This is a genomic window from Nocardia sp. NPDC055053 (genome assembly GCF_053608285.1).
Genome location: NZ_JBSGVD010000005.1, coordinates 1 through 57671, shown reverse-complemented (window position 1 = coordinate 57671; position 57671 = coordinate 1). Strand labels below are relative to the sequence as shown.

The window sequence follows — 57671 nt, the reverse complement described above, 5'->3', positions numbered from 1 at the left end:
GCTCTACCGCAGCCTGCTCGCCGACAAGCGCCTGCTGGTCGTACTGGACAACGCTCGCTCCGCCGACCACGCGCGACCACTGATCCCCACCGGCGCCCACGTCACCCTTGTCACCAGCAGGCACCGGCTCGGCGGGCTGATCCTGCACGAGGGCGCCCAGCGAATCACCGTCGACCTGTTGGGGACGGTCGCGGCCGAAGAGCTGCTGCGGCTGCGGATGGGCCTCGAGCCGACCGCGACCGGCCTCACCACAACCACCGACGCCCTCGTTCACCTCGCCGACCTGTGCGCGGGCCTTCCGCTGGCGCTGAGCATCGTCGCCGCGCAGACCACCTCCGCGTCCGAGATCGCCGACCGCGTCGAGGAATTGCGCGCCGAGCACACTCGGCTGGATCTGCTCGGAGTCGAGGTGGAAGATCTCGATCTGCGCGCCGTGTTCTCCTGGTCGGTCCGGGCGCTTCCCGAAGCCGCCGCCCGGCTGTTCCGGCTGCTCGCCGCCTATCCCGGCACCACCTGGGACCGGGCCGCGAGTGCCGCGCTGGCCGGATCCGACGAGGATTCCCGGCCGTTGCTCCGCTCGCTGGTCGAGGCCAATCTGCTCACCGAAGACGCGGGCCGCTACACCGCACACGACCTCTTGCGCGCCTACGCCGCGGATCTGGCCCGTAGCGCGCCGGAGGAACACCACGCCGCAACAGCACGGCTGCTCGACCACTACCTCGGCACCGCCGCGCGGGCGAACAGCCTGCTCCAGCCCTGCCGCGTCGGCGAGCTGCCCCCGGTCGAGATCTCCTCGGCGCCGCTGCCGATGTCCACCTACGCCGAGGCAATGGGCTGGTTTACCGCCGAACTGCCGGCCTTGCTCCGGGTGATCGAGGACGCCGCGGCCTCCTTTCCCGAGCGCGTCTGGCGGTTGGCGGCCATGTGCACGGTGTTCCTGCGCCGAACCGGTCGCCGGGTCGAGCGTGAGCGCGTCCACCTGCACGGCCTCGCGGCGGCGCTGCACTGTGGCGACCGGCTCGCACACGCCGACGCGCTGCGCCTGCTGGGCGACGCGCGCGCCCGGCTGGGCAACCACGACAGCGCCGTCGAACTGCTCACCGAATCCCTCAGCGAATGCGCGGAACTCGGCTCACCGGCAGGTATCCGGCACGCGCATCTGTCGCTGTGCCGGATCCACGAATCCCGTGGCAATCACGCACGCGCCCTTCAGCACGCCGAAACGGCCCTGGCGGGCGCGGACCCGAGCGAGGACAGGCTCGGCTACGCCGACTGCCTCGACGCCACCGCGCGGCTGAACCTGGCCCTCGGCGAGCACAGGACCGCGATCTCGTTGGGTGGCCGCGCGCTGACCCATTACGAGCAACTCGGCTACGAGGAGGGCGTCGCCGACATCCTCGTCACCCTGGGCCGGGCCGAAAGCTTGCTCGGACATCACGACACCGCGATCGACCTCATCTCCCGATCGCTGGCGATCGACCGCGCGCTGGGCGACCGGTTCTGGGAGGCGCACGCCATGGACCGCCTCGGCGACGTCCACCACGCCGCCGGCGACCTTGCCGCCGCGCTGGCTCACTGGCGCGGTGCGGCGGCGGTCTTCGAACTGTTGCGCCATCCCGCCCGGGCACGACTGGATGCCAAAATCGACCTCTACCGGGCAGCGCCGCCTCAGTCGTCTGGGCCGCCGTAGGCGGCGAACTGTTCCGATCCGGGCCGGCGCGAATGGGCACCGATTCGCGGATCGGTGCCCACCGTGACGACGTATGCGGAGTCAGTTCGCGTTGACGGTCACCGCATCGTCGGCGATCGAGTAGCTGATCGACCCGTTCTCGAAGTGGCTGATCTTGCCACCCTCGATGTCCTGCTCATCGGAGGTCGGGTAGCCCAGGCGGCCACCCGCGCCACCCTCGGCCTCCCAGGCCTGACGGATCGCGCCGTAGACGGTCTTGGTTCCCGTCGCGAGGTTGAAGTAGATGACACCACCAGCGAACTCCTGGTACTTGCCACCGTTCGCGGCATCCAGCTCCTCCGAGATCGGTTCGCCCAGCGGGCTCGAAGCGCCACCCGCTTCGTTGTAGTGGTCGCCGATAGTGCCCTTGACTTCGAATGCCATCCCGCAATCCCTTTCGTACAGATACCAACTGGCGAATGCCAGCGGCGACGCTATCGCATAGCCACCGACCCGTACAGAGATTCACACGGCGACAGAACAGCCGCACACACGGTGTTCTCCACCGAGAGATCGCTCTCGGTGGAGAACATTCGAGGCACTATCAGCTACCGACCAGCATCTTCACGATTCACCGGTCCCCGAGCCAGCGTTTCCCCGCCGAAATCAATACCCAGCCACCGCGACTCCACACCTCGACACGCCGCGAATCCAGCCGATGTGAAGATGTCCTCAATCCGGTCGGCGGGCCAGCGGCACCACTCCCCCCCGGGGGGTAGTGGGTGTCCGACTGCCACCGCTGTCCAGGCTTCCAAGGCTGCGATGTCGAGGAAGCGGGCACCGTCGGGCGAAGCGATAGCGCACACGTCCCAGCCGTCGGCCTGTGCGAGTTCGACCAGTTCGCCGACCGTGTCAGCTGGTAAGGGCCGGCAGCTCTGGCAGTTCGGTGCCGGTGGTCATCACGCGACCACCAGCGACACGGTCTCGACCACACATACCGGCTTGTCGCCGCCGGCGCACTCGATGACGACCTTGGCCGTGACGAGGTACCCGCCAGCACCCGGCGCGACCGACTGCAGTTCGACCCCGGCCCTGACCTCGGACCCGACCGGCACCGGCGCCGGGAAACGAAGCTTGTTGGCGCCGTAGTTGACACCCATCTTGACGCCTTCGAGCTGGTACACCTCCGCGACCAGCATCGGGACCAGCGACAGCGTCAGATAGCCGTGCGCGATCGTGGTGCCGAACGGTCCCTGGGCCGCCTTCTCGACGTCGACGTGGATCCACTGGTGGTCACCGGTCGCCTCCGCGAAGATATTCACCTGCTCCTGGGTCACCGGATGCCACGCGGAATAGCCGAGGTGCGTACCGACGGCGGCTTCGAGTTCGGCGACGCCATGGAAGGTCCTCATGCCTTCGGCCCTCCCGCCACGTAGAGCACCTGACCGGAGACGAAACCGGCGCCCTCGCTGACGAAAAACGACACGGCATGGGCGATGTCGGCGGGCACACCGGTGCGCGCGACCGGGATCTCCTTGGCCGCACCGGCTTTGAGATCCTCGAACGAGATGCCCATGCGCGCGGCGGTGGCGGCGGTCATCTCGGTCTCGATGAAGCCGGGCGCGATGGCGTTGGCGGTGACGCCGAACCGGCCGAGCTCGAAGGCCAAGGTTTTGGTGAAGCCCTGCACGCCCGCTTTGGCGGCCGCGTAGTTGGCCTGGCCCCGGTTGCCCAGTGCCGAGGTGCTCGACAGGTTGACGATCCGGCCGAAACCGGCTGCGGTCATGTGTTTCTGGGCCGCGCGCGTCATCAGGAACGAGCCGCGCAGGTGCACGTTCATCACGGTGTCCCAGTCGTCGGTCGTCATCCGGAAGATCAGGTTGTCCCGCAGGACTCCGGCGTTGTTGACCAGGACGGTGGGTGCGCCGAGCTCGGTGACGACCCGCTCGACCGCGGATTCGGCAGCGGTCTCGTCGGCGACGTCGGCGCCGATCGCGACGGCCCGGCCACCGGCGGCCTCGATCTCGGCGACGACCGGCTTACACGCGGCCTCGTCGAGATCGACGACGGCCACGGCCAGGCCGTCGGCGGCGAGTCGACGGGCTACGCCCGCGCCGATGCCTCTGGCTCCACCGGTGACGATGGCGGTTCTGGTGGTGCTCATGCGCTACTCCTGAGTTCTCTTGGTGCATCGCCGAACTGGCGATTCGATGCCACTGGCATCGACACAGATGAGGGTGCGGGGCGGTCAGCTGGCCGCGACCGGGTCTCCGAGGTGCGGAGAACGACACCGACCGCCGTCCAGCTGGACATCACACGCCGCCGGTCAGCGTCACTCCGCCGTCGACGACGAGCAGCTGCCCGGTGATCCACGCGGCGTCCGCCGACAGCAGGAACGTCACCGCTCCCGCGATGTCCTCGGGCATGCCGAGCCGCTTCAAGGGGTAAGCGGCGGCGACCTCCTGCTCGCGCCCTTCGTAGAGCGCGGTGGCGAACTTCGTCTTCACCACCGCGGGCGCGACCGCGTTCACCCGGATGTCGGGGCCGAGTTCCACGGCCAGTTCCTGGGTGATGTAGGTGAGCATCGCCTTGCTGGCACCGTAGAAACCGATTCCGGGCGCAGGCTTGATCCCGGCCACCGAGGACACGTTGACCACGGCGCCGCCGTGCTCGGACATCCACTGCTTGTGCGCCTGCTGGGCCCACGACAGCGCTCCCAGGCAGTTGACCTCGACGATCTTGCGGGCCGCGTCGAGATCCATCTCGATCATCGGACCGTAGACCGGGTTGATACCGGTGTTGTTCACCAGCAGGTCGGCGCCACCGAAGGTGGCGATCGCGCGCTCGACCGTGTCGATCTGGTGGTCGACGTCGTCGGAGCGTCCGGCGACTCCCAGGGCGTGTTCGGCGCCACCGAGCTGCTCGACCGCCGCGTCGAGGGCGTCCTTCTTGCGCGCGGTGATGACGACCTTCGCGCCGTCGGCCACCAGCCGCTGCGCGATGCCGAGCCCGATCCCGCGGCTGGCACCGGTGACGATGGCGGTCTTTCCCGCGAATCGCCCGGTCACGACAGCCGCTCCAGCACCATGGCCATACCCTGACCGCCACCGACGCACATGGTTTCCAGCCCGAACTGCTTGTCGTGGAAGCGCAACGAGTTGATCAGCGTGCTGGTGATCCGGGCACCGGTCATACCGAACGGATGACCCACCGCGATCGCGCCACCGTTGACATTCAACTTGTCCTCGGGGATCCCGAGCTCACGGGCGGAACCGATCACCTGCACAGCGAAGGCCTCGTTGATCTCCACGAGATCGATGTCATCGATGCCGAGCCCGGCGCGGCGCAGGGCCTGCTTCGACGCCTCGACCGGGCCCAGGCCCATGATCTCCGGCGACAGACCGGACACACCGGTGGAGACGATCCGCGCCAGCGGGGTCAGACCCAGCGCCTTGGCCTTGGTGTCGGACATGATCACCAGCGCGGCGGCGCCGTCGTTGAGCGCGCAGCAGTTACCCGCGGTGATGGTGCCGTCGGGGCGGAACACCGGCTTCAGCGCGGAGACCGCCTCGAGGGTGACACCGGCGCGCGGACCGTCATCGGCGCTGACCACCGAACCGTCGGGCAGCGTCACGGGGGTGATGTCGGTGGCCCAGAAGCCGTTGACGATCGCCTTCTCGGCCAGGTTCTGCGAACGGACACCGAACACGTCCTGCTCCGCGCGGGTGATCCCGGTGAACTGGGCGACGTTCTCCGCGGTCTGGCCCATGGCGATGTAGACATCGGGCAGTCCGCCGTTACGCCGCGGGTCAGCCCAGGCCGCGGCGCCACCGGCGGCGCGCTCGGCTGTACGGGCGATCGCGTCGGCGAAGATCGGGTTCTCGGTGTCGGGCAGACCATCGGCATTGCCCTTGACGAACCGGCTGACGGTCTCCACGCCCGCCGAGATGAACACATCACCCTCACCGGCCTTGATGGCGTGCAACGCCATCCGCGTGCTCTGCAAACTCGACGAACAATAGCGGTTCACGGTAGTACCGGGGACCGCGTCGAGCCCGGCCAGCACCGCGACCACCCGAGCGATATTGAAGCCCGACTCCCCCGCCGGCTGTCCACAACCGAGCACAAGATCCTCGACCTCGGCGGGATCCAGGCTCGGCACCTGAGCCAGTGCCGCACGCACCATCTGGACGGTCAGGTCGTCAGGACGCATGTCCTTGAGCGAGCCCTTGCCCGCGCGGCCGATGGGTGAACGGGCTGCGGCGACAATCACGGCTTCCGGCATCGGAACTCCTCTTCTAAGTAAGCGCTTGCTTAGGTGCTAGAGTGCAGGAGCGCACAAACGATCGTCAATAGGCCACTTCCCCCGGTTCGTGTTAGCCACACCACACCACCCGTCCCGGAGGGCGTGGCGACGTCGCGAGATAATGACCCCGCCATGACCGACTCAACCGAACCTCGCGGCGACGCCACCCGCGCACGCCTCCTGGACGCGGCCATCGCCGCGTTCGCCGACAAGGGCTTCAACGGCACGACGACCCGCGACATCGCGTCCGCCGCGGGCATGAGCCCGGCCGCGGTATACGTGCACCACAGGTCGAAAGAAGAACTCCTCTACCTGATCTCACGATCCGGGCACGAGGAGGTGCTGAACCTCGTCCGCGCGGCGGTCGGGTCGTCCGGCGAGCCTGCGGCCGCGCTCCGTGCCGTCATCCACGACTTCGCCGCCCACCACGCGCGCGGCCATACCAGCGCCCGGATCGTCAACTACGAACTGGCCGCGCTCACCCCCGAGCACCACGCCGAGATCCGCAGCATTCGCCAGCAGATCGATCAGGAGATCCGGGGCCTCGTCGAGCGCGGCGTCGCCGCGGGAGTCTTCGACGTTCCCGATCCCCGCATAACCAGCGTCGCGCTGCTGTCGCTGGGCATCGACATCGCTCGGTGGTACCGCGAACACGGCGATTGGAGCCCCGAGGACATCGGCGACGCCTACGCCGACATGGCACTACGCATAGTTGGCGCAGCAAGCCAATCTTCCGATCATCACACCGGCGAACACACCACAGTCCAGCAGACGAGCTGACCCCCTGGTACCGGCGCACGATGCCCTGGTCACTCCCGGTGTCCCGCCTGAGGTAATCCGCTACCGCGCATGCCGAGCCGGTAGACGAATAGCACAGGGCTTGGCCGAACGTCTGACCAATCGCGGCTTCGCGGTCCCAGCCTTTTCCGATCACCGCTGGCAGCAGATCGGCGAGGCCCGCCGGGCCATCGAGCCGGTCTTGCTACGGATGTCGATCGAACGGGGTGACCTCAACTGGGAGGGCGATGTCCGAGCTGCCTACCACCGGTTGGCACGCACGCCGGCATTCACTCCGGAGGACGGCGAGTACTACAGCGAGGCATAGGCCGAGGCTCATCGGGTATTTCATCGCGCACTCGTGGAAGGGTGTGAAAACCCGATGCTGCTGGCAACTTTCGACCGGATGTGGGTCGCGAGCGAGCTCGCCCGCCGCTGGTCGACACACCGCAACCCGGCGCGAGACGGCGTCGACGAGCATCGCCGATTGGAGGAGGCGACGCTCGCCCGTGACTCCGACGCCGCTGTCGACATCCTGACTCGACACCTCACCCTGACGACAGCCGCACTGGCAGAGCACGAAAGCTGACCCCAGCGCCCGATCTCCACCAATTCGCTTTCCGGAATTAACTATTCAGAGTAGATATCTAATCGCGAATAATGATAATTCCGACATGTTCGTATTCACGATTTCGGCCACAGAAAGAGCAGGGCGGGTTATATTTTTTGAACACCCATTTGCGGCTCGACATCCCGTCACACCGCTGCTCGATATTTTCTGGAGATCGCCATGAGATCGACCTCTTCCCTCTTTCGCGCCGGATTTCTCGCTCCGGTGGCCGTCGCAACCGTATTCTGCTTGGCCGCACCGGTAAATGCCGCCCCCGTCAGCGTGAATTGGAGCTGCCGGGGCACCATCTTCGGTATCGGCCAAACCTCGAGCATGAACACATCGGTCACCGGCACCGCGCCGAGCTCGGCGGCGTCGGGTTCCGCGGTGGCCATCACGATCACGCCGGGCGCCTCGTCGGTTCCCAGTTCGGCGTCCGGATTCACCGTGAACAACATCAGCAACCTGAAGATGACCATTCCGACCCCCGCGAATTCGACCTTGGTCTCGGCGACCGCCTCCGGGGGTACCGTGGCCGGCTCGGTAGCGACGTCGGGTGGGAATGTCGTCCTGACCGTGCCGGGTCCGATCGCGGGCGGCACCAGCTTCACTCCCCCCGCGGTGACCATCAACGTCACCGCCGGTGTCGCCGGAACGCCGATCACCAGTAAGTACGCGGGGACCAGCTACGCCAGTCCCGGCATGACGATGACGACCAACGTCTCTTTCGTCGGCAATGTCGCGACCTCGTGTTACCCGAACCCGTCCCCGACCCTCACCACCACCAATGTGACCTGAGCCCGCGCACGAGCGCCGGCGCGCACACGTCCAGCCTGCGGCGAACACCTCCGGACCGGGTTGCCCGAGCAACCCGGTCCGACCTCACCCGACCCGCACCTGGCGACTATCGTTTCCCGATAGTGCTTGCCCCACTTGATGTTTGGTGCACAGCGGCCACTTCGACCGAATATTTCGATGCGCGGTGTCGCATCCCTGGCCATGTCGTACAGTGCATGTCCGACACCGCCACGAACGCTCCGACGGCCGGAATCGGACGCCCGGCGATCGAGCACGCCCTGATCGGTGAGTTCTGGTGAGCGGTTGTATGTCTCGAGTGATCGATGGGAAAGCCTGTGTGCCCGACAACAAGCGAACCCGCCAGGATCCCGGTCGAGCTGAAAAGGGCGCTGGATTTCTACCACGGATCCGTCGAGGATCTGATCCGCGAGGTGATCAGAGTGCTCGGCGTGAACGAGACCGATCGACGCGCACTGGAGATCGTCCTGCTGGAAGACGAGAAGTCCACGACGCCCGGAATGCTTGCCGAACGGCTCGGACTCACCTCCGCCGGTGTCACGATCATGCTCAACCGGCTGGAGAAGCAAGGCTACATCGCCCGCTCGCTGCACCCGACCGATCGTCGTCGCGTGATCGTGATGGCCACCGAACTCGCGGCCCATCGCGTGCAGGAACTCGTCGTACCGATGATCGTCGAGAGCTACAAGATGTTGCTGAGCTATTACGACACCGCCGAACTCGAAACAATCGCCGACTTTCTCACCCGCGCCGGCGAATTACAGCGAATACACCGGCAACGGCTGCGTGAGGTCGATCCCTACTCGAATCCCTGACACATACCCACGCCGACCGCGATATGTGCCGTAATCGATAATCACGGTCGGCGCAGTTCCAGAAGGTCAGGCTCGGTGTAGGGCGAGGACGGGGATGGTGCGGATCCCGGCGGTCTTCTCCGCGTAGCCGGCAAATCCTGGATAGCGACGGGCTTGTTCCGCGTAGATACGGTCACGGCCGGCGCCGGTGATCTCGGCGACAGTGACCGGGTAGGTGTCGGTGCCGATCTCGATGTCGGCGGCGCCCGCCGTGGTGAGGTTGTAATACCAGGCGGGGTTGGTGGGCGCGCCGGCTTTGCTGGCGAAGACATAGATGGTGTCGGGGTCGTGTTCGTCCGGCAGATACATCGTCGGGGTGATGAGTTCGCGGCCGGTTTTGCGGCCGCGGTGGTGGAGCAGCACCATCGGGGCACCTTCGAAGTTGCCGCCGACGCGGCCCTGGTTGGCACGGAACTCGGCAATGATCTTGGTGTTCCAGTCCTCGGGTGTGCTCATGGCTCGGATTCTCCCGCCGGGTACCTCGATGATCTTGGAACCACTGCGGCGCGTCGACGAACGTGCTGGGCAGCCGGGGATCACACGGCGGCGTGGCTGTGCAGCGGGAGGGTCGACGCCCATTGCCTGGCCATGTCCTTGGGCTTGATCTCGGTCGAGGCATCGTGACGGGCGTGTTCGCCGACCTGCACGGCGCCGCACTCGGTCAGCTTTTCCGCGGCGATCTCCCCACCCCGGTTGAAGGTGTCACCGTAAACACTGTCACCGAGGCCGAAGACCGCGAAGCGCAGACCGGTCAGATCGGGGCGGGTGGCGTCGAGAGTGTCGAAGAACGGTTCGGCGCCTGTGGGCAGATCGCCGTCGCCATAGGTCGAGCAGACGACGATGTGGAAGTCCGCCGCGTCCAGATCGCCGGGGTCGAAATCGACCATGTCGTAGACCGAGACCTCGTGGCTCGACAGCTCGCCGGCCAGGCAGTCCGCCACCGATTCGGACGTGCCCAGCTCCGATCCGAAGAGGATGACCACGCGCACCAAGAGACCTCACTCTCCAATCAGGTTACCTATGCCTAACCTAACATCCCTTCTGGTCGATGGCTATCGCCGACATCCGGAACACCGCTGTCGCACAGCCCGCCGACAGGATCCGGCCACCGCAGCGCGTTTCGGCGGACCCGGCATTCGATGCGCGATGGGGTACCCGCGAGAGCCAGGATCGTATGCGGGACTCGCGGTCACCGAATCGCTGGCGTTATGGCTACCCGACAACAAGGGTGCCGGAGTGACCGTCGGCCTGATCGACGGCGTTTGCGGTTCGCAGTGGCCAACCTCGACGACGCCGGCGGTATTCCGGCGGTCGGGGTTCGGGGTGAGGCGATTCGCCGGGGCTCGGGATCGACGGTGAGCGCAATGATGTGCAGTCTCGCGCCGCGGCCATCCCTTGCATCGTGGACTGACATCGTTGCGGCCACTGCCAGCTAGGCTGCGGTTCTTCGTCTCGAGAGCGGGTGAGATCGGTGCAGTCTCGCCGATGGCCATCCGGTGGCGATGTCGTCGAGGCTGAGGCGATACCAGTCGGTGTCGGTGATGAGGTGCAGGTCGGGACCTCGACCGATGAGACGTGTATGGGCGGCCAACGGCTGCCCGGTCGGTAGCGTCAGCCGGTATTCGCCGGTGACGTGCATCCGCCCGCCGCTGAGGATGCCTACCACCAGCCGCCCATCGACGGGACCCCATCCGTCATATAGGGCGATGCGGTCACCGTCGACGGCGAGGGCTTTGGCCCCGAAGACGTCGTTGCGCCAACGGGTGAGTATTCCGTTCTCGATGCGGATGATGGAAAAATCGTCGTAGTAGCACGTCCAGGTGGTGTTGCCGTCGATGTTCAGCGCGTAGCAGTCGTAGATCCGCGGCGCGTTCGTCGAGAGCGACGTTGTGTCCCCGAATCGCCAGTCGAGCTGTAGGTCTGGAGTGAACCGAGCCAGTCCGCCTGCACCAGGGTTGGGTGAACCATCGGGGAGACAGTCGAAGAAGATTCCTCCGTCGCTGTAACCCACCCAGGTATGGCCCTCAGTACTCGTGTAGATATGCGCGATGTTGCAGCCGAGCACTCCTTCGGCCACCACCGATCCAGCGTTGTCGTAGACAGCGGCGGCGGTGAGGGGAAAGTAGTCCTCCTGTGAAAACGAGGCCAATTCGGTACCAACCACGAGAGTCCTGCCCTGGGGCAGCCTCTGCACGTCGTGGGGAGCCAGATGCATACCCGCGATACGAGTGACGGTCGGTTGCGGCGTATACACGGCGACTCGGACGGTGAGCGGCCGAGTCGCCCTGTATGCGAGTCGGGCAGTTGGCTTCCGACACTCCATCGGCGTCGGAATGAGCGCACGCCACTCCGCAGCCGAACACCACAACGCGATGACCTCACCCGCAGGTCCGACCGAGACGGCCGTTCGCACATCGCCGGGTGCGGCGGGAGCGATCACCGCGTGATGGCGGAACTCCAGCGTAGGCAATGCCATCACCGCCGCGCGTCGTTCCTCGTCACTCAGCCACCATTGATCTTCCCATTCGGTCAACATTGATCGGCCTCCGGAAGTTGCATTCGAGTGGATGTGTAGGTGCGTCGGCGCCTCTGCCCTTGGTCGGCAACGTTCGTGGGCGACCGGTTTTGATTCCGCGGCGTGTGGTCGGCGCCATAGCGGAAACATGACGGCGCCGACTCACGGCGGGTCAGGCTGCCTTGATGACGGTCTGGTACCGGCCACGATCTCCAGTAAATTGCAGAATGTCGAGGGGCGGCAGCTGATCTCTGGCGTAACGTCATCAGATAGTTGTCGTCCGATCCGATCTCGTCGCTGTCGAATAGGCACCGCATTTCATCGAAAATCACATTTGCCATGATCGTCTCTTCGTTCGATCCGATTGCTCGGACTGACACCAATAATTAGGCCGTTGCCCTTACGGTCGACTGACTAAATCCTTGCAATCCAGAAGAATCGATGCGCAAATCAAAAGTTGATGTAGCGTAGGTTTGCCACCAATGGACCCCGGAAGATGCGCCGCATGTGATCCCCGGAGGGTGCGCGAGTGGTGACGTGCGGGAATTGACTGTGGTGGACCGCAGGTCTTTGTACGCGAAGCGCGCGGCTCGTCAAGCGTGGCGGCCATGGATCCTGTTGCTCACACCTATTGGGAATCAATGCATTTCAGCATTGACAAGGCGACGATCGAGTCCGTTGATATGAGTTGCCAGAATTTTGCCAGCCGATTATCAGTGATCGAGTGTCTTATTGGTTCCAGAAAGTTCAAGCCGGTGGAACGGACCCCCGATTTCACCAAATCCAAAGGAGAAGTCATGGCGAACGTAATTGTCGACACCATGAAGTGCGTGGACGAGACTGGGAACGGTGCCGATGAATGGACATCAGACGATGTCTATCTGCTGCTGTTCCGGGGCAGCGTTCCGACCGGTGTCAACCTGGCGTCGCGGACGGAGTTCACGGTGACCGGGCCTGGTGGTTTCTGGGACGTGATGGACGACGGAGACCGTCGTAGCCGCGACGTCACGGTCGCCGCTTATGACCCCACCTCGGTGTATGTCGTTCAGTTGATCGAGAAAGACAATGGCCGCGATGTCGACGGCAATGTGATCGACGCTTATCGGAGCACCCTGAATCTGGCATGGACCGCGGCGCTGGCGCGCACGGTCGGCCAGTTGGCTGCCCCTCGGGCCAGGACGCTCGCCACAACTATCACGGAGGGACTCCGGGGCCTGAACTCCATCTATATGGAGTTCGGGAAGGGCAACGACGACGAGATCGGAGCGCCACAGCGCTTGTCCCTGCCCACCCGACAGTCGACCGCGGTCCTCGAATTCCGAGGCCAGAGCGGTCGTTACAGGGCCACATTCAAGGTGACCTGATCTGAATGGCGACGGTGTCCCTGCCGCCCGGCGGTCCGGGCGGCAGGGGTACCAACGCACTCCTGGGCTCAGCCCGTCGCACCCGCGGTGACCATCACTCGCAGGGTGCGGCGGGTCCCGATCCCGATAGAACCTACTTTTGAGGAGCACAACCATGTTGTCGCAGTCCCATCCAGCTTCGCCACAGTACCCGCCGCGCCGCAGGTACCCGTATGCATCGTGGTGGTCCCGGGTCGGCGCTTATCTGATCGACTATTTGTTGGCGGTGGTGCCCACGGTGATCGCCGTCTGTGTCGGGCTCGTCATTGCCACCGAGCCGACGAGGTCCGCACGGCAACAGTTCGGTTCGTCCGCGGAGGCCGCACCCAATGTGCTGGGGCTGGTGATCGCGGTGTTCGGGTTCTTCGTCTACCTGGCCGTCGCCGTATCGAACCAGGTGGTTCTGCAGGGCAGGACCGGTCAGTCCCTCGGGAAGAAGTGCGTCGGCATCGCGGTGCTCGCGGAAGCGACCGGATGGCCCTTGGGGGTATCTTCGGCGCTGGTCCGCTGGGGTACACAGCTGACGATCCACGTTGTCGGAAATCACCTTCTGTTAGGCATCCCAGGTCTGCTGAACAGCCTGTGGCCTCTCTGGGACTCCAATAATCAAACCTGGCACGACAAGGCCGTTCAATCAGTCGTGGTCAGAATCCACCCTTGAGCAGATGTGACCTGCTCGTTTCGGTCACAACAATGGCTGACCTGGCAGTACCTGGATACATTCAGTTGACGCTGCCTGCAGCATCAACCACCGGCCCCGGCCACCAGTGTGGTGCCCGGGGCACCGACAACGGTTGGAGGTGAAGGTGACCATGCCGGAGATAGACGTCCGTGTCCTCGGGCCCGTGCGCTTGCTCGTCGATGCACAAGAGTTGCCGGTCGGCGGTCCCAGACCGCGGACCATGCTCGCGATGCTGGCCATCAATCGTGGGAAGGCCGTGTCGACAGAGGCCCTGGCGGAAGCAGTGTGGGACGGAAACCCGCCCAATGCCTACACCAATAGTTTGCAAGTGCTCGTTCACAGAGTGCGCGAAAGCTTGAAGTCGGTGGGGGTCGCCCCCACAACCCTGTGCACCATCGCCCCCGGCTACCGCCTCGACATCACCGATGCCGAATGCGACGTCGGACGATACGCATCGGCCCGTCAGGCCGGCCAAACGGCCAACAAATCAGGCGATCCCGCCGCCGCGGCCGCGCACTTCCGGCGCGCGCTCGACCAGTGGAGCGGCACCCCGTTGGCCGATCTACGCAGCATCCGATACGCCGACGACTTCTCGACCGCGATGAAGGAGGAACACCTCACCACGACGTCGGAACGGATCAGTGCGGATCTGCATTGCGGCAAGGCCTCCGACGTCGTCGGCGAACTGCAGACGTTAACCGGCGAACACCCATTTCGGGAACCGCTGTGGGGACAGTTGATCACCGCGCTATCTCTATCGGGCCGACAGGGCGATGCGTTGGAGGCGTGTCGCAAAGTCAAGGCGATCCTGGCCGACGAATTGGGAATCGACCCGTGCGCGCAACTCGTCCAGCTGGAGCAGCAGCTGCTACGGCGGGAACCGATACTCGGATCGGGCCCAGCCGACACGATGCAGGCCAAGACGATGCTCACCACCGTGGCCGAGATCCCGAGGACCCACCGCAGTGGGCGGCTGATATTCGACGACGGCCGTATCGTCGCGGTCCCCCCGAAAGGATTGAGCATCGGGCGCGATCCCGGCAACGATCTGGAGTTGGACGACCCGAAGGTCAGCCGCCTCCACGCGCAGATCGTCCCCAAACGGGAAGGCCTGGCGATCGAGGACGTGAACTCGTGCAACGGTGTCTATGTCGAGGGCGCACACATCGAGCTCACCACCTTGCTGTCGACCGGAACCGTGATCCGGATCGGTTCGACAACAATGACTTTCGAAGAAACATGACCTGCCGTGCAGTGCAGTGCAGTGCACACACCATAGAACGATGACGGCGACGGCCATGCCAAACTCCGTGCGGCAGCAACAGCGACTCGACAACGCCACCGATCATCGGTCCGAACCAGCGAGTTCGGTGAAACGAGACCGCTGAACCCGATCTGACACAGGTACTGCCGTGTCTGCACTGGGTCTGGATTTCGTGCCCGAGCACTGGGCCCCATATAGGCATCCCTTGCGCAACGGTTCGACAGCCCCGACAGGAACCGGAAACGCGAGGATTCTACCGGGAATAGAGCCGCACCTGCGACTCTCCGGTCCCGTTCCTGATCGGGTCGGTGTACTCCGGAGCGACCACGAGGGTGTACTCGCCGTCGACCGGCAGGTCTGTGGTGTCGATGGAGCCGCTGCCGTCAGTGCTGATGCATCCTGTAGCGATCTCCTTGCCGCCCGGGTCGCGCAGCGACAAGAAGCAGCCGGACGGCATGAGGGTCGACAAGGCCACCTCGACGGACACCTTCTGTCCCTTGGTGCCTGCGAACCGGAACCGGCTCGCAGCACCGGGGGTGTCGATCCTGCTGGTGACCGGCGTCCCGTCCGGAGAGATCGTCGCATCCTGGTCGACGACGGTGAACGGCCGCACCTGCGACTCGCCGGTCCCGTTGGTTGTCCGGTCGGTGTACTCCGGGTCGAGGACGAGGGTGTACTCACCGTCGACCGGCAGAACCGTGGTGTCGATGAAACCGCCGCCATCGCGGATGCATCCATCCGCGATCTCCTTGCCGACCGGGTCGGTCAACGACAACGGGAAGCATTGGTCGGGCAGGTCCGTCGAGTCCACCTCGACGAACACCTTCTGTCCCTTGGTGCCTGCGAACCGGAACCGGCTCGCAGCACCGGGGGTGTCGATCCTGCTGGTGACCGGCGTCCCGTCCGGAGAGATCGCCGCGTCCTGGTCGACGACATCAATCACGCGTACGGTTGCTTCGCCGGTGGCGTCGTTCGACGGGTTCAGCATCACGGCATACTCGCCGCTGGCCGGCAGGGTCGTGGTGTTGATGACCCCGCCGCCATTGCGGATGCATCCGTCCGCGATCTCCTTGTCGACCGGGTCGGTCAACGACAAGGGGAAGCATTGGTCGGGCAGGGTCGACGAGGCCACCTCGACGAACACCTTCTGGCCCTTGGTACCGGCGAATGCCAACTCGTCTGTGTCACCAGGTTTGGCAATCTTGAGCGTTTTCTCGACAGCCCCGCTGTCGGGCTGCGGCCAAATCGTGAATTTCACCGTGACGCCCGCCCCGAGGACCAGCAGAACGACTGCGATCGCTGCGGCGGTCGACCGCCTCCGCCACCAGGGCGTCGCCGGTCTCGAGCGCAGTGCCTGTCGCACGGCTGCAACGACATGTCGGCAACGTGTCGAGAAGCCATCGGCGCGATTGGTGGATGCGAAAGTATGGTCCACGGGTTGATTGACCACTGTGTCGGACAGTGGTGCAGCCGATTGTGAAGACGGTGCAAAGGTCTCCCTGTGAGCGTGCCGGTTGCGTGTAGGGCGTGTGGCAGGTGGCCCCGAGCCTGGCCTGGTGCTATCGGAGAGTTCGGTGGGTCGGGCAGGATCGGCCGAGTACAGGGCTTGTCGGGCGGCCTCGGCGAGGGCGCGACAACTGGGTGGGCGATTGTCGGGGTCCTTCGCCAGCGCCCTTTCGATGACGCTGTCCAAGTCGCTGGGCAGCCCGGTGACGCGGGCCGAGGGTACCCGGCTGGGCAGTGGGATCGGCGCCTCACAGTGCGCCCACATCAGTTGCGTCTCTGTGCCCGAATAGGGCGGGGATCCGGTGATCAGGTGATACAACGTGCAGCCGAGGGAGTACACGTCCGCGCGAGCATCGACTGCGGTGGATGATCTGAACCGTTCCGGTGCGGTGTAGCCGAGCGTGGCCCGTATCCCTGTACCGGTCAGCCCCTGGGTGACCTCGAGTGCCTTCGCGATGCCGAAATCGGCGAGGACCACCCGTTCGTCCTGGCCACCAGTCGGCCGACCGAGCAGGATGTTGGCAGGTTTGACGTCACGGTGCAGCACACCGTGCGCGTGTGCGAAATCGAGCCCCTTGGCGGCCTCGGAGATGATCCACACCGCCCGACCGGCCGACAGTGCGCCGCATGTCCGCACTGCTGTGGCTGCGTCGCCGCCGTCGATGTATTGCATCGAGATCCATAGCTGGTCATCTTCGCTGCCACGGCCGTAGACGGCGATGATGTTGGGGTGTTCGAGCTGGGCGATGTGCTCGGCCTCGCTCAGGAACCGGTTACGCGATTCATCGTCGGCACTGTCCAGCAGCTTGAGCGCGACGAATCTTGGCAAGCTTAAGTCGCGCGCCAAATACACCGCGCCCATGCCGCCGGCGCCAAGTCGGCGTTGGATCACGTAACCCGCGAACACCTGGCCCGGGGTCAATTCCCGCATACACCCATTCTCGCCCTCGATCTCCCCGACGTCGCCCAAGGCTCCCGGTGCGGCGTGGCGAAACCCCACCCCAGTACGCGTCCTCCGATGTGCTGGGCGTGGAGCAGGTTCTGCGCGTGACGCCGACCGACGGACGTGAGCATGTTTGATCCAATCGAGGTGTTGTGGTCACCAACCTGCCTTGCTGACGACGAGATCGGATCTCAACCTGGCCGAGGCACGTGCTGACGGGACCGGGGTTGACGCCGATTCCTCGACCGACCACACCAGCGGCTCATCGAGGCTGCCGCAGATGACCCGCTCTACGCGCGGATCCAGCGACTCGATCTGCCGGTGCCGGCAACCCATGGACGCTCCAGCCCGCGCACCTGACGGCCACCCGGCCTGGCGCCGGACGGGTCGCACGCGCGATTCCCTCGATCGACAGTCGCGCTGCAGCCGCGAGACCCCGGGAAGCTCGCCATCCGATGGCTGAAATGCAATACTGGAAGAGATACAGTATGGCCGACTGCGATGGTCTGCCGCGAGGCCTCGATGGCGTATCTGCAACGAAGGGACAGGGAATGACAACGCTGGACTATCTGGCCATTGACGTCGACAACCACTACTACGAAGCATTGGATGCGTTCACCCGCCACTTGCCCAAGGAATTCAGGCAGCGCGGTGTGCAGATGGTCCAGGACGGCAGGCGCACCCTCGCGATCATGGGCGGGAAGGTCAATCACTTCGTCCCCAACCCGACGTTCGACCCCATCATCGAACCCGGCTGCCTCGATCTGCTGTTCCGCGGTGAGATCCCGGACGGCGTGGATCCCGCCTCGTTGATGAAAGTCGACCGCCTGGCGGACCACCCGGAGTACCAGCAGCGCGACGCCCGCGTACCTGTCCTGGACAGGCAGAAGCTCGAAACCGTCTTCATGCTGCCCACTTTCGCCTGCGGGGTCGAGGAAGCTCTCAAGCACGACATCCCCGCGACGATGGCCTCGCTGCATGCCTTCAACCTGTGGCTCGACGAGGACTGGGGATTCGACCGGCCCGACCATCGGATCATCGCGGCGCCGATCATTTCGCTGGCCGATCCCGTTGCCGCGGTCGAAGAAGTCGAGTTCGTGCTGAACCGGGGCGCCAAGATGATCCTGGTCCGCCCGGCGCCGGTGCCCGGCGTCACCCACCCACGATCGCTGGGCGACCCGTTGCACGATGCGGTGTGGGCCCGCTTGGCCGAGGCGGGAGTGCCGGTCGGCTTCCACCTGTCCGACAGCGGATACCTCGCGATCAACGCATTGTGGGGAGGCAAGGCCCAATTCGAGGGATTCGGCAAGAAGGATCCGCTGGATCAGATCCTCCTGGACGACCGCGCGATCCACGACACCATCGCCTCGATGATCGTCCATCAGGTCTTCACCCGGCACCCGAAGCTCAAGGTCGCGAGCATCGAGAACGGCTCGTACTTCGTCTACCGCCTGATCAAGCGCTTGAAGAAGGCGGCGAATACCGCGCCGTACCATTTCACGGAGGATCCGGTCGAGCAGCTGAAGAACAATGTCTGGATCGCGCCCTACTACGAAGACGACGTCAAGCTGCTGGCCGAGACGATCGGCGTCGACAAGATCCTGTTCGGCTCCGACTGGCCGCACGGTGAGGGCCTTGCCGATCCGACCACGTTCACTGCGGATATCCCGCAGTTCCCGGAATTCTCCTACGAGGACACCCGAAAGGTGATGCGCGACAACGCACTCGACCTGATCGGCGCGAAGGTCACGCTGGACTGACTCGGCGGACCCACCCCATCAGGCCGTCTGCCCCAGCACCGCATCAGACATCGACGGTGCCGGGGCAGGCGGCTGTTCTCATTTGACCGTGAACCTGGTGACGTCGAGAATCAAGACGACACGGTCGTACACATCGGCGGGCAGTCCGCCGTGGGCGTCACCGTAGAGTTCGTTCAGCTCCTGATAGAACTCACCCTTCTCATCCCCCAGCACGGTGACCAACCACCCCCGGGTCTCCAGGCACCGCGACGGAGCCTCCGGATCCGTGATCAGGAACGAGTAGTTCGGATTTGCCTGCAGGCTGGTGAACTTGCGGCGCGGAATCGTATGACTCATCCGCAGATGTGCGCCGTCCCAGGTGAAGCGCATCGGCGTCAGATCCGGAGCACCGTGCGGAGCGACTGTGCCGAGAATTCCGACAATCGGCCGCCGGAGAAGGTCCTCGAGCTCGGCGGGCACCTGTGCGGTCATGACACACTCCATCTTCGGTTCGCTGTGACTATTTCCATGTCGCGCCTACCTCGCGATCACCGAGTCCGCGAACGCCCGGATCGACCGGACAGCGGCGTCGGGACTCGTGCTGTCGGCATGTACGACGGCCCAGGTGGCGCCTCGCTTCCCGAGGTCCTCCAGTACGTCGATCGCGGCACGCACCGAGGAGCGGTCGGTGAAATCGACCACCGGGCAGACGATCTGGATGTCGACGGAATCCGGATCGCGTCCGGCGGCGGCCAGTTCGCGACGCAGGCCGTCGACGCCGCCGGTGAAGTCCTCGGCATTCTCGATCGCTGTCGTGCGCATCGCCGCGGCCATACCTCGATCGGCGATGATGGGCATCCATCCGGCACCGTGACGCACGACCCTGCGCCGGGCGGCGGCCCCGTTTCCCCCGATCCACAGCGGTGGATGGGGCCGCTGCACGGGACTCTGCGTCCACACCGGTCCGGGCGCGCCGAAACCTTCTCCCGTGACCGGAGATTCGGGCTCGGACCAGATCCGGCACACCGCATCGAGCGACTGATCGAGCAGCAGGCCCCGCCGCGTGTGATCGATGCCGAGCGCGGCGAACTCTGCGCGCAGGTATCCGGCTCCGACACCGGCGATCAGCCGGCCCCCGGAGACGATGTCCAGACTTCCCAGCGCCTTCGCCGACAGATACGGGTTCCGGAACGGCAGCACGTACAGATTGGTGAGTAACCGAATCCGTGAGGTCACGCCGGCGATGTAGCTCAGCGCCGCGATCGGGTCCAGCGTGTTGTGCCCACCGTTGCGCCGCCACTTCAGCGACGGCGCGGGGTGCTCGCTCAGCGCCACCGCGGCGAATCCGCACTCCTCGGCCGCGACCGTGAGTTCGCGGATCACCTCGGGATGCAGAAACGCCTCCGACGCGCCGGGACGCTCACTGGGGTATTCCAGAACGTACTTCATCGCTGACAACCTCTGTCTCACCGATCCTCGCGCAGTCGTGACCCAGCTCGGTCACCCAGTCGGCAGTAGCCCTTGCAGTTCTAGCTACTGTATATATTACAGTACATACTTTCGCGGTCGCTTTCACCGGCCCGACGACGCAAACGAGGTCAGCTGTGCAGATTTCCGCCGAGGCAGAACCGGGAGGGCCGCTGTCCGGGCTCACCGTTGTCGCGCTGGAGCAAGCGGTGTCGGCACCGATGTGTACGCGCGTCCTCGCCGACTTCGGCGCCCACGTGATCAAGATCGAGAATCCGCGGGGCGGCGACTTCGCCCGGCACTACGACGATGTCGTCCACGGCCTCGCCGCGCACTTCGTCTGGGCGAATCGTGGCAAGGAGTCCGTCGCGCTGGATCTCAAGGATCCCGGCGGCCGGGCGATCCTGCGACGGATCCTCGGGACCGCCGATGTCTTCGTGTCCAACCTCGCACCGGGAGCGACCGCCGCACTCGGGTTGTCGGCCGAGCAGCTGGCGGCGGAATTCCCGGAGCTGGTGGTGATGGAGATCGATGGCTACGGCGCGGGCGGGCCGCTGTCACACAAGCGGGCGTACGACCTGCTCATCCAGGCCGAGTCGGGCACCTGTGCGGTCACCGGTACCCCGAACGCGCCGGCGAAGCCAGGACCACCCATCGCCGATGTGAGCTCCGGCCTGTATGCCGCACTGACGATCCTGGCGCTGATCTGCGCCAAGCGCGCCCCGGACAGGCGATCCGCCGTGCCATCCAGCGCGTCGGTGAGCCTGTTCGACACCGCGACCGAGCTGATGGGCTACCACCTCACCTACACCCGCCACACCGGGGTCGACCAGCAGCCACTTGGCATGAGTTCTCCCGCGGTCGCCCCCTACGGCGCGTACCGCACCGCCGACGGTGAGACGGTCGTACTCGGCACCACCAACGACCGGGAATGGCAACGCCTGGCCCGCGACCTGATCAACCGGCCGGACCTGGCGGCCGACCCCCGGTACGCCACCAATGCCGACCGGGTGCGGCTGCGCGACGAGCTCGACCGAGAGATCGCCCGCTGGTGCGCCGGCCACGATGCCGACGCCGTCCAGGAGCAGGCGGATGCGGCCGGCATCGGCAATTCCCGGTTCCGAACGCCCGGAGAGGTCATCACGCATCCGCACCTGGCGGCCCGGCGGCGCTGGCGCGACATCCCGACCCCGGCGGGTCCGGTCACCGCGCTGCTGCCACCGCCGGTCATCGCCGGCTTCGAGCCGCCGATGGGCGCGGTACCGGCACTGGGTGAGCACACCGAAACCGTATTGACGAGAGCGGGTTTCACGCCGGAGGAGATCGAGGAGTTCCGCAGCCGGGGCGCGCTCGGGCCCGCCAGGAACAACGACGAAAGGACGATCCAGTGACCGCAGAACCCACCTTGCTCATCGAACAGACCGACGGGGTGCGCACCCTGACGCTGAACCGCCCGCACCGCAAGAACGCGATCAGCTTCCCGCTGTGGCACGCGCTGCGGGCAGCGCTGAGCGACATCGCCGGAGACGAGATGGTCCGTGCGGTGATCCTCACCGGTGCGGGCGAATCGTTCTGTGCCGGTGCCGATATCGCCGATGCGGAGGGTATGGACGAATTCCCTGATCCCCGCGCGGAACTCGCGACCATCAACGACACCGTGCGCTTGCTGCACGAACTGCCCGTGCCGACGCTGGCCAAGGTTCGCGGTGTCGCCGTCGGTGCGGGGTGGAACCTCGCGCTGGCGTGCGATCTCGTGATCGCGACACCGGAGACTAGGTTCTGCCAGATCTTCGCCCGCCGGGCGCTGTCGCTGGACTGTGGTGGTTCCTGGCTGCTGCCGCGTCTTGTCGGCCTCCAGCAGGCCAAACGCCTCGCCTTGCTGGCAGAGATGATCGACGGAACGCAAGCCCTCGAGCTGGGTTTGGTCACCTGGCTGCACACCGCCGACACGATCGACGGTGTCGTGACCGACCTGGCCCAGCGCCTTGCCGCCGGTCCGCCCTTGGCACTCCGGCAGACCAAGGACCTGCTCAACACGGGTACCGGTCGCACCCTCCCGCAGGCCCTCGATGCCGAAGCGGCAGCGGCCGGTGCCAATATCGCGGGGCCGGACGTGCTCGAGGCATTCGCCGCCTACGCGGAAAAGCGCGAGCCGCGCTACACCCGCACCACGGAAGTCACCGCGTGAGCGGCCGTCAGGGCAGCGCGCCGCGCCGCAGGCGCGAACGTGGCTCGCTCAATCCGGAGGACATCATCGACGGCGCGTTCGAACTCGCCGAGCAGGTCACCGTCGACGGCCTCAGCATGCCGTTGCTGGGCAAACACCTCGACGTCGGGGTGACCAGCATCTACTGGTACTTCCGCAAGAAGGACGATCTGCTCAACGCCATGACCGACCGCGCGCTGCGGCAATACCTGTACGCGGTGCCTTTTCCCTCGGTCGAGCCGCACAATTGGCGGGATTCGCTGGCCCGGCACGCACGGATCATGCGCCGCACCTTTCTCGACAACCCGATCCTGTGCGACCTGGTCCTGATCCGCTCGGCGCTGAGCCAGCACGCGGCGCGACTGGGCGCCGAACAGGTGGAGCGGACCGTGGCGAACCTGGTCAGCGCCGGGTTGTCGCTCGACGACGCCTTCACCGTCTATTCGGCGGTCAACCTGCACGTCCAGGGATCGGTGGTGCTCCAGCGACTCCATGACAAGAACCAGGAGCTGGGCAGCGAGGCAGCCGCCTACTACGACGTGATCCGTATCGAACCCGAGACGACACCGTTGCTCGCCGCGGCGATGGCCGAAGGTCGCCGCTCCGGCGCCCCCGACGACCACAACTTCGAGTGGGGTCTTGCCTCGGTGCTCGACCGTGCCCAGCAGGCCATCGCGATGCGAAGCAGCCCATAACGGCGGATGGCCATGTGTGACAGGAGAACCTGGATGGAAGACGGTACCGAGGTGGAGCCGACACGGCAGGCACCCGGCGCAGAACCCACGACCCTGGGCGGAGTGCTGCGCGCGCACGCACGAGCGTTCCCGGACAAGCCGCTGCTGGATCGAGAGGGCGAGCGGTTGACCTTCGGTGTCGCCGAACGCCGTTCGGCGCTCCTCGCCCGCGGTCTCGCCGGACTCGGTGCGGGCAAGGGCGTGCACATCGGGCTGCTGTACCCCGATGGGGCTGAATTCGTTGTCGCGCTGCTCGCCGTCGCGCGTATCGGGGCTGTCGCCGTCCCGCTGCCCGCATCCGCCGGTTCCGTCGAAATCCGGGATCTACTGGCCCACAGCGATGTTCGGATTCTCCTGCGCGCACAGGAAAACGATGTACCCAGCGCGGCCCGGGTGGTGTCGGAGGCATTGCGCGGCGCGGAATTCGATGCCGAGGGGAGGTGGTATTGCACGGCGGCACCACAGCTGCGCCACGTGGTCACCGACAGCATGACACCGGCACGGTATGTCCCGGAGGTCGATCGATGGGCCGACGCCGTCGACGACGCGCAGCTCACCGCCCTCGAAGACGATGTCCATGCCGCGGATCCGCTGTGCCTGCTCTACCTCCCCTCGACGGGAGGCTCGCTCACCGGTGCCGTACATACCCACGGCACGCTGCTCGGTGGTCATCGTGTCCGCAACCGGACACGTGCGCTGACCGAGGAGTCCGTGCTGCGTGCCGATCACCCGCTCCCCTCCCCCGCCGGGATCCTGTCCGGGTTGCTTCCCGCGGTGCTCGCCGGGGCGACGCTGCGGAGCCCCGGCCCCGCCGACCTCCTGGAGGTCACCGCCGGTTGGGATGATCAACCGGGTTCGGTGGAAGCGGGCGGTTCGGTCCTGTTCTACGGGGACGCGGGCCGGATCGGTGGAATTCCGGTGCCCGGCTTCGATATCGCGGTGCTCGACCCCGACACCGGTGCCGCGGTCGATCCGGGAGTGGTCGGCGAGTTCTGTTTCCGTGGACCGTTCGTCATGCCGGGCTACCACCGGCGAAGCCGTGAAGAGTGCTTCGATCCCGACCAATGGTTCCATACGGGCGAGCTCGTCTATCGCGACGAGGACGGCGCCGTTCATCCGGTCGGTCGCGGCATCGAGCCACCGACACCGGCGAACCCGGCCGACCACGCAGCCACGACCATGGACCAGCTCATCCGCGATCGGGCGGAGCGGTCCGGCGATGTCGCGGCGCTGATCGAGCCCGGTGGCCGGCTCACCTACCGCGAGCTCGACTCGGTCACCCGGGAGCTGGCCGCCGTGCTCGTCGATTCCGGTGTCGGCAAGGGAACCCGGGTGGGTCTGCTGCTGCCGAACGGCATCGACTGGGTGCGGATCGCGGTGGCGCTCACCAGGATCGGTGCAACGCTGGTGCCGTTGAGCACACTGTTGCGTCCTCCGGAGTTGCGGGCACAACTGCGGGTGGCCGCGGTCGGGATCGTGGTGACCGTGCCGGAATTCCGCGGCCGGAACTATCTCGAGGATCTCCCGCCGGCGCACACGGACGGAACGGTCGAGCCCGATCCGTCACTCCCGGCGCTCCGCCAGATCTGGACCGCTGACCGCCTCCTGGCCGCGAAGCCGACCGGCCGAGCGGTTCGGATCGCGACGGCGCTGGCCGAATCCGTCTCGGCTGCCGATACCTTCGCCATTCTGTTCACCTCGGGAAGTCGTGGCATGCCCAAGGGAGTCCTGCACTCCCACGGCAGTGCTTTCGGCGCTGTCCGGGCCGGACTACCTGCCCGCGCCATCGACGAGAGCACCCGCCTGTACTTGCCGATGCCGTTCTTCTGGGTCGGCGGCCTCGGCGGCGGAGTGCTGTCGACACTGCTCGCCGGTGCAACGCTCGTCACCGAGGCTGTCCCCCACCCTCACTCCACCCTCGAGCTGTTGCGCAGGGAAGGGGTGACGCTGTTCCGCGGCTGGCCCGAGCAGGCCGAAGCGCTCGCCCGGGCGTCCGCGGCGGGCGATATCGCCGTCACGACGCTGCGGCCCGGCAGCCTGGATGCGTTGCTGCCCGCCGATCTACGACCCAGACCCGGTGCTCGCGCCAACCTGTTCGGGATGACCGAATCATTCGGCCCGTACAGCGGGTATCCCGCCGGCACCGACATGCCCGCGTCGGCCTGGGGCAGCTGCGGGCAGCCGTTTACCGGGATGCAGGTCCGGATCACCGGCCAGGACAACGGTTCTCCGCTGCCCGCCGGTGACGTGGGTGTCATCGAGCTCCGCGGTCCGCACCTGCTGCGCGGTCTGTGCCTGCGCGAGCGCGCCGAATTCATGACACCGGACGGCTTCTACCGCACAGGTGACCTCGGCCACCTCGACGACCAGGGCTTCCTCTTCTATCACGGACGTGCCGACGACATGTTCAAAGTCAGTGGCGCGACGGTGTATCCCAGCGAGGTCGAGCGGGCACTGCGCGGTGTCGACGGCGTCATCGACGCCTGCGTGACCGATGTCGCGGGCGAGCACGGCGCGCGGGTGGGCGCGCTCGTGGTCTGCGACGGCGCGACCACGCCCGATACACTGCGCAAACAGGTCCGGGAGTCGTTGAGCGCCTTCAAGATACCCACTGTGTGGGTGCTGGCGGATTCGCCCGAACGGATACCGCGCGGTGCGACCGGCAAAGTCGACATCCGCGGTCTGCGCACCCTGCTGCAGTCTGCCCAGCCGGAAGGAGCCGGTCGGTGACCGAGCATCAGCAGTCCGCGACACAGCCGCTGGCCGGGGTCAGGGTGGTCGAGATCTCCAGCTTCGTGGCCGCACCGCTGGCCGGGATGACCCTGAGCCAGCTCGGCGCCGAGGTCATCCGGGTCGACCCGCTCGGTGGCGCGGCCGATGTCCACCGCTGGCCGTTGACCGACGACGGCGCCAGCATCTACTGGACCGGCCTGAACAAGGGCAAACGCTCGGTCGCGGCCGATCTCCGCTCGCCGGTGGGACAGCAACTGATCAGCCGGCTGATCACGGCGGGTGGCCCCGCGGGCGGAATCCTGCTGACCAATGTGTCCGGTCGCGACTGGCACAGCCATGCCGCCCTGGTCGCCCAGCGGCCCGATCTGATCCATCTCGAAATCCTCGGGCGTGCGGACGGGTCGACCGCCGTCGACTACACCGTGAACGCGGCCACCGGCTTCCCGCTCGCCACCGGACCGGTCGACCACGCCGAACCGGTCAATCATGTCGTGCCCGTGTGGGACCTGCTGTGCGGCCTGTACGCGGCGCTCGCGATCGCCGCCGCGGTCCGGCACCGCGACGCCACCGGGGAGGGCAGCCGGATCTCGCTGCCGCTGGAAGACGTCGCCCTGGCCACGGCGGGCAACCTCGGGTTCCTCACCGAGGCGATGGTGTGCGAGCGCACCCGTCCCCGGCTCGGCAACGCCATCTACGGCCAGTTCGGTGGGCATTTCACCGGAACCGACGGCGCGACCTTCATGGTGGTGGCACTGACCGCGCGGCACTTCCGGGATCTCACCGGGCTCACCGGGACCGGCCACGTCGTCGACGCGCTCGCCGCCGCGCTGGCGGCGAACTTCGCCGACGAAGGGGATCGCTATCGCCATCGCGAGGTACTCACCGGTCTCTTCACGCCGTGGTTCCGGGCCCGCACAGGCGCGCAGATCGCGGCGGGGCTGGCGGGCACATCCCTGCTGTGGGAGCGTTACCGGACCTTCGGCGAAGTCGCCGCCGACCCGAAAGTCACCGCGAATCCACTGTTCTCGCACCTGGATCAGCCGGGCATCGGCACCTATCTCGCGCCCGGCGCTCCGGCCTCGATCAACGGCACCCACACGCCCGCGCAGACCGCGCCGGCACTCGGCCAGCACACCACCGCCGTCCTGCGCGACCTGATCGGACTCTCGACCCCGGCCATCACGGACTTGCAAAAGGCAGCGGTCCTGGCGGCCGACACCTGATCCGCCTGCGTCGCCGGGTGACCGGTCGGCCCGGTCAGCTCCGGCGCTGCCTCGAGAGCAGCGCCTTGGCCCGGGTGAGGTGCGGCCGGTCGAGCAGGGCACCGCGGTGCCCGATCGCGCCTGCCGCGGGGTCGGCGGCGAACAGATCCACGATCTCCTGCGCGGCGGCCAGTTCGGCCTCGGTCGGCGAGAACACGTCGTTGATGATCCCGACCTGGTCCGGATGGATCGCCAGCATGCCACCGAAACCGTCCTGCCTGGCACGGATACAGCGCGCCCGCAGCCCTGCGGAGTCGCGATAGTCGGTGTGAATGGTGTCGACGGCGACCGCGCCGGCGGCAGCGGCGCCGAACAGGCACAGGCTGCGCGCCGTTTCGAGGACCGGGCCGAACCGTCCGTCGGCGCCGCTCACCGCCTCGGCGCCGATCTCGGCCGCGAGGTCGGCGACGCCCCAGGTCACAGCGGCCAGCCGGGGCACACCCCGATAGGTCCCCATGGTGTGGACCGATTCGGCGGTCTCCGGAGCCAGCGCGATGACCGCGGTCTGCCCGGGCGGTATTCCGCCGGCGACTTCCAGTGCGGACAGATAGTTGTCCAGCGTCCGGAGATCCTGGCCGCCCCGGGCTTTGGGCAGCATGATGCCGCCGGGCCGGGCGGGCATCACCGCCGCCAGGTCCGCCAGTGTGTGCGGGCCGTCGAACGGGTTCACCCGGACCCACAGCCGCCGCTGGTCCGCGGCGGGGCAGCCTGCCAGGAATTCCGCGCACAGGGCACGAGCGTGGGCTTTGCGATCCTGCGCTACCGCGTCCTCGAGATCGATGATCACGATATCGGCCGAGCTCCCCGCGGCTTTCGTCATCTTCCGCTCACTGTCGGCAGGAGCGAACAACCACGATCTCCAACCGAGGTCGGCACCTGCGCCCGGCTCATCACTGAATATCATCCCGTTAATGTTACTGTATTCAATTCGGTCGATCACCGCCACGCCTGCTCGCCCGCGCGCCGAGCAGCGGAAATCCCATCGGTAATGGTTACTGTGGTAAATAACAAAAGCCGCGCACCGACATAGAAACCGCACCAAAGACTGCACGAAGGTGGCCACAGATGACGAAACGAGCAACCACGGACAAGCGCCCACGGCGTGAGCGGGGTTCGCTGAACCCCGACGACATTCTCGACCGCGCCTTCGAGCTCGCCGAGGAGGTCTCCCTGGACAACCTGAGCATGCCACTGCTCGGCAAGCACCTCGGTGTCGGCGTCACCAGCATCTACTGGTACTTCCGCAAGAAGGACGAACTGCTCAACGCCATGACCGACCGGGCGTTGCAGCAATACGAGAATGCCGCTCCGTTCATCGAAACCGATGACTGGCAGGACACCCTGCGCAATCACGCGCGCACCATGCGCAAGACATTCCTGGGCAACCCGATCCTGTGCGATCTGATCCTCATCCGCGGAGCGCTGAGTCAGCGCGCGGCACAGGTCGGAGCCGTGATGACCGAGAAAGTCGTCGCCAGCCTCGTCGACGCGGGGATGTCGATCGATGACGCCGTCGACACCTATTCCGCGGTGCAGCTGCACACGCGAGGCTCGGTGGTCCTGCAGCGGCTGTACGACAAGAACAAGGAATCCGGCGACGAGCCGGGTGCGTACTACGAACACCTGCAGATCTCACCGGAAAACACGCCGCTGCTGGCCGAAGCCGGTGCCAGGGGCCACCACAGCGGCGCGCCGGACGAGCACAATTTCGAATACGGGCTCGACTGCATTCTCGAGCGAGCCGTTCGCCTGATCGGCACACCGGCCAAGAAGACCCCGGCGAAGAAGACATCCGCGAAACCCGCCAAGAAGGCCACCGCGGCGAAGAAGACCGCGACGGCCCGGAAGGCTGCCGCCCCGCGCCGCACCCGTGCGGCGGCGGGCACCGAGTAGCCGACGCAGGCCGCTACGGCAGGTCATCGGGCCGACGGACATTCCATCGGCCGGTGAACGCGGTCTCTCGCTTCTGCGCGAACGCCGCATAGGCCTCCGGCAGATCCGCGACGGCGAAATTGACTGCCTGCGCACGCGACTCGCCGGCCAGGGCCTCACGCAGGGAGCGGTCCACTCCCTCGTTGAGCAGGGCCTTGGTCTGCGAGATCGCGATCGGCGGGCCCGCGGCGAGTCGCCGCGCGATCCCGTCGACGAACTCGTCGATCTCCGCCTCGGGCCTGATCCAGGTGAGCAGGCCGAGTTCGCGCGCTTCGGCCGCGTCGATCGTTTCCGCGAGCAGCGCGAGCCGCTTGGCCTGCTGGACGCCGACGAGCTTGGGCAGCAGCCACGACCCCCCGCAGTCGATCGAGAGCCCACGCCGGGTGAACACCTGGGAGAACGTCGCGTCCGGTGTCGCGACGACCAGGTCGCAGCCCAGCGCCAGGTTCCATCCGGCGCCGACCGCGACACCGCGCACCTTCGCGACGGTGGGGACGGGCAGGTCGTGCAGGTACTGGGCGACATCGGTGATAGCCCGCAACTTCCGGAACGGTGCGGCGTAGGGGTCGCTGTCGACGACGTCGGCGCCCGAGCAGAAGGCTCCGCCCGCCCCCGTGAGGACGACGGCCCCCACGCCGGGTTCGTGGGCGATCGTGTCCAGCGCACCGCGCAGCGCGTCCCAGTTCGAGGGTGATCGCGTTCTTGCGGCGGGGCCGATTGAGCGTGAGCGTCACGACGCGGCCGTTGCGCTCACGGCGCAGGATGTCGGTCATCGGGATCGGATCCTTCCGCCCTGCCGGTGTCACCCGGTGCAAGCTCACAGGAAGAGGTCGGTATTGAGCGGAGCCAGGCCCGGCACCGCCCGGTATCGGCCGAAGTCGGTGACGCCGTGCTCGGCCAGCACGTCGTCGTCGATGAGAAACCTGCCCGTGTACTTTCCGGGTGGCGCGGTGAACACCAGATAGGCGGCGTCGGCGCAGATCCGCGGCTTCCGCGAGGTGGCCACGCGCTGTTCGCCACCGGGCCGGTTGCGGATCGCCGCGGTCGCGATCGTCGTGCGCGGCCACAGGGAGTTGACCCAGATGCCGCTGCCACGCAACTCCTCGGCGAGCCCCAGCGTGACCAGCGACATGCCGTACTTGGCGATGGTGTAGCCGAGATGGGCGCCGGCCCAGCGCGGCTCGAGGTTCAGCGGCGGCGACATGGTCAGGATGTGCGGATTGCGCCCCGCCCCAGCCGATTTCCGCAGATGCGGCAGCGCCGTCTTGGCGAGCAGGAAACTGCCACGGCAGTTGATGTCCTGCATCAGGTCATAGGCCTTCATCGGCAGGTCCTCGGTGCGCGACAGGTCGATCGCGGACGCGTTGTTGACCACGATGTCGATCCCGCCGAACCGCTCGACGGTCTGCTCGACCGCCGTCGCGACGACCTCGTCCCTGCGGACATCGCCGATCACCTTCAGCACGGTGCCGCCCGCCGCCTCGAGCTCCTCGGCGGCGGTGTGGATGGTGCCGGGCAAACTCGCGTGCGGCTGGTCGGTCTTGGCGATCAGGGTGATGCAGGCCCCGTCCGCGGCCGCCCGCCTGGCGATCTCGAGTCCGATGCCGCGGCTGCCGCCGGACATGATCATCGTTCGCTGCGCGAGGGCTCTGTCACCGTCGGGCATCGGCCGGCCTCCGATCTGCTCGACCCGCCGGCCAGGCCGGCGGGTGATCGTACTGTTGCCATTACAGTACATACCCCTGGAGGCTGCGTCCAATCACGCTTACTGTAATACTGACAGTATATCTTTTCCCGGCCGAATCCGGCCTGCGCTCTTGCCCGTCGACGACGGCTCACCCCCACCCTGCCCCCCGAGGAGCGGAACACCATGGCCTACGTCATCACCCAGCGCTGCTGCAACGATGCCAGTTGCGTCTCCGACTGCCCGGTCGACTGCATCCGGCCACGTCCGAACGAACCGGAATTCGCGACCGCCGAGATGCTCTACATCGATCCCGACACCTGCATCGACTGCGGCGCCTGCGCCGACGCGTGCCCGGTGGACGCCGTCTTCGCCGAGGACGAACTGCCCGACGTACTGCGCAGATTCGCCGACATCAACGCCGCGTACTTCCGGCAGTATCCGCTGATGCCCGCGTCCGATCCCGCCGTCGCGCCCCTGCGGGTACCGAAAGACCTCGGCCCACTGCGGGTGGCCATCGTCGGCGCGGGTCCCGCGGCCTGCTACGCCGCCGAGGAACTGCTCCGGCGATGCACGGCCGAGATCGAGATCTTCGACCGGCTACCCACCCCGTGGGGCCTGCTCCGTTCCGGGGTGGCTCCGGATCATCAGAGCACCAAGGCGGTGACGACCAGGTTCGAGTCGGTCCTGAAACGCGATGCCGTCGGGCTCCATCTGAATGTCGAAGTGGGCGTGCATGTCTCGCATGCGGAGCTGCTGGCCGACCACCACGCGGTGCTGTACGCGGTCGGCGCCTCCGGTGACCGCGGGCTCGGCATCCCGGGCGAGGATCTGCCCGGATCACATTCCGCCACGGAGTTCGTCGCCTGGTACAACGGCCACCCCGACTACGCCGACCGGGTATTCGACCTGTCGGGTCCGCGCGCGGTGATCATCGGCAACGGCAATGTCGCCCTGGATGTGGCCCGGATCCTGACGATGCCGCCGGATCTGCTCGAGCGCCGGACCGATATCGCCGAGCACGCGCTCGCGGCCCTGCGGGCGAGCGGCATCACCGAGGTCGTCCTGATCGGGCGGCGCGGTCCGCTGCAGGCGGCCTGCACCGGTCCGGAGTTCCTCGCGCTGGGCCACCTCGAGGGTGTCGACATCGTCGTCGAGGAGGCCGACCTCGATCTGGATCCCGGAAGCCGCGCCGTGCTCGACGATTCCGCGGCGGAGCCGTCGCTGCGGCTGAAATATTCCGTGGCACAGCAATACTCGAAGTCGGCCTGCACACCTGGACACCGCCGCATCGTCTTCCGCTATCTCGCCTCCCCGACCGGACTGACCGGCGACGGCAAGGTCGAGGCCGTCCAGCTGGTCCACAACGAGCTCACCGAGCAGGACGGGCACCTGCATGCCCACCCCACCGACCGCACCGAAACCCTCACGGCCGCACTCGTACTCCGCTCGGTCGGCTACCGGGGCACGCCGCAACCCGGCCTGCCCTTCGATCCATCGCGTGGCGTGATCCCCAACGAGCACGGCCGGGTCGTCGGATCGGACGGCGCACCGGTGGACCGGGTCTACGTGACCGGCTGGATCAAGCGCGGTCCGCAGGGCGTCATCGGGACCAACCGTCTCGACGCGCAGGAGACGGTCGAGGCCATCCTGGCCGACTTCGCCGCGGGGCGCCTGGCATCTCCCAGCGGCGACCGGGACGCACTCACCGAGCTGCTCGACCGCAGGCAGCCCGACCGCATCGACCGGGACGGCTGGGCGGCCATCGACCGCGCCGAACTGGCCGCGGGTGCCGCCACCGGCAGACCGCGCGTCAAACTGACCACCCGCGCCGCACTGCTCGCCGCGGCCGCCGCACCCCAGCAGTCCTGACAGCACTACCGCCGCTCCGGGTCACGGAGCGGCGGTAGTGGTTTCGGGCGGCCGTGGTGACGGCACAGCTCACTTCGGCTGGAAGCGCTGACCGCCGTCGATACGCACCACTTCCCCGTTGATGTAGGGGTTCTCGAGCAGGTGCTGGGCCAGCAACGCGTATTCCACGGGTGCGCCGAGCCGCTTCGGGAACGGCACGGACGCGGCGAACTGCGCGAGCTTCTCCTCGCCGAGGAAATCCATGATCGGGGTGTGCATGGTGCCCGGCGCGATGCTGTTGACCCGGATGCCCACCGCGCTCAGATCGCGGGCGGCGACCAGCGTCAGACCGATCACGCCACCCTTGGCCGCCGCGTAGGCGGACTGGCCGATCTGACCCTCGTAGCCCGCGATCGAGCTGGTCATCACCACGGAACCGCGTTCACCGTCGGCCTTGGGCTCGAGCTTGGCCATCGCGGCCGCCGCGAGCCGCAGCACGTTGTAGGTGCCCGTGAGGTAGAGCGCGATGGTGTCGGTGAAACCCTTCAGCGTGTGCGGGGATCCGTCCCGGTTGACCACCTTCTCCAGCACACCGAAGCCACCGTGGGCGATCACCGCGTAGCGCAGTGTGCCCAGGTCGGCGGCCGCGGCGATCGCGTTCTCCACCGAGGCCTCGTCGAGCACGTCGGTCCGCACGTAGACGGCCTTGTTGCCCAGCTCGGTCGCCAGGGCGTTGCCCTTCTCGTCATTGAGGTCGGCGATCACCACGGCCGCGCCCTCGGCGTGCACCTTGCGCACCGTCGCGGCACCGAGGCCACCGGCACCGCCGGTCACCAACACCACTTCACCTTCGAACGACACTGTTTCTCCTCACTTCTCGGTTCGACGGCGGACAAGGCGGCCGTACGGCCTCACTTGCCCGTCCACTGGGGGGTTCGCTTCTCGGCGAAGGCTTTCGCGCCTTCCTTGGCGTCCTCGGTGGCGAAGACCGGGCCGATGAGAGCCATCTGCTTCTGCCACATCTCGTCGGGGTGCCACGCGGCCGCCTCGACGATCACCTGCTTGGTCACCGCGACGGCGACCGGCCCGTTGGCGGTGATCCGCTCGGCCAGAGCCAGTGCCCGGTCCAGGGCTTCGCCCGGTTCGGCCAGCTCGTTCACCAGACCCCACGACGCGGCGTCCGCGGCGGTGAAGGTGTCGCCGGTCAGGGACAGCTCCAGGGCCTTCTGGTAGGGGATCCGCCGCGGCAGCCGCAGCAGGGCGCCGCCACCGGCGACCAAGCCGCGCTTGACCTCGGGGACACCGAACTGCGCGGTGCGCGAGGCCACGACCAGATCGGTCGCCAGCACCAGTTCGGTGCCGCCGGCCAGGGCGTACCCCTCGACCGCGGCGATGATCGGCTTGAGCGGCGGCTTCTCGGTGAAGCCGAGACCCCGACCGGCCACGTACGGGTACTCCCCCGCCGCGAAGGCCTTCAGATCCATTCCGGCGCTGAAGTTTCCGCCACTGCCGGTCAGCACCGCGACCGACAGTTCGGGGTCGCCGTCGAGTTCGTCCATGGCGTCGGCCAGCCCCTGGCTGACCGCGAGATTCACCGCATTGCGCGCCTGCGGCCGGTTGATCGTGACGACCAGTGTCCGGCCGCGTCGTTCGACCTGTACTTCGTCCGACACAGGTACCTCCTTGTTCTGTTCGGGGATTGCCGGGTGCTCAGACTTCGATGACCAGGGCGCCGCCCATACCGCCACCGGCGCACATGGCGCTGACACCGATCCCTCCGCCGCGGCGGCGCAGCTCGTAGATCAGCGTCGCCACCTGGCGAGCACCGGAGGCCGAGATCGGGTGGCCGAGGCTGCACCCGCTGCCGGAGAAGTTCACCTTCGACTCGTCGATGCCGTGCTTGCGGCAGGCGGCGATCGGGACCGAGGCGAAGGCTTCGTTGATCTCCCACAGCGCCACATCGGAGACCTTCAGCCCCGCGCGATCGAGAACCTTGCCGACCACCTCGACCGCGGCGATCCCGTTGTCGGCCGGAGTCACAGCGACATTGGCCCAGGTGCGGACCGTGGCCAGCACCTCGAGACCGGCACCTGCGGCGTAGTCGTCGGCGGTGACGGTGACCGCGGCAGCCGCGTCGTTGATGCCACTGCTGTTACCCGCGGTGATGGAGAAGCCCTCGATCCCGGGGTGCAGCACCGGCAGCGAGGCCAGCCGCTCGAGGGTGGTGTCGCGGCGGGGATGCTCGTCGACCGCGAAATCGAGGACCGAGCCGTCGGCCTGGGCCACCTTCAACGGCAGGATCTCCTCGGCGAAGCGGCCCTCATCGATGGCGGCGATCGCCCGCTGGTGGGAGCGCAGCGCCCATTCGTCCATCTCCTGGCGGCTGATGCCGACCTTCTTGGCGGTGTTCCAGCCGACCGTGATCGACATGTCGGTCGCCGGGGCGTCGGGGGTCTCCGGATGCGACGGCGGGATCCAGGGCTCGCGGAACTCAAGATCGGGGCCGACGCCGGGCACCCGCCACTTCATCAGCGGGGCCGTCGACAGCGACTGCACACCACCGGCGACGATGACCCGTTCCACGCCTGCGCTGATGTGGGCCGCGGCGTTGGCGATCGAGGTCAGGCTGCCCGCGCAGTGCCTGTTCACGGCCTGGCCTGGCACGCCGGTCATCCCGGCGGCCACCGCGGCGTGCCGGGCGAGATCGCCACCGCCGTAGTTCAATTCGGCGAGGATGACATCGTCCACCTCGGCCGGGTCGATACCGGAGCGGCGGACCGCCTCGGTCAGGATCTCGGTGGCGAGGGTCTCCGATGCCACATTGACGAGCGCGCCTTTGAAGGACCGCCCGATCGCGGTCCGTACCGCGCTGACGATGACCGGTTTGGCCATATCTCTCAACCTTCGTCTCTCTGGGCCGCACCGGGCGGTGCGGCGTTGGTCTGTTGGGTGACAGCAGTGGGGTTGCGGGGCGTCACGGCGCCGCCGGTGCGCCGGTGGAACGGAGCGTCGCGGCGGCCGCCACCAGGTCGAGGTCGCCGGCGCCGAGCAGGTCGCGAGGGAGCTGGGCACCGCCCCCGATCAGATCCTGTGCGGCGCGGACATCCTTGGGCCTACCGACTCCGAGAACACCGACCAGCCGGTCCTTCTCCAGGGACAGCGCGAGGAAGGAGCCGCCGTCGATGTCACCGTGAACGACGAGTTCGTCACCGCGAGTGGGCCATCCGGTGATCTGCAGGGTGCGGCCGAACTGGCTGGTCCAGCACCACGGGACGTCGCGGTAGGGCGATCCGTGACCGAGCGCGCTCCGCGCCGCGGCACTGCCGTGCGCCTGGGCATGGTTCCAGTGCTCGACCCGTTCGGTCCCGCCCAGGATCGAGTTGGGGAACCGGGCGACATCTCCGGCGGCGAACACCGCGGGTGCCGAGGCCGCACAGTACTCGTCTACGACGACGCCGTCGGCGACGGTGAGCCCGGCTGCCTCGGCCAGGCCGGTCTCCGGCGCCATCCCCACGGCGACGATCACGACATCGCCACGCCAGGACCGGCCGTCCTCGGCGGACACCGTGGTCGCTCCGTCCTGGATATACGCCGAGACGAGCCGCACTCCGGTGTACACCCCGACACCGCGATCACGGTGCAGGCGTTCGTAACTCGCCGAGATCGCCGGTGGCAGTACGCGCTCGAGCACCCGATCGGCAGCTTCCAGCACGGTGACCTCGGCCCCGGTACCGCGTACGGCCGCGGCCACCTCCATACCGATCAAACCGCCGCCGATGACCAGCACCGACAGGGTCTCGCCGACCGGTGCGGCCGTGCCGAGCACCGGCCGCAGCGCATCGACATCAGCCAGCTGCCGCACCGTGTACGCACCGGGAACGAGGTGGTCCAGCCGTTTCGCGCGGCCACCGGTCGCCAGCACCACAGCGTCGTATGCCACCGCGGACCCGTCCTCGAACTCGACACGGGCAGCATCGGCATCGACGCGGGTGGCGATCGCGGCAGTCCGTAGCTCGATGCTCATGTCCGCCCAGAAGGCCGGCTGTTCGAGCCGGGCCCGTTCCGCGCCGACCGCGCCGGACAACAGTTCCTTGGACACCATCGGGCGCCGGTACGGTTCCGCCCGTTCGGCACCGGCCAGCACGATCGACCCCGCAAACCCTTCCGTACGCAGAGTTCTGGCGGCGCTGACGCCGGCGATGCCGGAACCGACGATCACGACCTGCCCGCGGCGTGGAACCGTCACCGCGCGACCTCGATCATCTCGAAGTCGGATTTCTCCGCACCGCAGTCCGGGCAGGTCCAGTCGTCAGGGATGTCAGCCCAGCGAGTGCCGGGCGCGATGCCGTCGTCGGGCCAGCCCAGTTCCTCGTCGTACTCCCAGCCGCAGATGACGCAGCGGAAGAGCTTGTGAGCCGTGGTGGTGTCGGTCATTGTCACTTCCCCCAGGGCACGGCCTTGACGAATCCGCCTGCGTCCACGCGGATCTGGCTGCCCGTCACGAACCGGGCGGCGTCCGAGGCCAGGAACACGACCATGTTCGAGACGTCCTGCGGCTGGATGTAGGGCACGGGCATGGCCTGCATGGCCGGGAACGCCTGCTCCGCGTCGGCGCGGGTCGGGGCGTCCTTGTCGGGGCGGAAGATCTTGTACATGCCGTCGTTGTGCAGCATGTCGGTGTCCACGTTGGTCGGGTGGACCGCGTTGACCCGGATCGATTGCTTGGCCAGCTGGATCGACAGATCGTTGACGTAGTGCGCGACGACCTGCTTGGCGAAGCTGTAGGCCGAGCCGCCGGGCCCCTGCTTGGTGGAGCTGCCCAACTGCGCGGCCAGCGAACCGGTCGCGATGATCGAGGCGCCCGCGCCCAGGTGCGGCAGACTGGCCTGCACCACGTTGAACACCCCGACCAGATCGGTGTCGATGGTGTCCGACCACGATTGCATGCTCTGCCCGCTGCCCAGCGGTGCGATGCCCGCGTTGGCGACCACGATGTCGAGGCGGCCCAGCGCTTCCGCGCCGGCGGCGACCGCGGCCCAGACCGCGGTGCGGTCGCGCACGTCGACGATCGCCGGGTGACAGCGCCTGCCTTCCTTCTCGACCAGCCGGGCGGTCTCCTCGAGATCCTCGGGACGGGCCAGAGGGTAGGTATTTCCCTCGAGATCCGCGCAGATGTCGAGGGCGATGATGTCGGCGCCCGCGGCGGCCAGGTTGACCGCGTGCGAGCGTCCCTGTCCCCGGGCCGCGCCCGAGATGACGGCGACCTTGTCGTCCAAACTTCCCACTGATGGCAACCTTTCAGTACTTCTACGGTGGTCGGATGTGCTCGCGGGCTCAGTGCTGCCGCGGGAGCCGGGAGCCGATGGTCTTGGTCTCGAGGTACTGCTGGAACCCCTCGATGCCGCACTGGCGGCCGACTCCGCTGTTCTTGTAGCCGCCGAACGGCGCGTCCGCGCCGTAGAACATGCCGCCGTTGACGCCGACCACGCCGGTGCGCAGCCGACGCGCGATCGCCATCCCGCGTTCGTCGCTGCGCGAGAGCACGGCACCGGCCAGACCGAATGCGGTGCTGTCGGCGATGCGGACGGCCTCGTCGTCGTCGGCGAACGGGATGACGACGAGCACCGGCCCGAACACCTCCTCCTGCGCGATCGCCAGACCGGGATCCTCGGTCGCGAAGACCGTCGGGGAGAAGAAGTGCCCGTCGGCCAGGTGTGCGGGCAGATCGGTGGGTACCTCACCGCCGGTGACCAGGCGCGCACCGTCGCGCACCGCCCGCGTGCACGCGTCGCGGACCCGATCCTGCTGTGCGGCACTGATCAACGGGCCGACGAGGGTTTCCGGCAGCGCCGGATCGCCGACCGGGACCGCGGCGAAGGCCGCCGCCACTGCCTCGACCATGTCGTCGTACATCGAGCGGTGCACCAGCATCCGGCTCGTCGCCGCGCAGGCCTGACCCGCGTGCACGCAGACCCCGATGGCGCTGCGCAGAGCCAGCTCCGGTTTCGCGTCGTCGAGCACGATCAGCGCCGACTTCCCGCCGAGCTCGAGGAACGTCCGCTTCATCGACGCCGCGCCCTGGCGCATGAGCAGGCGCCCCACCTCGGTCGACCCGGTGAACGAGACCAGATCGACGCGCGGATCGGTGGACAGCAGTCCGGCCACCTCGTTCGACGGCGTGGTCACGATGTTCACCACACCCGGCGGGAAGTCGGTGTGCTCGGCGATCAGCCTGCCGAGCCTGGTGGCGTTCCACGGTGTGTGCGGATCCGGTTTCAGGACAACGGTATTACCCGCCGCCAGGGCGGGGCCGAGCTTGTTGAGCACGACTTCGACGGGGAAGTTCGACGGGCAGATCGCCGCGACGACACCGACCGGTTCCTGCACCACGGTGCGCTTGTTCCGATCACCGAAGAGACCGCCACCCGCCAGAACCCGCTCCCAGGCGAATTCGTCGATGAGCCCGGCCGGATACCGCAGCGCCTCGGCCAGTGGCCAGTCCAGTTGCGCGTTGTGGGTCGTCATGACCGGACAGCCGACCTCGGCGACCAGCTCGGTGCGCAGCGCCTCCTTCTCCGCTTCCAGCGCGCTCTGCAGCTGTTCGAGACAGCGGCGGCGCAGCGCCCGGTCGACCGGCCAGGAACTGTGATCGAACGCCCGCCGCGCGGCGGCGATCGCCCGCGTCATGTCCGCCTCCGCCGCGGCGGCGGTGACGCCGAGCAGCGACCCGGTGGCCGGGCTGTGGTTGCCGAACGTCGCGCCTGAACGCGCGCCGGTCAGCTCACCGTCGATGAGCATGCGTGACTCGGCCTGCGCGGCGGCCACCAGCCCCAGCTCCGGACTCAGTGCGGCCCGCTCGCCGACGACCTCGCTCACATTGCCTCCCGATGACCATCCTGGATGATTAACTGTAATGATTACCGTATAGTACTTCGGGACACGTATCAATCGCGGGAAAGGAGCACCGATGTCCGGATTGCTCAGTGGCGTCACGGTTGTCGAGCTGGCGTCGTGGACCTATGTGCCGAGCGCGGGCGCCGCACTGGCCGACTGGGGCGCGAACGTCATCAAGGTCGAGGACACCCGGGGCGGCGACCCTTGCCGCAACCTGACCATCGGCGGCCTCGACGGCACCGGCACCTCAGTCCAGGCCAATTTCATGATGGAACTCGGCAATCACGGCAAGCGCAGCATCGGCGTCGACATCAAATCCGAACAGGGCAGGCAGATCCTGGGCCGGCTGATCGCCGAGGCCGACGTCTTCTTGACCAACTGGCTGCCCGCCCCGCTGCACCGCGCGGGCTTGACGGTGCCGCAGATCCGGGAGTTCAACCCGTCGGTGATCATCGCCCGCGGTAGCGGCCACGGCAGCCGCGGCCCGGAGAAGGACCGCGGCGGTTTCGACGCGGCCAGCTACCTGGCCCGCGCGGGCGTGGCCTACGCCCTGTCCCCGATCGACGCCGAGTTCCCGATGGCGCAGGGCCCGGCCTTCGGCGATCTCCAGGGCGGCATCACCCTGGCGGGTGGCGTCACCGCCGCGTTGTTCCACCGCGAGCGCACCGGCCACGCGCCGATCGTCGACAGTTCGCTACTCGCCCAGGGCATGTGGTCGGTCGCGCCCGACATCGCCGCCGCCGACTACTACGGCATCGACCGGATTCCGGCCGGCGAAGCGGGCACCGCCCTGAACCCCGCCGTCAACCGCTACCGCACCCGCGACAACCGCTGGGTCCAGCTGGTCCTACTGCAGGCCGACCGGTTCTGGGCCGGGTTCTGTGAGCGCATCGGCCGCCCCGACCTCGGCACCGACCCGCGCTTCACCCCGCTGGCCAACCTCGTCGTCAACCAGGAGGCAGCGACCACCGAACTGCGCAAGACCTTCGCCGAGCGCGACCTCGCCGACTGGCAGAAGGCCCTGGCCGACGAGCCGGGCGTGTGGGCCACCATCGCCAGCCCCCAGGAAGTGCTCACCGACCCGCAGGTCGCCGCCAACGGCTACCTCATGACGATGACCGACAGCGGGGGCACCGAGTACCGGACCGTCGCCGCCCCGGTCCAGTTCGACGAGACACCCGCTCCGGCCAGCCGCGCACCCGAGTACGGCGAGCACACCGAGACGATCCTGCTCGAACTCGGCCTGAGCTGGGACGACATCGTCGCCGCCAAGGACAGCGGGGCGGTCCTGTGACCGAGACCCAGAAGCGCTATCTGAGCTGCCCGTGCGGCGAGTGGCTGACCGGCACCGACGAGAACGACCTCGTCGAGCGGGCCCAGCAGCATCTGACCGAGCGCCATCCCGGCCACAGCTACACCAGGGAACAAATCCTCTTCCTCGCCCACTAGGCAGGCGGAAATCTCTATAGTAATACTTACAGTAACTCAGATAGGAGAGTGCTCGTGGACAAGAACGATATGGTCCTGATCAGCGTCGATGACCACATCATCGAACCGCCGGACATGTTCGCCCGACACCTGCCCAAGAAGTACGCCGCCGAAGCACCGCGCCTGATCCACACCCCGGACGGCGCCGATGTCTGGAAGTTCCGCGACACCGTCATCCCCAATGTCGCCCTCAACGCCGTGGCGGGGCGGCCGAAAGAGGAATACGGACTCGAGCCCGACGGCCTCGACGAGATCCGGCCGGGCTGTTTCGATGTCCACGAGCGCATCAAGGACATGAACGCGGGCGGCATCCTGGCCTCGATGAACTTCCCCTCGTTCCCCGGCTTCGCGGGCCGGCTGTTCGCGACCGAGGATTCGGACTTCTCCCTCGCCCTGGTCCAGGCCTACAACGACTGGCATATCGACGAGTGGTGCGGCGCCTACCCCGGCCGCTTCATCCCGATGGCCCTGCCGGTGATCTGGGATGCCGAACTGTGTGCCGCCGAGGTACGCCGGGTCGCGGCCAAGGGCGTGCATTCGCTGACCTTCAGCGAGAATCCGGCGGCGCTGGGCTACCCCAGTTTCCATGACCCGTACTGGAATCCGCTGTGGAAGGCCCTCGTCGACACCGACACCGTGCTGAGTGTGCACATCGGGTCCTCGGGCCGGCTGTCCATTCCCGCGGTCGACTCCCCGCCGGATGTGATGATCACGCTGCAGCCGCTCAACATCGTGCAGGCGGCGGCCGATCTGCTCTGGTCCCGGCCGGTCAAGGAATACCCGGACCTGAAAATCGCGCTGTCCGAGGGCGGCACGGGCTGGATCCCGTATTTCCTGGAGCGGGTGGACCGCACCTTCGAGATGCACTCGACCTGGACGATGCAGGACTTCGGCGGCAAGAAGCCGTCGGAGGTGTTCCGCGACCACTTCCTCACCTGCTTCATCAGCGATCCGGTCGGTGTTCGCCTTCGGCACGAGATCGGCGTCGACAACATCTCCTGGGAGATGGACTACCCGCACAGCGACTCCATGTGGCCCGACGCTCCCGAGGTTCTCGCCGGCCTGCTCGAACAGGAACAGGTGCCCGACGACGAGATCGACAAGATCACGCATCTGAACGCGATGCGCTGGTACTCCTTCGACCCGTTCCAGCACATCCCCCGGGAACAGGCGACCGTCGGTGCCTTGCGGGCCGTCGCGGCAGGCCACGACGTCAGCATCAGGTCCCGCAGCCAGCGATCGACCTCGGCCGAGGACAAACTGGCCTCCTTCCAGGCGCAGATCAAGGCAGCCACCGCGCACACCGCGAGCTGACCGGCACGACCGCGCGCCACCCCGGACCCGGATCCGGGGTGGCCGCCTCCGCTGTGAACCGATGAGGTGAGATTTTGAGCATTTCCGTGCTACTCGAGATGGCCGCAGCCACCCGGCCCGACCACAACGCCGTCGTCGCCGACGACACCAGGATCACCGTGGCCGAGCTGAGCGAGCTGGCCGACCGCGCGGCGGGACTGATCAGCTCGGCCGGTGTGGGCCATGTCGCCTACGTCGGCACCGGCGGAATCATGCTGCCGTTGCTGCTGTTCGGGTCCGCGCGGGCTGGCCGCGCGTTCACTCCGCTGAACTACCGGCTCGGCGCGGCCGCATTGCGGGAACTCATCGAGCGGCTCCCCACCCCGCTGGTCGTCGCCGACGACGACTACGCCGACATCGTCGCGGGAACCGGCAAGCAGGTCATCGGCTCCGCGCTGTTCTGCGCTGCGGTCCGCACCGCGTCCGGCGACTCCACGATCACCGAGCCCGCGCCCGAGGAGACGGCGGTCCTGCTGTTCACCTCGGGCACGACCGCCCAGCCCAAGGCAGTGGAACTCACCCACGCCAACCTGACGAGCTATGTCATGGGCACCGTCGAATTCGATTCTGCCGCACCGACGGACGCTGCCCTGGTCTGCGTCCCGCCGTACCACATCGCCGGTGTCGGTGCCGCACTGTCGAATCTCTATGCCGGCCGAACCACGGTGTACCTGCGGCAGTTCGACGCGCAGCGCTGGATCACGCTGGTCCGCGAGGAAGCCGTCACCAACGCGACGGTGGTGCCGACGATGCTCGACCGGATCGTCACCGCCCTGCGCGCGGCGCCTGGGACCGGGCTGCCGAGTTTGCGCACGCTCGCCTACGGCGGTTCCCGGGCGCCGCTCCCGCTGGTACGCGCGACCCTCGAACTGCTGCCTGAGGTCGGTCTCGTCAATGCCTACGGGCTCACCGAGACCAGTTCGACCATCGCGGTGTCGACACCGGAGGATCACCGGATCGCCTTCGCGGCAACCGATCCCGCGATCGCCCGCAGGCTCGGTTCGGTGGGTCGGGCGGTGCCCGGCATCGAACTGGCGATCCGGGCCGAGGACGGAACCGTCCTGCCGCCCGGCGAGATCGGCGAGCTCTTCGTCCGTGGCCCCCAGGTATCCGGGGTCTATCGTGGCCTCGGCTCGGTGCTCGACGCCGACGGGTGGTTCCCGACAAAGGATCTGGCCGCGCTCGACGCCGAGGGCTATCTGTTCATCGGTGGGCGCTCCGACGACACCATCATCCGCGGCGGGGAGAACATCGCCCCGGCCGAGCTCGAGGATGTGCTGGTCGAGCATCCCGAGGTGGCACAGGTGGCCGTCGTCGGCCTACCGGACCAGCAGTGGGGCCAGATCCTGGTCGCCGTCGTCGTGCCCGTCCCCGGTGCGGATCCGGACCCGGAGCAGCTGCGCGACCATGTCCGCGCGAACCTGCGTGGCTCCCGCACCCCGGACCGGGTCGTCTTCCGTACCGACCTCCCGACCAACCCCACAGGCAAGATCCTGCGGCGCGATCTCGTCGACGAGCTCTCCGCCGTGTCCACCACACGAGGAGCATTGTGATCACCAGCGGAACCCGCCTCGAAAGCCAGGTCTGCGACACCCAGGTCATCGTCATCAAAGCCACCGACGCCATCGCGGGCTTGCGATGTGGTGGCACACCCATGGTGACCCTGGGGACAGCCAAGGACACACAGGCAGTCATCGACCCGGATTTCGCCGGCGGGACCGCCGTGGGCAAGCGGTACGTCCACGCCACCGGCGCCGAGATCCTGGTCACCCGGGCGGGTGTGGGCACCCTCGACGTGGACACGGTGCCCCTGGACCTCAAGGAAGCCAAGCAACTTCCGTCCAGCGACTGAGCGCGACGCGCGAAACGTCGACGGCGCTCCTGCACGAGAGGCAGGAGCGCCGTTGATGTTTCGTGGGCCGACCGCGTCAGCGCCAGGCTGCCATCAGTTCTTCGGTCGTGGTGATCGTGGCGATCATCGACAGTGTGTTGTCGATCATCGCCGCACCGTATTCCCGGGGGATGCCGGCCACCGCGTCACGGGGCACCACCACGTCGTAGGCGGCGTTGACCGCGTCCATCACCAGATTCGGGATGGCCACGTTCAGCGAGACACCCACCGCCACCACGGTTGTCACCCCGAGGTTCCGCAGTACCGCGTCGAGATCGGTGCCGCCCATGGGACCGAGCCCGTGCCTGCGCCGCAGCACCAGATCACGTGGCTCGGGCCCGAATTCGGGCAGCAGCGCGGTGGCCTCGGTGTCCGGATCCAGGGTCACTCCGCGCGTGCCGAGGGCGAACAGCTTCGCGTTGTGGTTGGAGCCGAGCCCGTCGGGTCGACGCCAGACCAGGCAGTGCACCACCTGCACCCCGGCTGCCCTGGCCGCCGGGAGCAGTGCGCCGATGGCGGGCAACGCGGTGTCGCGGGCCTCCTCGGCCAGCGCGCGCAGCCCGGCCGCTTCGCCGACCACCGCACCCTGGAGTTCCTGGGTGACGATGGCGGTGCGGCCGGGCGCCACGAGCTCGGCCAGGGACCTGCGCGTCATGCCCCGGCCTGCCCGCACAGCGCCGTCATGTCCGCACCGGCGCGTCCGCGGGCGGCACGTCGTAGAACTGTGTCGCCCACTTACGCAGGGAGAGATACGGTTTGGCGTCCTTGGGCGAAAGCGGCGGGTGCTCCACATACTTCTGGTACCGCCAGATGCTCAGATCCTCCCAGACCGTGACCAGGAACTGCTTCTCCACCCGCGCCCGGACTTCCGGTGGCGGAACATCGGATTCGTCACCCGGGTCGCGCGGCCACCAGATCGAATAGAACAGGTCCGAGGATTCGTCGTCGACCGGCGTGGTGGCGAAGATCAGCCGATGCCGGGACGAGCCCTCGAACGCGCTGATCGAACCACCGAGACCGAACATCTGCGCGTGGATCTTCAGCGCCATCTTGTCCGGATCGTCGCTGCGCGCGTCGGGCCAGCCGGTCAAGAACGACCAGGTGTGATCGACGGCGCTGTAGTCGAGCATCTGCGGGGTGACGGTCGCACCGTGGACATACTCGAAATGCAGGCTGTCCGGCCCGTTTTCGAGCACAACCTGCGGATGCACCGGCTCGCGTTCGGTCTTGCTGGAGAACTCCGGATAGGGCCGGTAGTAGTCGGCGGGATCGGATCCCAGTTCCGGGAACATGCGCAGGATGTCGGGCATCTCCCACGACGGAGGGTTGCCTTCGGGGTGATGCCACAGGAAGACACACCCGTTCTGTTCGTTCACCGGATATACCTGCAGCCGCAGGCCGCGGTTGACCCGGTCTTCTCCGGGGATGTGCCGGTTCCTGCCGTCGGGGCCCCACCGCCAGCCGTGGAACGGGCACTCGACACAGTCTCCGACCACTTTGCCGCCGTGGCCGAGGTGCGCGCCCAGATGCTTGCAGTGCCCGGTGAGGATGTGCAGTTCCCCGGCCTCGTCCCGGTAGGCGACGAGATCCTCACCGAAGTAGTGCAGTGGCTTGGTCTCCCCCTGCGGGAATTCTGCCGACCAACCGACCATGAACCAGCCGGTGACTTTCCAGGTGAACGGGACTTTCACAGGGCACCTCCTGTGCCGGATGTTGTACTCGGACATTCACGGGATCGCATAGCCTGTCCCGCTCAGGTCGTCACGATGGTCGCGCCCGCGGTGCCGGGCGCACCGTAGAGCAGGGCGAATCCGGCCTTCGGGCCACCGGCGACCTGACGCTCTCCGGCAGTGCCGCGCAATTGCAGCACCAGCTCGTGCAGCTGGCGCATACCCGAAGCGCCGATCGGTTCCCCGTTCGCGATGAGCCCGCCGTCGGTGTTCACCGGCAGTGTTCCGGAGATCTCGGTCGCGCCCTCGGCGATCAGGCGTTCCTGCTCACCGTCGGCGCAGAAACCCGCCTCGGCCATGTGGATGACCTCCGCGCCCGCGTCGGTGTCCTGCAACTGGACCACGTCGATATCGGCCGGGGCGATCCCCGCGCTCTCGAATGCCGCGTTGGCGGCGAACACCGACGGGGATGCGACCTCCTCCACGGGCGCGTAGGTGGTATTCACCTCATAGGCACCGTAAGTCCGGGTGCGCACCTCCACCGCCCGGACGTAGATCGGTGTACTGGTGAACCGGTGCGCGATATCGGCGCGGCACATGATCACCGCGGCGGCGCCCTCGTCCGGCGCGCAGAACATGTAGTGGGTCAGGGGATAGTTCAGCATGGGCGCGGCGAGGATGTCGGCCTCGGCGACCGGCTTGCGGCGGAAGGCATTCGGGTTGAGCACGCCGTTGCGGTAGTTCTTGGCGGCCACCTTCGCGAGGGTGTCCACCGAGATGCCGTGGTCGTGGAGGTAGCGGTTGGCTTTCATCCCGAAGAACTGGGTGGTCAGGTACTGACCGTTCTCGCCATACCATTTCGGCATCCCGACCAGGGTGGGGTCGACGGTGAACGCACCGCGCGGATGCTTGTCCATGCCGATCGCGATGCCTATGTCGTATTTGCCGAGCCGGATGGCGTCCGCACAGGCCTCGGTGGCCGACGCCGAGGTGGCACACGCGTTGAACACGTTGGTGAACGGGATACCGGTCAGGCCCATCAGCGACACGATCGCGTCGGGGTTGGCGACCTCCCAGCTGCCACCCACCGCGAATTGCATGTCCCGCCACTCGAGGCCGGCATCGGCCAGGGCCGCGCGGATCGCGTCGGTCCCCATCTGCATGGCGGTCTTACCGGGAAAGCGACCGAACGGGTGCATACCCACACCGATGATCGCGACATCGTTGGTCATCTCAGATGTTCCTGTCCGTCAGGCGGGCTGGAAGGCGAAGGTGAGTACCTCGTTGCCTTCGGAGTCGGTACCGAGGGGGATGCTGGTCAGCACGACACTCATCCCGAATGTCACAGTCGCCGGATCGTTCTCGGTGAGCCGCCCTTCGATCCGGATGATGTCGCCGAGCTGGACCAGCCCGACCCCGAACGGCACGAATGTCTCCGCGGTCTCGTCGCCGAGATACGGTGCGCCGGGCAGGAATCCCTGCGTGGTCCAGGCGATGAGGGTGCCCGTGCGTGGCAACGTGATCGGCTCGATCGCGGGCTTGCTGCAGCGCGGGCACAGGTCCTGGACCGGGAACACCGAGGCGCCACAGTCGCCGCACGATCCGGCGATCAGCTGGAAGTCCGGCTCCGGCCAGGTGGAGATCTCGGGGGCGATCATTCTCTGCATCAGTCATTCCTCTTCGTCGAATTCGTCACCAGGTCTCCGGCTCGCACCGCGCATTCCTCGACGAAGGCCAGCAGGCCGAGGTGATAGCCCGCGGCGCCGAAGCCGACGCTCATGTTGTGGCCACAGCCGGCCTGTTCGTGGTTCACGACCCGGGGCGCCTCGGTGAACAGGGCGGCCAGCCCGCCCACCGCGACCGGATCGGTCCGCCACACCCGTTCGTGCTCGGCGTGGGTCAGCCGCACCGGGACCCGCACCTGTTCGGCCAGCACCGGGAGGTCGGTCGGCCACTGCCGCACGACCACGGTTTCGTACATCGGTGTGGCCGAGGACAGGGACCGGCCGCCGAACACTTCGGGTGGGTAGCCGTCCGGCGGGCTCCACAGCAGGTCCCGGATGCCGCCGGGGCGCCCGGTGCGGTGGATTTCCTCGATGACCCGGATGGCCTCGGGCTGCTTGTCCACGCCGGTGCCTGCCAGCTCGAGGCCGAGCAGGTCGTTGCCACGGGGGTCGGCGGCCATCCGTGCCGCCAGATCGCAGCCGGCCGAGTGGCCCATCACGAAGGCACCCGCGCCGCGCGGACCTGTGCCGAGCAGTGCGTCGATCGCGGCGAAGGTCGCGTCGACCCGCTGCTGGGGCGGGTCGAAGGTTCGATCCCATGGCGCCGATGCGCCGTAGCCGGGGCGGTCGAGCGCGATCATGGTGAATCCCAGCCGCGCACCGAGCTGGAGCAGCGACAACCACGGCCGGTCCGGCAGGTCGAAGTACTGGGCGGTGGTGGCACCACCGTGCAGGGCGACCACCACAGCACGTGGCTCGGCGACCTCGGCGCACAGGGCCGAGAACCGCATGCCACCCACGTCGACCGTGCGTGCGGTCACCGGACCGGTGGTGGCCGGACCGTTCTCGATACTCATGTGTCCCTCCGCAACAACATCACTCCGCTGGGGGTCAGTCCCCCGCTGCTGACGACCGCTACGCGGGCGCCCGGTATCTGTCTCCGGCCCGCCTGGCCGCGCAATTGAGTCACCGCCTCATGGATCAGGCCCATGCCGTGGGTGCGCCCGTGCGAGAGCTGACCACCATGGGTGTTCAGCGGCAGGATGCCGTCACGGGCGATGTTCGTGCCGCCGTTCAGGAAGTCCTTCGCCTCGCCGATGCCGCAGAAACCGAGGGCTTCGATCCAGGACAGGCAGTTGAAGGTGAAGCCGTCGTAGAGTTCGGCGACGTCCACATCGTCGGGCCGCAGGTCGGTGCGTGACCACAGGTGCGCGGCTTGGCCGAGAACCTGTGGTTCGTGGGTGAGGGTGCTCTGATCCCATTCCAGGCGTTCGGCGATCTGCGTACCGACCGCTTCGACCAGGACGGGCGGCTGTGCCAGATCGGCCGCGGTGTCGCGCGCGGAGACGACAACGGCCACGGCGCCGTCGCAGGGTACGTCGCAGTCGTAGAGGCCGAACGGGGTGGTGACCAGGCGCGCGGACAGGTAGTCGTCCATGGTCAGCGGATCCCGGTAGATCGCGCTCGGGTCCAGCGCCGCGTTGGCACGCTGGTTGAGCGCGATCCAGCCCAGGGTCTCGCGGTCGGTGCCGTAGCGGTGGAAGTGCCGTTGCGCGGTCTGCGCCAGCAGGTGCGCGGCCGACACGGCGCCGAAGGGCACCAGCCAGGGATCGGTGATGCCACCCGACGGGGTGATCCGCCCGGTGCGCACGAGTTCGCCGTAGCTCGACTCCCAGACCGTGCGGAAGCACAGGACGTGGCGGGCCAGGCCACCGGCGACGGCGAGCATGGCCGCGATCACCGATCCGCCGGGGCCGAAGGTTTCCGCGCCACCGTTGTGCCAGGTCGGATACAGGCCGAGCGCCGATTCCAGCGCGGTGACACCACCCTCGCCGAACGGCCCGAAGTCGCCGGAGCCGGGGTAGGTCGACAATCCATCGATATCGTCGAAGGACAATCCCGCGTCCTGCACCGCAGCCCGGCATGCCTGCACTGTCAACGACATCGGGTCGGCCAGGAGCCTACGGCCGATCCTGGACCGGCCGACGCCGGTGATGGCGACCCGGTCCTCGAACTTGGCCCCGGTCACCGGCCCGCGGATCCGCTCGCGCAGCCGTGCCGGTTCCACCGGATCAGTTGGCAACGCCGAAAGCGGTTCCGCCGCCTCTGGATCCGCCGGGCGGAACAGTGGCAACCAGCTCCCGCCCGCCTGGTGGAACTCCACGATCATCCGCTGTCCCAGCACCAGATCGGCCGGGTCTGCGCCGATCACGTTGGTGGTCAGCCGAACCCGGTCGTCCTCGGCGATCGCGACCTGGGCGACCACGTACGGCGCGGGCAGACCGGGCACCGAGAACCGGTGGTTGACGGTGAATCCGATCAGCGTGGCGTAGCCGGAGACCGCGTGGATGTCGAAGTCCTCACCCCGGCAGTACCGGCACACCGGCCGCGGTGGGTGAACGAGTGCGGCGCACGACCGGCACTGCCGGAAGCGCAGCAGGCCGTCGGCGCCGGAGGCCCAATAGAATTCGGTCTCCGGCGTCGTCGGCGGTGGCAGCCGCTGGGTGTCCTCGGCCACGGGTGCTCCCTCCGAGCCGGTCAGCTCGCCGTGGCTTTCGGCGTGGCGAGCGGTGCGTAGGTCGGCCTGCCGAGTCCGAGGATGTGCTGGGCGATCATGTTGCGGAACACCTCGAGTGTGCCGCCGTAGATGCCGCACAGCGGCGCCCACCGGAAGATGTATTCCATGCCGCCGTCGTCGGCCGCGCCCTCGGTGCCGATCGGCAGCGCGGCGGCGGGCCCGAGAATGTCCATCAGGTCCGGGGAGATGTCGCGCATGGTCTGGGCGATGGCCACCCGGCCGAACATGTGCGGCGCGGACAGGGCCGCTTCCATCCGGGCGATGCTGCGGCCCAGCCGCAAGGCCACCGACCGGTCGTCGAGCAGCCGCTGCCCGCCTGGCCCTGGCTGCGCCGCGATGGCGGTGACCCGGTCGACCGAGGTCGCCATCATGGTGCCCTGGTGGACGAGGATCGACACATCCTGCAGTCCGTCGGCATCGGCGTCGACCACGCCGTGCTCGGTGCTGAGCGGGCCCATCAGCACCGACCAGCCCTCGTTGACCGCGCCGAGGCGGTACTTGTCGTCGACCCGGACATCGCTGTAATACACGATGTTCGTGCGGTCACCGTCGACCGTCTTGATGCCCTGGATCTCGATGCCCGGAGTGTCCAGCGGCACCAGGAACATGGTGAGGCTCTTGTGTTTGCGCGCCTCGGGGTCGGTGTTGGTGATGAGGAAGACGTACTGGCAGTTGTGCGCGCCGGTGGTGAACATCTTCGAGCCGTTGATCACCCACTGGTCGCCGTCGCGCACCGCCCGGGTCTTGCACATGGCGACATCGGATCCGCCCTCGGGCTCGGTATAGCCCAGGCACAGCCGGATTTCGCCGCGCTCCAGACCCGGTAGCACTTCGGCCTGCAGTTCCGCGGAACCGTGCGAGCGCACCGAGGTCGCCACGATGGCGGTGGTGCCCCAGGTGACCCAGGGGATGTGCACCCGCCGCTTCTCCAGGTCCCACAGGCGCCCGCGCAGCCTGCCGAGTCCACCGTCGCTCTCGCCGGCGAGTTCGGCGGCCAGCCAGCCGGCCGCGCCGAGGGCCAGGTGCACGCCCTCGTCGAAGTTGTCGCCGGTCTCGCGGTCCCGGCGCCGCACCTCGTCGGTGACGTGGGTGGCGAGGAATTCCCTTGCCCCGTCGAGGAATTCCTGATCCTCGCTGGACAGTTCCACGCGTGAGAAATCCATGTTCGTACTCCGTTTCTAGGAGGTCGCCGCGGCGAAGAGTTCGGCGACCTGCACCGCGCTGGCTCCGAGGTCACCGGCGGCCAGCGGCCAGCCCCTGGCCCGGAGGAGGTAGGACGAGGCCGCCGATTCCTCCGACACCCCGAGACCGCCCTGGACGTGTGTCGCCGTGGTGGCCGCCTTGGGCGCCGCTTCGGCGATGTAGACGAAGGCCGCGGCGGGCAGACCGGGCTGCACCGTGGGTTCGTGTTCGAGGAACCAGGCCGCGCGCCGGGTCAGGTTGCGGGCGGCGTGGACGGTGATCGCGATATCGGCCAGCGGGTGTGAGATGCCCTGCAGGGTCGAGATCGGCACGCCCATCGTGTAACGGGTGGTGGCGAACTCCGCGGCGATGCGCAGGGTCTCCTCGACGAGCCCGACCAGGGCGGCCGCGGTGAGTACCCGCCATTCGTCCAGGGCGCGATCGTATTCGGCCAGGGCCGCGGTCCCCTCGGCCAGCACCGTCCGATGGTCGGCCGCGGCGGGATCGACCCACGCCATCGGCAGTCTGCCGATGTTGGCGACCGGCGCGGGCCGGGTGTCGAAGCCCAGCTCCACGATCTGCGCGCCGTCGCGCACGATGATCCGGTCGGCCACGGCGGCGGCGCCGACGAGTCGCCGTCCGCTCGCGGAATCGACGCGGGTGTCGAGCGCGACCAGGCGTTTGCCCTCGACGACGGCGCTGCCCGCCGCACCGGTCAGCGCGCCGAGGCGGGCGAGCAGCCGGGCGGCGCAGACGTGGTCGATCCAGGGCACCGGGGCGAGTGCACGGCCGAGTTCCTCGGCGACCAGCGACAGGTCGACCAGGGTCGCGCCGTCACCACCGGCGGATTCGGACAGTGCCATCGTGGTGGCGCCGGTGGCGCACAACTGTTCCCACAGATCCTTGTCGAAGCCGGATTCCTCGGCGGCCCGGACGGTGTCGAGCGGGCTCCGCGAGCGGAAGAACTTCGCGTAGACGGCCTGGAGTTCGGTCTGGTCGGCGGACAGCGAGTAGTCCTGCCTGCGCAATTCGTAACGGTCCATTGTGGTTTGCTCCTGATTTCGCCTGCGTCAGCTGCTGACGGGCCGGTCGCCGAAGAAGAATTCCTGGGCGTTGTTGTAGAGGTAGTTGTCGACCACGTCCGCGGGCAGATCCAGCGCCAGCGCCTCGGGCACCACCCGGCGCATGGCCAGGACCGGCCAGTCCGATCCGAAGATCACCTTGTTCTTGCCCCGGGTCCGCATGAAGTGGATGAGGCTGTCCGGCAAGCGTTTCGGTGACCAGGCCGAGGTCATCAAGCGCAAGTTCTCGTATTTGATGAGTAGCCGGATGGCGGTGTCCCACCAGGGGTCGGCGCCGTGGATCATGCACAGCCGCAACTCCGGAAACTGGTAGCACACGCGATCGAGGTAGATCGGGTTCTGCACTTCACCGGGAATCGGCGGACCGGGAAGGCCGGTGTTCATGCACAGCGGCAGACCCATTTCCGCGCATTTATAGTAGAGCGGGTAGTACACCGCGTCGGTGGGGGGATACCTGCCGTCGCCCCAGAAACTGGCACCGATGGTCGTGTAGCTGACGGGCAGATCGCGCACGAGTGCGGACAGTTCCCGCAGGGCAGGGACCGGGTGCAGCAGGTCGACGCCGTTGACCGCCAGGGAGAACCGGTCCGGTCGCTGCTCGGCGAATTTCAGCGCGGTCGTCGACGGCTTGACCATCGAATACATCAGCACTGCCTTCTCGACGCCTTGTTCGTCCATCTCGCCGAGCAGTGCGTCGAGGTCGACCGGGGCGTACATCGCGCTGCCACCCTTGAAGTAGTCGTCGCGGACCTTGAGCATCCAGGGAGGTTGCTCCCGTTCGCCGAAGTGCACATTGACCAGGCAGTCGTTGACCTTGCGTTCGCTCATGCTCCGATTCCTTCCGCGGCCGCGTCGGCCGCCCGCTGCATGGCCCACCGGTAATCCGGTTTTCCGTTGCCGAGCCGCCGGATCTCCTCGACGAAGATCACCGCCTTGGGCACCTTGAATCCGGCCAGGCGCGACCGGCACAGGTCGCGCAACGCCGCTGCGATGTCGTCACCCGGGGTCTCCGTGCACGCCAGTGCGACCACTTCGTTTCCCCAGGTGGCACTGGGTCTTCCGACGACCAGCGCGTCATGGACGTCGGGGTGGGCGCGCAGGACTTCCTCGACTTCCTCGACGAACACCTTTTCGCCACCGGTGTTCACGACCAGGGCATCGCGCCCGAGCAGCCGCAGGGTTCCGTCGGCGTCGACCGTGGCCCGGTCGCCGGGCACCGCGGTGCGGACGCCGTCGATCTCGGGGAAGGTGCGTAAGGTGGCCTCGCGGTCCTGGAAGTAGCCCAGTGGCACCCGGCCGGTCCGGGCAGCCCAGCCGACCTCGGTCTCGCCCGGCGTCAGGAAACGGGTGCGGTCGTGGGACACCGCGGTGCCGCCGGGCATGGGGGCGAAGGTGTCGACCTCGTTGCCGCGGGTGCTGCGGCCGAAGCCCATTCCCCCGGTTTCGGAGGACCCGTAGCCCTCGACGATGTAGGCGTGGGGCAGCAACTCGAGCAGGTCGTGCCGATGCACCGGGTTCGTCGCCGCGCCGCCCGTGCCGATCGCCAGCAGTGCCGACAGGTCGTAGTCGCCTGCGCGCAACGCGCGGACCAGCGGCCCGGCGTAGGCGTCACCGACGATGGTCATGAGCGCGGCCCGCTCCGCCTCGGCGATCCGCAGGGCACGGGCGGCGTCGAAGCGCTCGCGGTCGTCGTAGAGCACCACGGTCTGCCCGGCCAGCAGGCCCGCGAACGAGGTCCAGATCCCGGCCGCGTGCGACAGCGGTGATACCGCGAACCACACGTGCCCGGTCATCCGCGCCAGCTGGTGCAGCCCGTCCGGCACTTCGTGATCGGCGCCGTTCATGGACGAGACGTACATGTCGCCCTGCCGCCAGAGCACACCCTTCGGCCTGCCGGTGGTCCCGCCGGTGCACAGCATGACCAGGTCGTCGGGCGAGGTCTCGATCACCGGTTCGGGACGGCCGACGGTCACCGCGTTCTCGTACCCGGTCGCGCCGGCGATCTCGGGGATCCGGCTGCCGTCCTCGACCGAGAGCAGCAGGTCGACCCCCTCGGGCATCGCCTCGGCGACAACGGGTCCGAACGAGCGGTGGTAGACGATGCCGCGGGGCCGCAGGTAGGCCAGCAGGTCGCGGATCTCGTGGACGGTGTAGTGGTGGTTGATATTGACCGGTACCACACGGGCTTTCAGGCAGCCCAGCATCACGTCGAGGTACTGGTCGTTGCGCATGATCAGCGCGATGCGGTCCTGACCGCAATCCCACCGGTCGAGCTCGGCCCGTTCGGTGTGCAGGCCGAATCCCCGGCCGGCCAGGAAGTTCGCGAACCGGCGGGTGCGCAGCGCCGTGTCACCGAAGCTACGGCGCCGTTCGCCACAGACCGTGGCCGTGCGGTCGGGTACCGCCGCGGCGATCTCGTCGAAGACCGCGCTGATCGCCCACTCGCTCACCGCAGCGCTCCGCTGCCGGGACAGCAGAATGCGGCGATGCCGGTGTCGTCCGGGACGACCCGGGGAGAACGCCCGTCGGAGGTGCAGGCGCCGAGCGGCTCGCAGTACTGGTTGCCGACATCGATCGCCGGACAGCTGAGCGCGGTCATCAACATCCTCTCGTGTCACTGGGGTCGCTTCGACATGCGGCCACCGGTGCCGATCCACCGCGGCCCGGTGGCCATACGGCGCACCGTAGCTCGAATAGATATGACTACTGTATACGTAACAGTAGGGCTGAAAGCAAGGAATTCGCCCGCAAAGGCGAACATCCTCCAGATGGAACGGTATCGTTTACAGTATCTACGACGGTAGCTTCATCGTCGATGATCGGAAGGTGGCACGCAGTGGTGAGCGAAGACGAGGACACCGCGGGCAGGGTCGACGTCACCCGCGACGGGCCGATACTGCGCCTGACCCTGCATCGGCACACCCGGCGTAATGCTCTGTCTCCCGGCATGATCGATACCCTGACCGCGGCGCTGACCGATGCAGCCACCGACGAGGAGCTGCGGGTCATCCACCTCAGCGGCGCGGGTGAGCACTTCTGCGCCGGTGTCGACTGGGTCTCGACCAACGACTCCGGACGCAGGCCGCCCGCCGGCGATCTGGTCCGCCGGATCCCCCACACCGCCCACCGCGTGGTCGAACTCCTGCACGCCGGCCACCTGCCCGTGGTATGCACCGTGCGGGGATGGGCGGCCGGGCTCGGGTGCAATCTGGCCCTCGCCGCCGACTTCACCCTCGCCGACACCGACGCGGTGTTCTGGGAACCCTTCCTGCCACGCGGGTTCAGCCCGGATTCCGGTGCCACCTGGTTGCTGCCCCGGCTCGTCGGGCTCGCCAGGGCGAAGCGCATGCTCCTGCTCGGGGAGAAGGTCACCGCCACCGACGCCGCGGACTGGGGCCTGATCCACGCCACCACCGCACCCGCCGACCTCGACCGCGCCACCGCCGAGCTGCTCGACCGGCTGGCGAAAGCACCGACGATCGCACTGGGCCTGGCCAAGCAGGCCGTCCACCGCAATCTCGGCACCGGACTCCCCGAGGCCATGGACAACGAGCTCTACGCACTCGAACTCGCTTGCCGTACCGCAGATTTCAAGGAAGGCCTGGCCGCGTTCCGGCAGCGTCGCGCCCCGGACTTCCACGGCCGTTGACCCGGCCGCCCGCACGTCCCAGCTCGAGACAACGAAGAAGGTCCGATGAAAACCACAGGCGCACTGATCCGGGACCGGCACCAGGCGTGGTCGATCGAGGATATCGAGATCGGCGACCCCCGGGCCGGTGAGGTCAAGATCAGGATGGAGACGGCCGGATTGTGCGATGCCGACCATCATCTGGCGACCGGGGACCTGAGCCTGGCCGGGTTCCCCGTCCTCGGCGGCCACGAAGGCGCGGGCGTCGTCGTCGAGGTCGGCGACGGCGTCGACGATCTGCGGGTCGGCGATCACGTGGCGATGTCGTTCGTGCCCTCCTGCGGCACCTGTCCGCCCTGCCGGGCCGGGCTGTGCAATCTGTGCGACCTCGGCGCAGGCCTGCTCGGTGGTGTCGCGGTCGCCGACGGCAGTTTCCGGGTCACCGCCGGTGGCCGCGATGTCTATCCGATGGCGCTGGTCGGCGCGTTCGCACCCTATGCCGTGGTGCACCGCGCCTCGGTGGTCAAGATCGACCCCTCCATCCCGTTCGAGATCGCCTGTCTCGTCGGCTGCGGCATCACCACCGGCTACGGATCGGCGGTGCACACCGCGCGGATCCAGCCGGGTGACGATGTCGCCATCGTCGGCTTGGCCGGGGCGGGTGCGTCCACGCTGCAAGGCGCCGTGCTGTCGGGCGCGGGCCGGGTGTTCGTCATCGATCCGGTCGCCTGGAAACGCGCGCAGGCCGAGAAGCTCGGCGCCACCGGCGTTTTCCCCGATATCGCCACCGCGACCGCGGCCATCACGGACGCGACCGCGGGACGCATGTGTCACAAGGTGATCGCGTCGATGAGCCGCCGCGACGGCAACGATCTGGAGGCGTGGCTGAACCTGACCGCGCGAACGGGCACCTGTGTACTCACCGCCATGGGCCCAACCATGGCCGGCGAGGCTCCCCTCACGTTGTCGATGCGCGCCTTGCTGCAGAAGAACATCCAGGCCACCCTGTTCGGCGGTGGCAACCCCCATGAGGACATCCTCGAGGTGCTCGCGCTACACAAACTCGGAGACCTGGACCTCGGCGCGGCGGGCACCAAGGAATACCGGCTCGATCAGATCAACGAGGCGTACGAGGAGATCCACCGTACCCCCGGACTGCGCGGCATCATCCGGTTCACCGACTCCGATCACTGAACCACCGACGCGGGGCCGGGCAGCTGCCCGGCCC

Annotated in this window: 55 protein-coding genes and 3 pseudogenes (1 of these 58 running past the window's edge); 25 read left to right on the top strand and 33 right to left on the bottom strand. The window is 67.5% G+C overall.

Translation table 11 applies throughout. From position 1 onward, the window contains the following. Nucleotides 1-1690, top strand: the 3' portion of a protein-coding gene (locus tag ACWF82_RS06860) for an ATP-binding protein (RefSeq protein WP_452498739.1). It extends 677 nt beyond the left edge of the window; only the last 1690 of its 2367 coding nucleotides appear in the window; its start codon lies off the left edge, out of view; its stop codon occupies nt 1688-1690. 81 nt (nt 1691-1771) lie between these two features. Here the strand turns inward: ACWF82_RS06860 and ACWF82_RS06855 are convergent, their stop codons facing one another. The 5 genes from ACWF82_RS06855 to ACWF82_RS06835 form a co-directional block, all read right to left on the bottom strand. Then, a complete protein-coding gene (locus tag ACWF82_RS06855) occupies nt 1772-2113 on the bottom strand; it encodes an LGFP repeat-containing protein (protein WP_452498737.1) in 342 nt (113 codons plus the stop codon). Nucleotides 2114-2628: 515 nt separating this feature from the next. Then, nucleotides 2629-3081, bottom strand: coding sequence for a MaoC family dehydratase (locus tag ACWF82_RS06850; protein ID WP_452498735.1), 453 nt, complete (start codon nt 3079-3081; stop codon nt 2629-2631). Beyond that, the gene (locus tag ACWF82_RS06845; RefSeq protein WP_452498733.1) at nt 3078-3833 is read right to left on the bottom strand and encodes an SDR family oxidoreductase; all 756 of its coding nucleotides are present in this window, start codon (nt 3831-3833) and stop codon (nt 3078-3080) included. Before ACWF82_RS06845 ends, ACWF82_RS06850 begins: the two co-directional genes overlap by 4 nt. 148 nt (nt 3834-3981) lie before the next feature. After that, entirely contained in the window at nt 3982-4737 is a 756-nt protein-coding gene (locus ACWF82_RS06840) for an SDR family oxidoreductase (protein ID WP_452498731.1), read from the bottom strand. Beyond that, nucleotides 4734-5954: an acetyl-CoA C-acetyltransferase gene (locus ACWF82_RS06835; protein ID WP_452498730.1), complete on the bottom strand. Its 1221-nt coding sequence runs from the start codon at nt 5952-5954 to the stop codon at nt 4734-4736. Before ACWF82_RS06835 ends, ACWF82_RS06840 begins: the two co-directional genes overlap by 4 nt. Nucleotides 5955-6107: 153 nt before the next feature. Here ACWF82_RS06835 and ACWF82_RS06830 point away from each other — a divergent pair, with 153 nt between their 5' ends. The 3 genes and pseudogenes from ACWF82_RS06830 to ACWF82_RS06820 all read left to right on the top strand — a co-directional run. Continuing rightward, complete coding sequence (locus tag ACWF82_RS06830) at nt 6108-6755, top strand: TetR/AcrR family transcriptional regulator (protein WP_452498728.1); 648 nt, start codon at nt 6108-6110, stop codon at nt 6753-6755. A 100-nt stretch (nt 6756-6855) separates the two neighbouring features. Then, entirely contained in the window at nt 6856-7080 is a 225-nt protein-coding gene (locus tag ACWF82_RS06825; RefSeq protein WP_452498726.1) for a hypothetical protein, read from the top strand. A 12-nt stretch (nt 7081-7092) separates the two neighbouring features. Beyond that, nucleotides 7093-7341, top strand: a pseudogene (locus ACWF82_RS06820) (FCD domain-containing protein); the annotation flags it as partial. A gap of 167 nt (nt 7342-7508) precedes the next feature. Here the strand turns inward: ACWF82_RS06820 and ACWF82_RS06815 are convergent. Then, on the bottom strand, nt 7509-7820 hold the full coding sequence (locus tag ACWF82_RS06815) for a hypothetical protein (protein ID WP_452498725.1): 312 nt from the start codon (nt 7818-7820) through the stop codon (nt 7509-7511). A gap of 13 nt (nt 7821-7833) precedes the next feature. Between ACWF82_RS06815 and ACWF82_RS06810 the strand changes: the two genes are divergently transcribed. Beyond that, nucleotides 7834-8160 carry a hypothetical protein gene (locus tag ACWF82_RS06810; protein ID WP_379036053.1) on the top strand — a complete coding sequence of 109 codons (327 nt, stop codon included), beginning with the start codon at nt 7834-7836 and terminating at the stop codon, nt 8158-8160. A 335-nt stretch (nt 8161-8495) separates the two neighbouring features. Then, nucleotides 8496-8993, top strand: coding sequence for a MarR family winged helix-turn-helix transcriptional regulator (locus ACWF82_RS06805; protein WP_452498723.1), 498 nt, complete (start codon nt 8496-8498; stop codon nt 8991-8993). Between the two features lie 66 nt (nt 8994-9059). Here the strand turns inward: ACWF82_RS06805 and ACWF82_RS06800 are convergent, their stop codons facing one another. The 3 genes from ACWF82_RS06800 to ACWF82_RS06790 form a co-directional block, all read right to left on the bottom strand. After that, entirely contained in the window at nt 9060-9488 is a 429-nt protein-coding gene (locus ACWF82_RS06800; protein ID WP_452498721.1) for a nitroreductase/quinone reductase family protein, read from the bottom strand. Between the two features lie 80 nt (nt 9489-9568). Next, the gene (locus ACWF82_RS06795; RefSeq protein ID WP_452498719.1) at nt 9569-10021 is read right to left on the bottom strand and encodes a flavodoxin domain-containing protein; all 453 of its coding nucleotides are present in this window, start codon (nt 10019-10021) and stop codon (nt 9569-9571) included. 443 nt (nt 10022-10464) lie between these two features. Further along, entirely contained in the window at nt 10465-11247 is a 783-nt protein-coding gene (locus ACWF82_RS06790; protein WP_452498717.1) for a hypothetical protein, read from the bottom strand. Between the two features lie 908 nt (nt 11248-12155). On the opposite strand from ACWF82_RS06790, the gene ACWF82_RS06785 reads away from it, so the two are divergent. The 3 genes from ACWF82_RS06785 to ACWF82_RS06775 all read left to right on the top strand — a co-directional run bounded on the left by ACWF82_RS06785 (nt 12156) and on the right by ACWF82_RS06775 (nt 14875). After that, nucleotides 12156-12911 carry a hypothetical protein gene (locus ACWF82_RS06785; RefSeq protein ID WP_452498716.1) on the top strand — a complete coding sequence of 252 codons (756 nt, stop codon included), beginning with the start codon at nt 12156-12158 and terminating at the stop codon, nt 12909-12911. Between the two features lie 154 nt (nt 12912-13065). Continuing rightward, nucleotides 13066-13611 (top strand): RDD family protein, encoded by a 546-nt coding sequence (locus ACWF82_RS06780; protein WP_452498714.1) that lies wholly within the window; start codon nt 13066-13068, stop codon nt 13609-13611. 151 nt (nt 13612-13762) lie between these two features. Then, a complete protein-coding gene (locus ACWF82_RS06775) occupies nt 13763-14875 on the top strand; it encodes a BTAD domain-containing putative transcriptional regulator (RefSeq protein WP_452499157.1) in 1113 nt (370 codons plus the stop codon). 274 nt (nt 14876-15149) lie between these two features. On the opposite strand, the gene ACWF82_RS06770 is transcribed toward ACWF82_RS06775, so the two are convergent. Next, on the bottom strand, nt 15150-17333 hold the full coding sequence (locus tag ACWF82_RS06770) for a serine/threonine-protein kinase (protein WP_452498712.1): 2184 nt from the start codon (nt 17331-17333) through the stop codon (nt 15150-15152). Nucleotides 17334-17896: 563 nt separating this feature from the next. Between ACWF82_RS06770 and ACWF82_RS06765 the strand changes: the two genes are divergently transcribed. Beyond that, complete coding sequence (locus tag ACWF82_RS06765; protein ID WP_452498710.1) at nt 17897-19105, top strand: amidohydrolase family protein; 1209 nt, start codon at nt 17897-17899, stop codon at nt 19103-19105. A 78-nt stretch (nt 19106-19183) separates the two neighbouring features. Here ACWF82_RS06765 and ACWF82_RS06760 read toward each other — a convergent pair whose 3' ends face one another. Continuing rightward, a complete protein-coding gene (locus ACWF82_RS06760) occupies nt 19184-19576 on the bottom strand; it encodes a pyridoxamine 5'-phosphate oxidase family protein (protein WP_452498709.1) in 393 nt (130 codons plus the stop codon). Nucleotides 19577-19621: 45 nt separating this feature from the next. Then, nucleotides 19622-20533: a TIGR03619 family F420-dependent LLM class oxidoreductase gene (locus ACWF82_RS06755; RefSeq protein WP_452498708.1), complete on the bottom strand. Its 912-nt coding sequence runs from the start codon at nt 20531-20533 to the stop codon at nt 19622-19624. A gap of 155 nt (nt 20534-20688) precedes the next feature. Between ACWF82_RS06755 and ACWF82_RS06750 the strand changes: the two genes are divergently transcribed. From ACWF82_RS06750 to ACWF82_RS06725, 6 genes and pseudogenes are all read left to right on the top strand, one after another. Then, nucleotides 20689-21942 (top strand): CaiB/BaiF CoA transferase family protein, encoded by a 1254-nt coding sequence (locus ACWF82_RS06750; RefSeq protein ID WP_452498706.1) that lies wholly within the window; start codon nt 20689-20691, stop codon nt 21940-21942. Beyond that, the gene (locus tag ACWF82_RS06745) at nt 21939-22739 is read left to right on the top strand and encodes an enoyl-CoA hydratase/isomerase family protein (RefSeq protein ID WP_452498704.1); all 801 of its coding nucleotides are present in this window, start codon (nt 21939-21941) and stop codon (nt 22737-22739) included. The genes ACWF82_RS06750 and ACWF82_RS06745 overlap by 4 nt, the downstream gene beginning before the upstream one ends. Continuing rightward, nucleotides 22736-23452 (top strand): TetR/AcrR family transcriptional regulator C-terminal domain-containing protein, encoded by a 717-nt coding sequence (locus tag ACWF82_RS06740; protein ID WP_379034739.1) that lies wholly within the window; start codon nt 22736-22738, stop codon nt 23450-23452. The genes ACWF82_RS06745 and ACWF82_RS06740 overlap by 4 nt, the downstream gene beginning before the upstream one ends. Before the next feature lie 6 nt (nt 23453-23458). After that, nucleotides 23459-24508 (top strand): annotated as a pseudogene (locus tag ACWF82_RS06735) (AMP-binding protein); the annotation flags it as partial. A 162-nt stretch (nt 24509-24670) separates the two neighbouring features. Further along, complete coding sequence (locus tag ACWF82_RS06730; RefSeq protein WP_452499155.1) at nt 24671-26221, top strand: AMP-binding protein; 1551 nt, start codon at nt 24671-24673, stop codon at nt 26219-26221. Next, nucleotides 26218-27447 carry a CoA transferase gene (locus tag ACWF82_RS06725; RefSeq protein ID WP_452498702.1) on the top strand — a complete coding sequence of 410 codons (1230 nt, stop codon included), beginning with the start codon at nt 26218-26220 and terminating at the stop codon, nt 27445-27447. Before ACWF82_RS06730 ends, ACWF82_RS06725 begins: the two co-directional genes overlap by 4 nt. A gap of 34 nt (nt 27448-27481) precedes the next feature. On the opposite strand, the gene ACWF82_RS06720 is transcribed toward ACWF82_RS06725, so the two are convergent. Beyond that, nucleotides 27482-28390: an HpcH/HpaI aldolase/citrate lyase family protein gene (locus ACWF82_RS06720; protein WP_452498700.1), complete on the bottom strand. Its 909-nt coding sequence runs from the start codon at nt 28388-28390 to the stop codon at nt 27482-27484. Between the two features lie 161 nt (nt 28391-28551). Here ACWF82_RS06720 and ACWF82_RS06715 point away from each other — a divergent pair, with 161 nt between their 5' ends. Continuing rightward, a complete protein-coding gene (locus ACWF82_RS06715) occupies nt 28552-29379 on the top strand; it encodes a TetR family transcriptional regulator (RefSeq protein WP_452498698.1) in 828 nt (275 codons plus the stop codon). A gap of 13 nt (nt 29380-29392) precedes the next feature. On the opposite strand, the pseudogene ACWF82_RS06710 reads toward ACWF82_RS06715, so the two are convergent. Then, nucleotides 29393-30191, bottom strand: a pseudogene (locus tag ACWF82_RS06710) (enoyl-CoA hydratase/isomerase family protein). 44 nt (nt 30192-30235) lie between these two features. Further along, the gene (locus tag ACWF82_RS06705; protein ID WP_452498696.1) at nt 30236-31084 is read right to left on the bottom strand and encodes an SDR family oxidoreductase; all 849 of its coding nucleotides are present in this window, start codon (nt 31082-31084) and stop codon (nt 30236-30238) included. Between the two features lie 204 nt (nt 31085-31288). Between ACWF82_RS06705 and ACWF82_RS06700 the strand changes: the two genes are divergently transcribed. Next, nucleotides 31289-32974: an FAD-dependent oxidoreductase gene (locus ACWF82_RS06700; RefSeq protein WP_452498695.1), complete on the top strand. Its 1686-nt coding sequence runs from the start codon at nt 31289-31291 to the stop codon at nt 32972-32974. 69 nt (nt 32975-33043) lie between these two features. On the opposite strand, the gene ACWF82_RS06695 is transcribed toward ACWF82_RS06700, so the two are convergent. The 7 genes from ACWF82_RS06695 to ACWF82_RS06665 form a co-directional block, all read right to left on the bottom strand. Beyond that, nucleotides 33044-33814: an SDR family NAD(P)-dependent oxidoreductase gene (locus ACWF82_RS06695; protein ID WP_452498693.1), complete on the bottom strand. Its 771-nt coding sequence runs from the start codon at nt 33812-33814 to the stop codon at nt 33044-33046. A gap of 50 nt (nt 33815-33864) precedes the next feature. Next, nucleotides 33865-34626 carry a crotonase/enoyl-CoA hydratase family protein gene (locus ACWF82_RS06690; protein ID WP_452498691.1) on the bottom strand — a complete coding sequence of 254 codons (762 nt, stop codon included), beginning with the start codon at nt 34624-34626 and terminating at the stop codon, nt 33865-33867. Between the two features lie 37 nt (nt 34627-34663). Further along, nucleotides 34664-35845, bottom strand: a complete 1182-nt coding sequence (locus tag ACWF82_RS06685; RefSeq protein ID WP_365011428.1) for a thiolase family protein — start codon at nt 35843-35845, stop codon at nt 34664-34666. Between the two features lie 82 nt (nt 35846-35927). After that, the gene (locus ACWF82_RS06680) at nt 35928-37199 is read right to left on the bottom strand and encodes an NAD(P)/FAD-dependent oxidoreductase (protein WP_452498688.1); all 1272 of its coding nucleotides are present in this window, start codon (nt 37197-37199) and stop codon (nt 35928-35930) included. After that, on the bottom strand, nt 37196-37387 hold the full coding sequence (locus ACWF82_RS06675) for a rubredoxin (RefSeq protein WP_452498686.1): 192 nt from the start codon (nt 37385-37387) through the stop codon (nt 37196-37198). The genes ACWF82_RS06680 and ACWF82_RS06675 overlap by 4 nt, the downstream gene beginning before the upstream one ends. A 2-nt stretch (nt 37388-37389) precedes the next feature. Then, a complete protein-coding gene (locus tag ACWF82_RS06670; protein ID WP_379034717.1) occupies nt 37390-38238 on the bottom strand; it encodes a mycofactocin-coupled SDR family oxidoreductase in 849 nt (282 codons plus the stop codon). A 49-nt stretch (nt 38239-38287) separates the two neighbouring features. After that, nucleotides 38288-39751, bottom strand: coding sequence for an aldehyde dehydrogenase family protein (locus tag ACWF82_RS06665; protein WP_452499153.1), 1464 nt, complete (start codon nt 39749-39751; stop codon nt 38288-38290). A 169-nt stretch (nt 39752-39920) separates the two neighbouring features. Between ACWF82_RS06665 and ACWF82_RS06660 the strand changes: the two genes are divergently transcribed. From ACWF82_RS06660 to ACWF82_RS06640, 5 genes are all read left to right on the top strand, one after another. After that, complete coding sequence (locus ACWF82_RS06660; RefSeq protein WP_452498684.1) at nt 39921-41141, top strand: CaiB/BaiF CoA transferase family protein; 1221 nt, start codon at nt 39921-39923, stop codon at nt 41139-41141. After that, nucleotides 41138-41296, top strand: coding sequence for a DUF1059 domain-containing protein (locus ACWF82_RS06655; RefSeq protein ID WP_452498683.1), 159 nt, complete (start codon nt 41138-41140; stop codon nt 41294-41296). Before ACWF82_RS06660 ends, ACWF82_RS06655 begins: the two co-directional genes overlap by 4 nt. Nucleotides 41297-41350: 54 nt before the next feature. After that, nucleotides 41351-42649, top strand: coding sequence for an amidohydrolase family protein (locus ACWF82_RS06650; RefSeq protein WP_452498681.1), 1299 nt, complete (start codon nt 41351-41353; stop codon nt 42647-42649). A gap of 74 nt (nt 42650-42723) precedes the next feature. Further along, nucleotides 42724-44241, top strand: a complete 1518-nt coding sequence (locus tag ACWF82_RS06645) for a class I adenylate-forming enzyme family protein (protein ID WP_452498679.1) — start codon at nt 42724-42726, stop codon at nt 44239-44241. Then, entirely contained in the window at nt 44238-44540 is a 303-nt protein-coding gene (locus ACWF82_RS06640) for a hypothetical protein (RefSeq protein WP_452498677.1), read from the top strand. Before ACWF82_RS06645 ends, ACWF82_RS06640 begins: the two co-directional genes overlap by 4 nt. A 76-nt stretch (nt 44541-44616) precedes the next feature. On the opposite strand, the gene ACWF82_RS06635 is transcribed toward ACWF82_RS06640, so the two are convergent. From ACWF82_RS06635 to ACWF82_RS06585, 11 genes are all read right to left on the bottom strand, one after another. Continuing rightward, entirely contained in the window at nt 44617-45234 is a 618-nt protein-coding gene (locus tag ACWF82_RS06635) for an isochorismatase family protein (RefSeq protein ID WP_452498675.1), read from the bottom strand. A 25-nt stretch (nt 45235-45259) separates the two neighbouring features. Next, entirely contained in the window at nt 45260-46270 is a 1011-nt protein-coding gene (locus ACWF82_RS06630) for an aromatic ring-hydroxylating oxygenase subunit alpha (protein WP_452498673.1), read from the bottom strand. A 62-nt stretch (nt 46271-46332) separates the two neighbouring features. Continuing rightward, a complete protein-coding gene (locus tag ACWF82_RS06625) occupies nt 46333-47481 on the bottom strand; it encodes a thiolase family protein (RefSeq protein WP_452498672.1) in 1149 nt (382 codons plus the stop codon). Between the two features lie 18 nt (nt 47482-47499). Continuing rightward, nucleotides 47500-47916 carry a Zn-ribbon domain-containing OB-fold protein gene (locus tag ACWF82_RS06620; protein WP_452498670.1) on the bottom strand — a complete coding sequence of 139 codons (417 nt, stop codon included), beginning with the start codon at nt 47914-47916 and terminating at the stop codon, nt 47500-47502. Further along, nucleotides 47916-48830 (bottom strand): alpha/beta fold hydrolase, encoded by a 915-nt coding sequence (locus tag ACWF82_RS06615; RefSeq protein ID WP_452498668.1) that lies wholly within the window; start codon nt 48828-48830, stop codon nt 47916-47918. Before ACWF82_RS06615 ends, ACWF82_RS06620 begins: the two co-directional genes overlap by 1 nt. Further along, a complete protein-coding gene (locus tag ACWF82_RS06610; RefSeq protein WP_452498666.1) occupies nt 48827-50491 on the bottom strand; it encodes a thiolase C-terminal domain-containing protein in 1665 nt (554 codons plus the stop codon). Before ACWF82_RS06610 ends, ACWF82_RS06615 begins: the two co-directional genes overlap by 4 nt. Nucleotides 50492-50511: 20 nt before the next feature. After that, complete coding sequence (locus ACWF82_RS06605) at nt 50512-51714, bottom strand: acyl-CoA dehydrogenase family protein (RefSeq protein ID WP_452498665.1); 1203 nt, start codon at nt 51712-51714, stop codon at nt 50512-50514. 15 nt (nt 51715-51729) lie between these two features. Beyond that, complete coding sequence (locus ACWF82_RS06600) at nt 51730-52776, bottom strand: acyl-CoA dehydrogenase family protein (protein ID WP_452498663.1); 1047 nt, start codon at nt 52774-52776, stop codon at nt 51730-51732. Between the two features lie 27 nt (nt 52777-52803). After that, entirely contained in the window at nt 52804-53643 is an 840-nt protein-coding gene (locus ACWF82_RS06595; protein WP_452498662.1) for an amidohydrolase family protein, read from the bottom strand. Continuing rightward, nucleotides 53640-55265 (bottom strand): AMP-binding protein, encoded by a 1626-nt coding sequence (locus ACWF82_RS06590; protein WP_452498660.1) that lies wholly within the window; start codon nt 55263-55265, stop codon nt 53640-53642. Before ACWF82_RS06590 ends, ACWF82_RS06595 begins: the two co-directional genes overlap by 4 nt. Then, nucleotides 55262-55414 carry a hypothetical protein gene (locus ACWF82_RS06585; protein ID WP_452498658.1) on the bottom strand — a complete coding sequence of 51 codons (153 nt, stop codon included), beginning with the start codon at nt 55412-55414 and terminating at the stop codon, nt 55262-55264. The genes ACWF82_RS06590 and ACWF82_RS06585 overlap by 4 nt, the downstream gene beginning before the upstream one ends. Nucleotides 55415-55630: 216 nt before the next feature. Between ACWF82_RS06585 and ACWF82_RS06580 the strand changes: the two genes are divergently transcribed. After that, complete coding sequence (locus ACWF82_RS06580) at nt 55631-56464, top strand: enoyl-CoA hydratase/isomerase family protein (protein ID WP_452498656.1); 834 nt, start codon at nt 55631-55633, stop codon at nt 56462-56464. Nucleotides 56465-56509: 45 nt separating this feature from the next. Beyond that, a complete protein-coding gene (locus tag ACWF82_RS06575) occupies nt 56510-57637 on the top strand; it encodes an NDMA-dependent alcohol dehydrogenase (RefSeq protein WP_452498654.1) in 1128 nt (375 codons plus the stop codon). Nucleotides 57638-57671 lie beyond the last annotated feature (34 nt).

Excerpts from the sequence above, each read along its gene's own strand:
- ACWF82_RS06855 (WP_452498737.1), bottom strand. The coding sequence starts at position 2,113 with ATGGCATTCGAAGTCAAGGGCACTATCGGCGACCACTACAACGAAGCG.
- ACWF82_RS06850 (WP_452498735.1), bottom strand. The coding sequence starts at position 3,081 with ATGAGGACCTTCCATGGCGTCGCCGAACTCGAAGCCGCCGTCGGTACG.
- ACWF82_RS06845 (WP_452498733.1), bottom strand. The coding sequence starts at position 3,833 with ATGAGCACCACCAGAACCGCCATCGTCACCGGTGGAGCCAGAGGCATC.
- ACWF82_RS06835 (WP_452498730.1), bottom strand. The coding sequence starts at position 5,954 with ATGCCGGAAGCCGTGATTGTCGCCGCAGCCCGTTCACCCATCGGCCGC.
- ACWF82_RS06830 (WP_452498728.1), top strand. The coding sequence starts at position 6,108 with ATGACCGACTCAACCGAACCTCGCGGCGACGCCACCCGCGCACGCCTC.
- ACWF82_RS06815 (WP_452498725.1), bottom strand. The coding sequence starts at position 7,820 with ATGTTGTTCACGGTGAATCCGGACGCCGAACTGGGAACCGACGAGGCG.
- ACWF82_RS06810 (WP_379036053.1), top strand. The coding sequence starts at position 7,834 with ATGACCATTCCGACCCCCGCGAATTCGACCTTGGTCTCGGCGACCGCC.
- ACWF82_RS06800 (WP_452498721.1), bottom strand. The coding sequence starts at position 9,488 with ATGAGCACACCCGAGGACTGGAACACCAAGATCATTGCCGAGTTCCGT.
- ACWF82_RS06790 (WP_452498717.1), bottom strand. The coding sequence starts at position 11,247 with ATGCATCTGGCTCCCCACGACGTGCAGAGGCTGCCCCAGGGCAGGACT.
- ACWF82_RS06785 (WP_452498716.1), top strand. The coding sequence starts at position 12,156 with ATGGATCCTGTTGCTCACACCTATTGGGAATCAATGCATTTCAGCATT.
- ACWF82_RS06780 (WP_452498714.1), top strand. The coding sequence starts at position 13,066 with ATGTTGTCGCAGTCCCATCCAGCTTCGCCACAGTACCCGCCGCGCCGC.
- ACWF82_RS06775 (WP_452499157.1), top strand. The coding sequence starts at position 13,763 with ATGCCGGAGATAGACGTCCGTGTCCTCGGGCCCGTGCGCTTGCTCGTC.
- ACWF82_RS06770 (WP_452498712.1), bottom strand. The coding sequence starts at position 17,333 with ATGCGGGAATTGACCCCGGGCCAGGTGTTCGCGGGTTACGTGATCCAA.
- ACWF82_RS06765 (WP_452498710.1), top strand. The coding sequence starts at position 17,897 with ATGACAACGCTGGACTATCTGGCCATTGACGTCGACAACCACTACTAC.
- ACWF82_RS06760 (WP_452498709.1), bottom strand. The coding sequence starts at position 19,576 with ATGACCGCACAGGTGCCCGCCGAGCTCGAGGACCTTCTCCGGCGGCCG.
- ACWF82_RS06755 (WP_452498708.1), bottom strand. The coding sequence starts at position 20,533 with ATGAAGTACGTTCTGGAATACCCCAGTGAGCGTCCCGGCGCGTCGGAG.
- ACWF82_RS06730 (WP_452499155.1), top strand. The coding sequence starts at position 24,671 with ATGGACCAGCTCATCCGCGATCGGGCGGAGCGGTCCGGCGATGTCGCG.
- ACWF82_RS06720 (WP_452498700.1), bottom strand. The coding sequence starts at position 28,390 with ATGATATTCAGTGATGAGCCGGGCGCAGGTGCCGACCTCGGTTGGAGA.
- ACWF82_RS06715 (WP_452498698.1), top strand. The coding sequence starts at position 28,552 with ATGACGAAACGAGCAACCACGGACAAGCGCCCACGGCGTGAGCGGGGT.
- ACWF82_RS06705 (WP_452498696.1), bottom strand. The coding sequence starts at position 31,084 with ATGCCCGACGGTGACAGAGCCCTCGCGCAGCGAACGATGATCATGTCC.
- ACWF82_RS06700 (WP_452498695.1), top strand. The coding sequence starts at position 31,289 with ATGGCCTACGTCATCACCCAGCGCTGCTGCAACGATGCCAGTTGCGTC.
- ACWF82_RS06685 (WP_365011428.1), bottom strand. The coding sequence starts at position 35,845 with ATGGCCAAACCGGTCATCGTCAGCGCGGTACGGACCGCGATCGGGCGG.
- ACWF82_RS06675 (WP_452498686.1), bottom strand. The coding sequence starts at position 37,387 with ATGACCGACACCACCACGGCTCACAAGCTCTTCCGCTGCGTCATCTGC.
- ACWF82_RS06665 (WP_452499153.1), bottom strand. The coding sequence starts at position 39,751 with ATGCTCATCGACGGTGAGCTGACCGGCGCGCGTTCAGGCGCGACGTTC.
- ACWF82_RS06660 (WP_452498684.1), top strand. The coding sequence starts at position 39,921 with ATGTCCGGATTGCTCAGTGGCGTCACGGTTGTCGAGCTGGCGTCGTGG.
- ACWF82_RS06635 (WP_452498675.1), bottom strand. The coding sequence starts at position 45,234 with ATGACGCGCAGGTCCCTGGCCGAGCTCGTGGCGCCCGGCCGCACCGCC.
- ACWF82_RS06625 (WP_452498672.1), bottom strand. The coding sequence starts at position 47,481 with ATGACCAACGATGTCGCGATCATCGGTGTGGGTATGCACCCGTTCGGT.
- ACWF82_RS06620 (WP_452498670.1), bottom strand. The coding sequence starts at position 47,916 with ATGCAGAGAATGATCGCCCCCGAGATCTCCACCTGGCCGGAGCCGGAC.
- ACWF82_RS06615 (WP_452498668.1), bottom strand. The coding sequence starts at position 48,830 with ATGAGTATCGAGAACGGTCCGGCCACCACCGGTCCGGTGACCGCACGC.
- ACWF82_RS06605 (WP_452498665.1), bottom strand. The coding sequence starts at position 51,714 with ATGGATTTCTCACGCGTGGAACTGTCCAGCGAGGATCAGGAATTCCTC.
- ACWF82_RS06600 (WP_452498663.1), bottom strand. The coding sequence starts at position 52,776 with ATGGACCGTTACGAATTGCGCAGGCAGGACTACTCGCTGTCCGCCGAC.
- ACWF82_RS06595 (WP_452498662.1), bottom strand. The coding sequence starts at position 53,643 with ATGAGCGAACGCAAGGTCAACGACTGCCTGGTCAATGTGCACTTCGGC.
- ACWF82_RS06585 (WP_452498658.1), bottom strand. The coding sequence starts at position 55,414 with ATGACCGCGCTCAGCTGTCCGGCGATCGATGTCGGCAACCAGTACTGC.
- ACWF82_RS06580 (WP_452498656.1), top strand. The coding sequence starts at position 55,631 with ATGATCGGAAGGTGGCACGCAGTGGTGAGCGAAGACGAGGACACCGCG.
- ACWF82_RS06575 (WP_452498654.1), top strand. The coding sequence starts at position 56,510 with ATGAAAACCACAGGCGCACTGATCCGGGACCGGCACCAGGCGTGGTCG.